Here is a 57,671-nt window from a genome sequence, read left to right as displayed (position 1 = left end):
GCCAGCTGGAAGGTGCGGCGAAGCTGCGAGGGCTGGCAGAAGCCGAGCACCGCAGAGAAGCTCGTCGTTACGCGGCAGGGCAGATCCGTCTTGCGCTCCAGCGAGCAGGCAAAGCCCTTCTCCGTCACCTCTGAGAGGCACATCGGGTGCTCCACACCGGCGAAGAGGCGATTGCCGGCCGCCACGATCGGGGCCCCCTTCACGGAGCCTTCCACGCGAGCCTCGGGAGCCGCTACCCGGAGTAGAGTCACCTTACGAAGAGGCATTGTGAATTGCTGCGGGCGCACATCGACACCCACGCGCACGTAGGGCTGACCGGCGCGCAGCTCGAGCCACCAAGTCAGGTTGTGGCCGTCGCTCGTCACCACGAAGGGCACCGTGACGCGTTGCCCCGGCAGGCGATCCGCGAGGCGGCGCGCACCGGGAACGGCTGCGATTTGTTCGACGCGCGGCTGACCGCACATCAGAGTCTCGGCAGAAATCGTGTGGAAGGTTTCTTTGAACTCCTTTTTGGAGCAAGCTTCATCCGTATCTTCGTCGCAGACCTGAAGGGCAAAAATCTCATTGCCGAGGTCATAGGTACGGCCGTTGATCTTATCCTGAACGATGACGCCGGCGAGGCGACGACCCGCCTTGTTGACTTCGACGGTGAGGAATTCGTTTTCGAGCATAATGCAATTTTGGTTTTGAGAGACCGCCGGGTTGGCAGCAGGAAGCGTGGCATTATCCGCCAGGCCGATCCCACCCGCCAAGATACTCAGCGACAGCAGTCCGGTCATGATGTGATAAGACATGTCCGGAGCCTATCATGCCGAGGTGGCCTTGCACAAGGAAAAAAAGAGATTCAGCGGCGGAATTCACGCTTTGGCTATCCTCTTAAAGACAGAGGGTCAATTCGGAGGAGGCTTTTTATCTGATTCTGTCATACGCCTCAACCCGGGGGGCTGAGGCAAGGAATATTCCCTCAGTACACTGTTGAGTAGAATCCGGAGGATTTTTTTTGTGTTATAGTCCCCAAAGAGGCTTTTTCCTGCTTGACTTCGCGCGTGCGCTATGGTAGAGGTACGGGAAGCTCAGCTCTCTGGCGACTCCGGGAGCCGAATTTACTTTTAGATCTCACTCTTATGAAACTGCATTTACCTGTAAAATTGCGTTCGGCCGTGCTTGCATGCATGACCGTGCTCACGACTATCGGAACAACCGTCGTCACGGCCACCATGGCGGGCGGTGCTTTCTCGCTCGTCGTTTCGTCCTCTGCGTCTGCCGCAGAGCTGACGCTTGACACGGATACAACATGGCAAATCGGCGATGATCACTCGCAGGATGTCACCACCGTGAACGGTGTTACCCTGACCATCAGCGGTAAGGCTGCTAACAATTCGACGGACTACGATTTCGGCGATATAACGGTCACGAACGGCGGCAAGCTCGTGCTCCCGACTTCCCCCGGAGCCAGCAGTGACTCTGACAGTGCCAATGCCGTCGGTACAGATGCCAAACTCCAGATCGCGTCGGCCATCACGCTCGAAGAAGGCTCCACCCTCGATTGCGATGCAATCTCCTTCTACCTGAAAAATCCCCTGACCATCGTCGGCTCCGATACGATGAACATCCGCTGGAGCAAGAGTTACGATTTTGAGGGCCTCGTCGGTGATGCCGATGCGCAATTTAACATCTCGCTTGCATCGCATGGCTGGGCTGATTATTCCTTGGTGCGCGTGCTTGACGAGAACGCAACGTACAAAGGCAAGATTGCCCTGACGAATGCGAGCAATGCAACAATGTCGCTGTTGGGCGGAGGCGAGAGAACTTTTGCCTCGGCCGCCATTGACCTCGGTTCCAATACAAGGCTCCTTCTCGGCAACGCGTCGGTTCAGGTGCGCAATTTGACGGGTAGCGGTTCTGTCGAGCTGTGCCCGCAAGACTATGTGCCCACCTCAGAGATGACCGTGCCGGGGGCGGCCACCCTCGTCGTCAGTGCCGGCTCCGGAACATATACCGGCAGCTTCGGCGATAACGTATCTCTCAATCTGACGGGCGGCAGCCTCACGCTGCAGGGGCAGACGCTCGATGCAACGCGCCTCAGCGTGGCTCAGGGCGCCACTCTGACGCTGAGCGGCGTCACGCTGGACGGCACGAGCCTTCAGGGCGAGGGCAACTACGCCTTCTCCGGCAACATCACGCTGACCGGTGACTTCGGCGAGATTCAAGACGGAACGGTGCTCTTTGCCGGATCCAACGTCACCGCTGCCGACGGCACGGTGTTTACTCTCTCCGGCACCAAGGTCGGTTGGGACACCTCCGCCGCCTATGTGGCCGGGAAGGGTGTCGTGGTGAGCAACACGGTGACGCAGCTGGCTTTCGCCACCGAGACGATCTCGAACGTTTCGTACGATATTTTGTACACCAAGAGTCTCGGCGCAACGATCAGCTATAACGCCGAAACCAATGAATACACCGCACAGTACGTGAGCGGCGACGGCCAGACATACAGCATCAGCGGCGGGGCGCAGACGGGCAACGGACTCGTCGTGGTGGGTGCAGACGCCGTCGCGGCCATGCCCGAACAGGGGATGACTCTCGAGGTAACGAGCGGCACCTATCAGGGGCTCTCCTTCACCCGCGTCAACGGCTCGACGGTGGGAACGCTCGGGACGGCTGAAGAGAAGGCACAGCTCACGCTGAACATTACGGGCGATGCCTCGGTCTCGAATTTCATCGACGGCGGTCAGGGTCTGCTCGGGTGGTCGAACGGCTCATCCGCGATCGTGTTCAACAGCGACATCACCGCCAATGTAAACACCAGCGGCAGCGTTGCGTGGATCAACCTCACGGGTGAGTCAAATTACGTGAACTCGATGAGCGTCAACGGTGATTTGACCGCCACCATCCTCAGCGGCACCATCGGCAAAACCACGGTGGGTGAGGGCGCTTCGCTCGCCGCGGGCTCCAAGGGTATGGTCATCAACGGCAACTCGACCTTCACCATCGGCGAGGTCGGTACGACCGGGCCGACGATTGAGGGCTCTATCGTGGGCGGCATCGTCCAGCGCGACGGCGGCGCGACGGGCTCCATGACCGGTGACGTCGTCATCAACATCAACAGCGGCTCGATTGCCGGTAACGTTTACGCGACGGGCAGCAAGGCCGCACTCAACGGTAACTACACCGTCAACTATAGTGGCGGCACCTTGGGCGGACAGATTGCCGTGTCGGCCGGCGGCGCCGTCACCGGCACAAAGACGCTCAACATCTGCGGATCCGCTGTTTTGGACACCACGCAGATCGCCTATAGCCAGTTTGACACCATCAACATTGCCCAAGATGCTGCGCTCAACATGGTGGGCGATGTGACACTGGGGTTGGTCGATCTGGTGAATGAAGGCACCGTTGACTTTTCGGGTGTAACCTCAGCGGCCGTGGATGTTACTCATCTCGAAGGAGAGGAGAAAGTCTCTGATGACGGCAGTACGCTCAATGCCAAGTACATCGTGTTGAGCGGCGGTACCATCACGGGGGTCGACAAACTCGGGCAAGGCTTTTCCCTCGAGAATGGCAATCTGATCTACGAGGCGACCGTAAGTATCGGCGGATGGGATGCCAACTGGGGCGTTACCGGTCTGGGAGGAGCCCCCGCTGTCTCCGGTCTGACGGAGGTGAACACCATTACAACCACAACCTATCTTCCCGCTGAGGAAGGCTACGTTGCAGCCAACGGCGATACGCAGATCCGTGTTACCGGCGGCGGGGGAGAGGGCGTGAGCCTCTTCGGCGGCAACAATACAACAGCCTTCACCGGAAATTCTTGGCTTTATGTCAGCGGCGGCACGTGGGAAGCCATTGGCGGAGCCGGAGTGAGCGCAAACTTCACGGGCTCAACGCACGTTTTGATCGATGATGCTACCGTGAACTTCGTGTACGGAGGCGTCTTCCAAGACATGGGATCCCCCGTGATGACGGGCAGCACTTATCTTTCCATCAAGGAAGGCGCGGACGTCAAGGGTTGGATTGCCGGCGGTAATGTATCGTATCACACGAAGACGACCACCCTTACCGGCAACACCAACGTGTGGATTTATGAGGTGCTGACCGGCGAGATGGTTCCGTCCAATCAGGGCGGCCCTGCAACAAACCTTACGGCCGTTATCGGCGGCAATGCATGGCTTCGCAATTCTTACGCAACTTCGATCCTCGACGGTAACACAAACGTCCATGTGCAGCTTGGTGCGGATTCTGCGCAGGGTGTAGATAATCCGACCTTTGGAAAAGTGATTGTCGGCGGCTCCCTTATCGGTAGTATCGGCGGAAACAGTAAAGCTACCGTTACGGGGGATACGAATGTCACCATCGACACGACCGATTGCACCAAGAATGTGACTTTCTCCAAAGACATCATTGGTGCCGGCCTGTTGGCGGGCAGCGTCAGCAGTGTCACCTATGAGCAGCGTAGTGGCTCGAATGTGAGCATCAAGGGTAATAATTCGAAATACGATGGAATGATTATCCTTGGTTGCCGAGTTGGTACTGGTATGACGGCTTCCATCAGTGGAACGTCGACGCTCACTGTTGGCGGCGGTACCTTCTCGAATTTTGTGATTGGCGGCATGTATTCGTATGGCGGAACAATGTCTCTTAGTTCATCGGACATTGTACTTAACCTCAACGGCGGTACCTATGACGGAGCCATTGTCGGTGGCCATTACACGACGGGCAATGATACGGCCGCCATTACCAAGTCTTCCACCGGGGATGTGACAATCAACATCGGAAGCTCGGCCGTCGTAAACAATGCCCTCTATGGCGGCACCGTCTTGCAACGTACGGCCGGCGCATCCAACGTGCTGACTCAGGGGAACATCAGCGTGAATTTGGCCAAAGGCGCCACCATTAACGGCAACATTTATGCCGCCGGCGGTGATTACGTCGGCCAGGCTGCTACCTCAGTGCTCACCACCGAGAGCACGCGCGTTGCCATCGACAATGGTGTTACGCTCAAAGATGGTATTGTGATCAGCGGCGGTTACATCGGCATGAGTAATAGTGCGGGAAGCGTTGTGGCCGGTGATCGCACGCTGGCTTTGACGGGCACCGGTGCGTATGACTTCTCCAAGGTGACGCTTCAGGACTTCAACACCGTGGAGGTTACGGATGCTGCGGCTGTCATCAACATGGGTGTGACGCTCCAATCCGCCGGCGTCACGCGCAAGACGGGTGCCGGCACCTATCAGCTGATGGACGGCGATGAAGCCGGTGCGTTTGAAGTGCTTGAGGGAACCCTGAAACTCAGCAACGCTGCGACGATGACTTCGCTGACGGTGAGCAAGGGGGCGACGCTTGACGCTACCTCGGGCGCTGTCAGCACGGACCTCACTCTGGGCGAAGGCTCCATCCTCAAGCTCGAAAGCAGCGCTCTGAACCTCGGCACGGATAAGACTTTGACTCTGGGCAGTGATCTGACTCTGGATGTTACCGGTGTCGATGCATCGGATTCCGTGAAGCTCGTCAGCGGCTTGGCTTCCGTCATGCTCGGTACTACGAGCATGGAGGCCGGGAAGTGGATGTCTGCTTCTGACTACTTCTCCTCCGTTGTGCTCGGTGGTACCTCGATTTCTGATGCCCTTCTCAAGCTGGAGGGCGACACACTCGTCGTGACGGATGCGAAGAACGCCGCCCTGTACTGGGAAGGCGCGAGCAACGACGCTTGGGGTGATCAGAAATGGGCTGCTGCTCCGGGCGGTACTGATTTGGGCAGCTTCCTGAGTGGCACGCAGGTCTTCTTCGAGTCCAATACCCAACAGGAAGTCGTGCTCGTGAATCAGGATGCCACGGCCTACGATATCAACGTCAACGGAGATTATCGCTTTGACGATGACGGCGGAAGCCTGGCGGTGAGCAACGCCTTGAATGTGGGCTCTACCGGCAAGGCTGCCTTCGGTGTCAACGTCGACCTCAGCGAGGCCACGGTGAACGTTGTGCAGGGCGGTGAGCTCAGCCTGACGGGTGATACGACCGTGAATGACCTGAGGAATGCCGGTGAGGTGGCCGTTGACGGTGCTCTGACCATCAACTCCGATACCGCGAGTGCCGGCTCTCTGGAGGTGAGCGGCGATCTGACGCTGACCGATTCCGTCAATACCTTCGGTACGCTTGCCGTAGCCGGCGACGTCAACACGAACGGTGAGATTCGACTGACGGGCGCCGCAGGCTCTGAGTCGCGCATCGGTTCGCTCAGCGGGGCCTCGGTCTCCGCCGCTGCGAGCCACAGGCTCACGCTGACGACGGGTGCGTCTACCCTGACGTCTCTGAGCATGGCCGGCGGCTCGTCTCTCACGCTGGCCTCCGGGGTGACGCTTTCCGTGGGCTCTGTTGCCGGCGGTGGCCAAATTGACGTGACTCTCGACGACGGTTTGAACGGAACCGGTACCCAGCTGACGCTCGGTGGGCTTGTCGCAGGCACGACGCTCAACTTCAAGGATGCCACCAAGCAGACGCTTGACACCCTCTTTGCCGGCGGAGCCAGCAGTGTGGTGCTCGCACAGTTGTCCGACGGCGCCGTGATCGAGGGCTCCTTCCTGCTCGACGGTTCTAAGACTATCGGCACCGATGACGGCAATATCTACAAGGTCGTTACGGGTGCGAATTCCGTCTACGTCTACTACGCTCACTCGGGCTTGGTTTGGGATGCCTCCGACGCTTCCGTGACATGGGCGCAGGCTTCCGCATGGGAGTCTTCTGCCGCCTCTCCGGGTGCCGCAGACAGCGTGGTATTCAACGGCGGGGGCAGTAGCACGGTTACACTCGGCACCCGCGCTCTTGCCAACAACGTCTACATCGAGAGCGAGGTCGGTGATAAGGTCTACACCTTCACTGACGGTTTTCTCGATGCCGCAGGCACCATTTACGTGACCTCCGGTTCTCTGACGATTGGCGACACCGCCGAGGTGACGGCTGCCGGCGTCGAGGTGACGACGGGCAACCTTACGGTGGCGGGCTCTCTTGATGCCGGCAAGATGGTCGGCAATCAGGTGACGCTCGACGGTTCAGGTGTGCTGACGCTGGGCGATGAATCGAACGTGCAGAAGGTGCTTTCCGCCGCGGGTGCAAACGGCACGCTGCTCGCAGTGTCCGACGGCACGGCAACGGTCGGCTCAGCGACGGTCGACGGCGTGAACGTGGCCGACGGTGCAACGCTGCAGGCTACCTCGCTGACCCTCACCGGCACCAACAGCTCGGCGAGCGGCACGGTGAATGCCGAAACGCTGGCCGTGACGGTCGGCGGCAGCACGCTGGGTGCTCTGAATGCCGGGACTCTGCTGTTCTCTGACATCGGAGCGGCCGGGGCAGAGAATGCCATTCTGGAGGTGGACAGCATCTCGTCGCTCTCGCCCGAGACCGCGGTCCAAGTGGACTTCACCGGGCTCAATATCAGCGAAGACGGCGTGTATACGCTCGTGCACAGCAATAATGCTCTGGGCGCAGACTTCACCCTCACGGAGGAGGCGGTTCAGTATCTCTCAACGCTGCGCTTCGATGCGGTGATTGACTCGACGTCGGATGCCAACACGGTGTCGCTGCATCTCAGCACGCTGGGCTCCATGGTGTGGAGAACGTCTTCCGATACGGATTCGACGGGTCGCTATGTCGTCCCGCTTGACGGCGCTGATATGTACAAGGGTCTTGAGCCCATCAAGTACGTTGTCGTCAACGGCGACAAGACGCTCGATTACACGGAGGCTAATCCTGAGTCGGCTACGGTGCCTTCGCTCGGAGCGGTGGTGCGCAATATGAGTGGTCTCGCAGGCTATACGCTGACCTTCGTCGGCAACAGTGCCGATGAGGATCGCGTCACCTTCGTCAACGATGCGGATGATGTTGCCGAGGGCGCTCACACCATTGCCGGTGAGAATATCACGCTGCAGGTGGGCGCGACGGCTGAAGAGTTCGATCAGCTGCACACGGGCAAAATCCTGACGGATGAGGACGGCTCGGAGAACCATGCGCTGACGGTGGGCGGTGTCGATCTCACGTCTGCGGCCCTCGTGGTCCGCGATGAGGAGGGAGTGAAGTTCACCACGGGCGTGCTCAACGGCGATGCGGATTCGTCCGTCTCCGGTACGGTTCACATCAACGGTGCCGGCGGCAAGTACGAGGGCAGCGGCAATGATGCCACGATCGTGCTGGAGCAGGGTGCTGACCAGCTCTTCACCAACGCTTCCGGCATCGTGCTGGCCGGCTCTGCCGGTACGGCTCAGGTGGATGGCGGCGTGGATGGCGGCGTGCTCGGCGGTCTCGCGACGACGGGTGCTGACGTTGTGCTCGTGGCTCCCGGTAAGGATGAGGCCGTTGAGTCGGTGCAGCTGGAGCAGTCCTCGTCGATGCAGGGCGGTTCGCTGACGGCAACGGTCGATTCGGCGAAGGTGTTCGCCGGTGAGGGCGATCAGACGGCTCTGTTCACCGGGGCTGCGGTTGCTCTGAACGGGACGCAGCTCGTGCTCAATTCGGATGCCGGAGACGGCTCGATGGTTGCCGATGTGGATCTGAGCAAGACGGATGGCTTTGTCATCACGAACCTGCACACGGATGACGCTTCCGGCTCGGCCGAGGGCGCGACGGTGACGATCAGCGGCGGGGTGCTCAACAAGTACTTCGGCAATGCGACGGTGCAGGGCAATCAGGTGCTGGCCTCGCGCAACGCCGATTACTACAGCGAGTCTCTGGCTCCGCTTTCGCCCAACGGCAACGCGGGTCTCACGATCGCGGACGGTGCTCTGCTCTACATCAACCCGCAGAATGATCGCACGAACTACCGCGATCTGGCCGGGGTGCTGGATTCTCTGGATGCTCAAGTCGCTGCCGGCGATAGATTGGGCGCGGATCGTCTGGCTTCTCAGCTGGCCGGTGCCGAGGCTGCCGGTATGGGTATGGCCTTCTCGAATGACATGGATCGCCAGCTGCGTGCCATCCGCAACCGCACGACGACGATGGGTGTCAACGAGGCTTACGTCAACCCCGACATGCCCTACTTCAATGCTTGGGTGAATGCCGAGGGTGATTACCAGCAGGTCAAGCGCGACGCGATGGCTCCGGGCTTCACGCTCAGCAGCTGGGGCGGCACGCTCGGCGCGGATGTCGACTTCAACGAGCATGTGACGGCCGGTCTCGCCGTGACGGCGATGTACGGTGACTTCAGTGCCGAGTCCGTCGGCATGGCCGAGGGCGATCTCGATACCTACTACGTGACGGCCTTCGCCCGCTACAGCCCGGATTCCCCCTGGGTGCACACCTTCGTGGCCTCGGTGGGTATGGCGGATGCTTCGCTGAAGCGTACGGTGACGCACGCCAACGGCAGCTACACGGCTGAGGGTGATACGACGGGTCTGGGCTTCGGCTTGCTCTATGAGGTCGGCTACACGATTGCGCTCAACGAGGATGCGACGAGCTGCCTGCAGCCCGTGTTCAACATCAGCTACGTGCACACGGAGCTCGATGGTTACCGCGAGAGCGGCAGCGATGCGGCCCTCAACTTCGGCAATCAGAAGATGGACAGCTTCACGCTGGGTCTGGGTGCGCGCTGGCAGGCGCTGGTGGGCGAGAACATCTACAACCGCACGTCGATGTTCGAGTCTCGCGCGCTGCTGAAGTTCACGTCGGGCGATCGCAGCAGCTCGCTGCACAGCTCGCTGGCCAACGGCGTGGGCAATCGCGTGACGGTCAAGTCTGAGGAGCAGGGCGCCATCGGTGTAGAACTGGGTGCCGGGCTCTCGGTGCCGCTGGGCGCTGATGCCGGTACGTTCTTCATTGACGGCTCGCTCGAGGCGTACACGAGCTACACGAACGTGAACGCGACGGTGGGCTGGCGCATCAACTTCTGATGCGCGCGGCTTGCTGACCGCTTGTTTCTTCACACCCCTGCCGGAGAGCTTCCGGCAGGGGTGTTTGCTTGCCGACGCGGCCGCGGCGCCGCCGGAGAGTTTCGGCTCGCCAGTCGGCTGCCCCTGTGCTATACTGCGGGGCATGGATAGAGAGACGGTCGAGAAGTCGCTCGGGTATCGCTTTACGGATGTTGCTTGGCTGAATCAGGCGCTGACTCATCCCAGCGCCGATCAGAAGCGCAGCACGAATATTGCCTACGAGCGCTTGGAGTATCTCGGTGATGCGGTGCTGGAGCTCGTGGTGAGTTGCGAGTTGTTTCGCCTGCATCCCAAGGCGGATGAGGGCGAGTTGACGAAGTGGCGCGCGGCGGTGGTGAGCCGCCGTCATCTGGCGGAGCGCTGCCGTGAGCTGGGCTGGGGGGAGCAGCTGCTGCTCAGTTCGCAGCTGGAGAAGTGCGGCGGCCGCACGATGCAGTCGGTGCTGGCCAATACCTTTGAGAGCGTGATCGGCGCCGTGATGATGGATTCCAACTACAATGCCGCGCGCAAGGTGTCTCTGGGGCTGCTGGGCGAGAGTATTGCCCGAGCGCGTTCGCTGGCTGCCGTCAATTCGAAGGGCGAGTTGCTCGAGACCTTGCAGACGCTGGGCACGGAGGGGCCGCAGTATGCGACGGCTCCGGTCAGCGCGGAGTCTCCGGCCGGGCCCTTCCGCGCGCGGGTTTCCTGGCGCGGGCTTTTGCTGGGTGAAGCGGAGGGGCCGAGCAAGCATGCGGCGGAGATGGAGGCTGCGGCTGATGCTCTGCGGCGCCGACTGTGGGTGGAGCAGAAGGGCAAAAAGTGATGCCCGAGGGTTTTTTCTGCTTCACATGCGGGCAAATGGGGTTATAATACCCTGCGTCAACAATTCTATTCATTGGAGCACATGAAAATTTGGCTAGACGGCAAGTTGGTGGATCGCGATGAGGCGAAGGTTTCTGTCTTTGATCACGCGATTTTGTATGGTGACGGTTGTTTTGAGGGTATTCGCTTCTACTCCGGCAAGGTGTTCCGCCTGCAGGAGCACATCGAGCGCTTGTTCAACGGGATGCGTTACCTCATGATTGAGCTCCCGTGGTCCTTTGAGGAGGTTTGCAAGGCGACGGAGGAGACCGTGGCGGCCAGCGGCATGAGCGATGGCTACATCCGTCTGGTGGTGACGCGCGGTGTGGGTGATCTGGGGCTCAATCCCCGCAATTGCCCGGCGCCCAGCATGTTTATCATTGTCGAGGATATCGCGCTGTACCCCAAGGAGATGTACGAGAACGGGCTGAGCCTGATCACGAGTTCGTATCGCCGCCCCGATCCCGACGCGATTTGCCAGCAGGTCAAGAGCCTCAATTACCTCAACAGCATCAGCGCCAAGCTCGAGGCGGTGCAGCAGGGTGCAGGTGAGGCTCTGATGCTCAATGGCCGCGGCAATGTGGCCGAGTGCACGGGTGACAATATCTTCATCGTGAGCAAGGGTGTCGTGCTGACGCCGCCGCTGACGGAGTCGGCTCTGGGCGGTATTACGCGCCATGCGGTGATGGATATCTGCGCCGAGCTCGGTATTCCCTGCGAGGAGCGCGTGATGAACCGCTATGATGTGCTGAGTGCCGATGAGTGCTTCCTGACGGGTACGGCGGCAGAGGTGATTGCGGTGTCGTCGCTCGACGGGCGCAAGATCGGCACGGGTCACGCCGGCCCGGTGACGCTGCGCATTCTGGCTCGCTACAAGGAGCTTGTCCGCGAGTGACGGCGGTCTGATACGGTCAGTTTCAAGGCCGGCGGGGCTGCGCTGTGCGGCTCCGCCGCCTCTTTTTGAGGGAGAGGTGACGGCGATGAAGGAGTCTTTGTATGAGGGGCGCTTCCTGAACATGGTTCGCGAGGGGCGCTGGGAGTATTGTGAACGCGCCCGCCGCACGCGCGCGGCGATGATTTTTGCCTGCACACCCGAGGGGCGCGTGATTTTGGCGGAGGAGTTTCGCGTGCCGATAGGCCGCCGCTGTCTCTGCTTTCCGGCGGGCTTGATCGGCGATGAGCAGGCGGAGGATGCCGAGACGGCTGCCCGCCGCGAGTTGGAGGAGGAGGCCGGGTATCGCGCGGAGACGATGCGTTTTCTCTTCGACGGGCCGTCGTCGCCGGGGTTGACGTCCGAGTCGCTGAGTTTCTTTTTGGCCGAGGGACTGGTGCGCGTGGGGCAGGGCGGCGGTGTCGGCACCGAGAAAATTACGGTGCGCGAGGTGCCGCTCGATGAGGTCGATGACTGGCTCTTGCAGCAGATGCGCCTCGGCACGGCCGTCGATCCGCGCGTGTATGCGGGGCTGTATTTCATCAGGCAGGCTCGCGGCTGAGGGGCGGCGGGCAGATGCGGCGATGCGGGCATTTTTCTTGTCAAGTTTCTTGTCAAGGGCGCTCGGCTTTGCTACCATAGCGGCGTGATGAGATACTCAGAGAAGCTTCAGGCTCGTATTCAGGCGACGCGTTCCATGCTCTGCGTGGGCTTGGACCCGCGCCCCGATTCGGAGAATATGACCGAGTTGGCCGACTGGCTGCGCCGCGTGGTCGAGGAGACGGCTCCCTATGCCGCAGCGTACAAGCCCAATATTGCTTATTTTGAGGCGATGGGTCTGCCGGGGCTCCGCGTGCTTGAGGAGCTGCTGCCCGATATGCCGAAGGATATCCCGGTGATTCTGGATGCGAAGCGCGGTGATATCGGCGAGACGCAAAAGTATTACGCTCAGGCTTACTTCGACCGCATGGACGTGGATGCGGTGACGCTCAATCCCTTTATGGGCTATGATATTTTGGAGCCCTTTCTCGATCGCCCCGGCAAGGGGGTGTACCTGCTGGCGGTGACGTCGAATGCGGGTGCGGCCGATATTGAGCGCCGCGAGCTGGCGGACGGCCGCAAGGTGTATCAGCTGGTGGGCGATATGGTGACGCGCTCGCAGTCTGAGGGCTGCGCGGCGGATGTGGGTATGGTGATGGGTCTTACGAACGCGAGTTCCGAGCTGCTGCGGGAGTTGCCGGATGCGCCGCTGCTGATTCCGGGCTTCGGGGCTCAGGGCGGCGATATTCAGGCGCTGGCCGGCAGCAGTCGCAAGGCGCCGTCGGTGTTGAATGTGTCGCGCGGTATCCTCTACCGAGAGCCTGAGCTGAGTTTTGCCGAGAAGGCGGCTCGCTATGCGGAGAGTATCCGCAAGGCGCTGGGTCTGTGAGGCGGTGATGGCCGTCGCTGAGTGGGGTTTTGTTTTGCTGCGTTCATGAGACAGTATCTCGATTTGCTTCGCGATGTGCTGGAGCATGGGGTGAGCCGCGAGGATCGCACCGGCACGGGGACACAGGGCGTGTTCGGTCGTCAGGTGCGTTTTGATTTGCGCGAGGGCTTTCCTTGCCTGACGACCAAAAAGCTGCATCTGCGCTCGATTATTTACGAGCTGCTCTGGTTCCTCAAGGGCAGTTCGAATGTGCGCTATCTGCAGGAGCACGGGGTGAGTATCTGGGATGAGTGGGCCGATGAGAACGGCGAGCTCGGCCCGGTTTACGGGACGCAGTGGCGCAAGTGGCCGGACGGGAAGGGCGGCTCGATTGATCAAATTGCGCGGCTCATTGAGGGATTGAAGGCCAATCCCTGGAGCCGCCGTCACCTCGTTTCGGCTTGGAATGTGGCGGAGGTGGATGAGATGGCGCTGCCGCCCTGCCACTGCATGTTTCAGTTTTGCGTGATTCCGGCGCAGCGGGAGGGGGAGCGCCACGGCTTGAGTTTGCAGCTCTACCAGCGCAGTTGCGATCTCTTTCTCGGGGTGCCTTTCAACATTGCGAGTTATGCGCTGCTGCTCATGATGGTGGCGCAGGTCTGCGGCTACGAGCCCCGCGAGTTCATCCACACTTTCGGTGATTTGCATTTGTACCGCAATCATTTGGAGCAGGCACGCCTGCAGCTGACGCGCGAGCCGCGACCCTTGCCGCAGATGAAAATCAATCCGGCCGTGGCGTCGATTGACGACTTCCGCTTCGAGGATTTCGAGCTCTGCGATTACAATCCGCATCCGCACATCAAGGCGGAGGTATCGGTATGAGGGCGACGTCTGCCGAGCAGCTCCGCTTCACGGGGGTGGTGGCGATGGACGAGCAGCGCGGCATAGGGATGCGCGGCGGGATTCCTTGGCGTCTGCCCGAAGACATGAGGCTCTTCAAGCGCCTGACGATGGGGCATCCGCTGCTCATGGGGCGCAAGACTTGGGAGTCTTTGGGGCGCCCGCTGCCGGGGCGGCAGAATATTGTGCTGACGCGCGAGGCGTCGTACGAGGCTCCGGGGGCGCAGGTGATTCACGACGTGGCGCAGCTGGAGGCGCTTGAGCTGATGGATCCGGAGGTGATGGTGATCGGCGGGGCTCAGATTTACGAGCTCATGCTGCCGCGCATGCAGAAGCTCTGCGTGTCGGCCGTGCACGGGAGCTACGAGGCGGACACGCGCTTCCCCGCATTCGAGGGCTGTTTCAGCCGGCACCGCGTTCAGGAGCGCTTCGATGGCTTCGACTTGGTGGTGTGGGAACGCTGAGAGGCGGAGGCTTCGCGCTTGATTTTGACGGTGAAGTTGCTATAATGGGCTCTGGCATGAAGAAGCGTCGCGTTGTGATTCTCGGCTCCACCGGCAGCATTGGTACGAGTGCGCTGAAGGTGGCGCGTGATATTCCGGAGCGCATGGAGGTGGTGGGGCTGGCGGCTCACGGCAGCTATGAGGCACTGGCCGAGCAGGCCCGCGAGTTCGGCGTGCGGCATCTCTGCCTGTTTGACCCGACGCATGCCGCCGAGCTGGAGCGGCTGGTGCCGCCGGGGACGCGCGTGCTGACGGGGATGGACGGTCTCTGTGAGCTGGCGACGCTGGCGGAGGCTGACATGGTGCTGGTTTCCATTATCGGGACGGCGGGGCTGAAGCCGACGCTAGAGGCGATTGAGGCCGGCAAGGATCTGGCCATTGCGTCGAAGGAGATTTTGGTGATGGCGGGTGAGGTGGTGATGCAGCGCGCTGCCGCCAAGGGTGTTTGCGTGCTGCCGGTAGACAGTGAGCACAACGCGATTTTTCAGTGCCTGCAGGGTCATCGAGGAGGCCCGGATGAGGTGAGCCGCCTGATTCTCACGGCCAGCGGCGGGCCCTTCCGCTGCCTGCCCAAGGAGCAGTTGCCCCATGTGACGCTGGAGCAGGCGCTGCGGCACCCGACGTGGAAGATGGGGCGCAAGATTACGATTGATTCGGCGACGCTCTTCAACAAGGGGCTTGAGATGATCGAGGCGCGCTGGCTTTTCGGTATCCCGATGGAGCGCGTGGATGTCATCGTGCATCCGCAGAGTATTGTGCATTCGCTGGTCGAATACCGGGATGGGTCGATTCTCGCGCAGCTGAGCGCCAGCGATATGTGCTTCCCGATTCAATACGCGGTGACGTGGCCGGAGCGTACGCCGAATTCGCTGCATCGGCTCGATCTGGCGAAGCTCGCCGCTTTGCAGTTTGAGGCGCCGCGCTGGGATGATTTCCCGGCGCTGGGATTGGCTCGCCGGGCGGGGCTGGTCGGCGGCACGATGCCTGCGATGTTCAATGCGGCCAATGAGGTGGCGGTGCAGGCCTTCATCGGCGGTCGCATTCGTTTTAGCGGGATTTGGGAGACCGTTGAACGCGTTCTTGCCGCAGCGCGCCCGCGCGATTACCAAGGGCAGCTGGCGCTGATCCTGGAGGACGACGCTTGGGCTCGCGAAGAAGCCCGCCGCGTGATTCGCGCTTAATGGCCGTCCGGGTCTCTTCGGGGAGCTGCTTTGCGGAAGCTCTCGCCGCCGGAGGACAATTCGTCGGCCGCTTCGGTCAGGGTTGCGGACGGAGCCGAGGTTGCGGGACCTCCGAGCCTTTCGGGGAGGGGGGTGATTGTGGCAGGGTTGCCCATGGCGAGGTGCCCGTCGGGCACGTCTCGGTTGACGAGCGTACCGGCGGCGATCACGCAGTCATCGCCGATGCATACACCTTTGAGAATGATGCAGCGCATGCCGATGTAGCAACGCTTGCCAATCTTGATTTCCTTGCCTGCACGGTGAGGCGTCGTGCGTCCCAGCCATCCTCTTTCCGGGTTATATTCGTGCTCCTTGCAGTCGTAGATGACAGTGTCGGGGCCAATAATGGTGTAGCTGCCGATGCTGACCTTATCGGCGCAGATAATTTGGCATCCGCTCAGTCCGCAATGCTCGCCGATGTCGATAATGGCTCCGGGGGAGACCGTTGAAAGTTCCAAGGGAAGCCTGATGAGGGTGTTGTATTTGATCTTTGAGTGCAGGACGGCGTTGTCGCCTATGATGATGCGTGTCCCTTTGGCGCGAAAAAAACGAGGCCTCCCCGAGATGATACAGTGCTGTCCCACTTCGATGCCGCGCGCGCGGTACCGGAGCGAACACAGTTGATAGAAGGCGCGAAAGAGACGGAGTTTGAAACTCATATTATGATAATAGACGAGAGTAGAGTGCCTGTAGATCAGCGCACATCGTTTCTGCACACAGGGCCCGGCGGCAGGCCTCGCGTCCGTGTGCGCCCATGGCGAGTGATGTTGCTTGGTCGCGCGTGACGGCGAGAACGGAGCGGATGAAACCCTCGGTATCGGTCGGTTCGAGGATGAAGCCGGACTTGCCCTCTTCGACGTATTGCTTGCTGCCGCATTCGCTGCTGAGGATGATGGGAAGGCCCATGACACGGGCTTCCTTGACGACGGTGGGTCCGGTGTCAACGAGGCTTGCATGGACAACGCCCCAAGCTTTTTGCATTCGCTGCACGATCTCGTCGCGAGAAAGGCGGCCGAGACAGCGAATATTGTCGGGAATCCCCGGCCGCTTTTCCGCTGAAACTCCCGCCAAGTTCAATGTGACGTGTCTCAACCTCGGGTCGCGGAAGGCATCGATGAGCGTGTCAACATTTTTTAAGGGGGTATCAGACCCGGCATACAGCACGGAAGGTTGAGCCGACAGCTCTCGCCGCTGATCAAAGAAGCGTTGCTCGACGGCATACTCGAGGGCATGAACTTGTGCTTTGGGCGCTATTTCATGCACGCGTTCCCGTGCCCAAGGCGATTCGGCCGTGATGTCCTCATAGGCCTTGATCGCCTTTCTCTCATAGAGGCTCTGTCGATGCGCGAAGCGCGGCATATGGCCTCGGGCGATATATGCCGTCAGCAGGCCTTGGACGGAGAGGAGTTTTTTCCCGCGAAAGTCGGCTCCGCAGAGGGCGTAACAGTCCTCCGTTCCCCAGGCATGCACGAGGTCGGGGTTGATACGTTTGAGTTCGCGCGCCACAACCCGTCTGTCATGGGCGTAGAGCGTAAACTGCCCGAGGGTGCGGGACGAGCGAGGCAAAACGTGAATCCACTGCCCTTCTGCCTCGATGAGGCGGGGCTTTTTGACGGACTTACTCAGGACGATCCAGTGGAATTCGTAGGCGTCTTGCTCTCTGAGCGCGTGAAAGAGCGATGAAAGCCACACGGCGTAATGTCCGACGGGGCCCGGGAAGTTGGGATCAGCCTCAGAGGGCTGAAAAGCGGCCAGAAGGGCAATGCGGGGACGTGACGGGCTCATCGTTTGAAAAGAGCACGGTAGATTGCCAGCAGCCGGGCAAAGACGGGAAGAGGAAGGCAGCGCAGCAGGGAGAACAACCCGCGGCTCCCGAGCTGCCGGCGTACGCGCAGACGGTGAAGGGTGGAGCCGGACCAATAGCCGCAAAGCATATCGTTGACTCTGAGCTGGTCGGTCATGAAGCGGAGAATTTCCTCCTGCTCGGGGGTCGCCTTGCCCTGCCGGCTGATATAGTCGCTCAGCTTGGCTATTTCTGCGCGCATCGGTCGCCGAACAATGCTGTGATATTTCTGATTGAACTGCTCCCGTTTGATGATGGCCTCGTAGCCTCGCTGTCCGTCATCGCCGCCTCGGCACATGTTTTGGCTGCCTTGGCGCGCGTAGACGACCGGATGATCAAAAAACAGAGCGCTGCCGAGAACGCCGCAGCGGAACATGGCCGTGACGTCATCGACGTAATAGGCGTCGTCTTCCAGATTGCCGAATTGCCGGAAGTGCTGCATGGACCACGCCTTGAGCGACCAATGTTGCCCGGGAACGAGCATGCTGAAAACCGAGGCATGCTCCGAGACCTCGAGTTCGCCTGCGCAGGGCTCGGCTGCGCGTTGCCGAATGTCGGCCTCTTGCTCGTCCGTGAAGTCGACAACCTTCCCGAGCACCATGCTCGCACGGGGATGGCTTGCAATCGCTCTGCCGATGAGCGTGCAGCGGTCGACGGCAGAGATATCGTCATCGTCCGCACGGATGATCCAGTCCGACTCGACAAACTGCGCGGCGTGATTCGTGTGCCCGGCCAGATGCAGGTTGCGCGGCGTCTGCGTCAGGACCACGCGTCGGGGACCCTTGTAGGCGTCCACGCACTCCTTCAGAATCTCGTAGGTGCGATCCGTCGAGCAGTCATCCGAGAAGATATACTCGAGCTCTCCCTCGTAATCCTGAGCAAAGGCACTTTCAACGGCGGTGCGAATGTACTGCTCGCGGTTGTGCGACAGCAGGACGTAGGAGAGTTTCGGAAGATTCGGCATGGTTCACGTAGGGCGCGGGGGCGGTATCGCTCAGAGAGCCGGTGCGCTGTTGAGGGGAAACGGAAAAAAGACAATCAGCCTCTCCGCCCGAGACGTCGAGCGGAGAGGCTGACCGAAAAAGAGCTCACTTCTTGTTCACGCGAGCGAACTGCTTGAGGCGCAGACCGTTGAGGTGAATGAAGCCCGAAGCGTCATCCTGATTGTAATCCTCATCGGTGTAGTCGCCTTCCATCGTGGCGATGGCGTAGCTGTAGAGCGAGTTCGGGCTGCGGCGGCCGGCGTACATGACGTTGCCCTTGTAGAGCTTGAGGCGCACCTCGCCGTTGACCGTCTCCTGCGTCTTGGTGACGAGAGCCTGAATGGCCTCGCGCTCGGGGGCGAACCAGAAGCCGTTGTACACCATCGCGGCGTACTCGGGAATCAGCGAATCGCGCACCTTCTGAGCCTCGCGATCCATCGTGATGGTCTCGATGTCGCGGTGGGCGGCCAGCAGAATCGTGCCGCCGGGGGTCTCGTAGATGCCGCGGCTCTTCATGCCGACGAAGCGGTTTTCGATGATATCGACGCGGCCGATGCCGTGCAGACCGCCGAGGTAATTGAGCACCAGCATCACACCCAGCGGATCCAGCAGCGTGTAACCGTCGCGCTCGCCCGTCACATTGGCACCGGCCTCCACCTTGGCGATAATCTCATCAAGACCTTCCGTCTGCAGACCGATGATGTCACCCTTCTCAAAGAGGCACTGGAGGTACTGGGGCTTATCGGGAGCCTCCTCCGGGGACTGAGAGAGCACGTACATCTTGCGGTCTTCCTCCTTCGTGGCGTCGTACCATGTGTCTTCGAGGATACCGGCCTCGTAGGAGATGTGCAGCAGGTTGCGATCCATCGAGTAGGGTTTCTTGACGCTCTGGCGGATCGGGATATTGTGGCTCTCGGCGTACTGAATGAGCTCAGTGCGGCCGGGGAACTGCTCGCGCCACTCCTTCATGCGCCAAGGAGCGATGACCTGCAGCTGCGGAGCCAGCGCGTTGATCGAAAGCTCGAAGCGCACTTGGTCGTTGCCCTTGCCCGTCGCACCGTGGGCGATGGCGTCAGCGCCTTCGGCCAGGGCCAGATCGACCATGGCCTTCGAGATGCAGGGGCGCGCAATTGAGGTGCCCAGCAGGTAGCGACCTTCGTACACGGCATTGGCTTGGAACATCGGGAAGATGTAGTTGGCGGCAAAGTCAGCCTTCAGATCGCCGATGATGCACTTCGAGGCGCCTGTGGCGATCGCTTTCTCAACGATGCCGTCGAGCTCCTCACCCTGACCCACGTCGGCGCAGTAGGCGATGATCTCGGCGTTGTACTTCTCCTTGAGCCACACCAGAAGGACGGATGTGTCAAGGCCACCGGAATAAGCGAGAACGATCTTCATATTCACACGGTCACGCGGCGGTTTACCGCGTGCTCTCGCAGAGTATACGACGAGAGAGGCGTCTAATAAAGCAAAATTTGCCCGTTGGCGGGATTTTTACTTGCCAGCACGCGCTGTGCATGAAAAGATAGACGCGTGCAATATCGGCAGGTTATCATCACGGGAGCCTCGTCGGGCTTCGGCGAAGCTTTTGCTCGAGAACTCGCGTCCCCCGGCGTCCGCCTCGTGCTCATCGCGCGGCGCGGCGAGCTTTTGCAGCGACTTGCCGCCGAGCTGAAGGCGGCGTGCGGCGCTGCCGAGCTTCTCGTGCATCCCTGCGACTTGGCGGATGCGGAGGCTCGGCGCCGGCTCATCGAGGAGCTGAGCCGCGAGCTGTCCGGCGGGGGCAGCCTGTTGCTCATCAACAACGCGGGGCTCGGCGATTACGGCGAGTTTATCAGCTCGGAGCCGCAGCGCAATCGACAGATGACGGAGGTGAACATGGCGGCCGTCGTCGACCTCTGCCGCGGCCTTCTACCTTTGATGGCCGAGCAGGGCGGCGCCATCATCAACATCGCCTCGCTCGCCGCCGAACTGCCCATCCCCGACTTCGCCCTCTACGCCGCCGCCAAGACCTTTGTCGCGAGCTTCAGTGAGGCGCTGCGCCTCGAACTGCGCGAGCGGGGTATCCCGGTTCTGGCCGTCTGCCCCGGCCCCGTGCACACCGGTTTCGGCCAAGTCGCCCGCCGCAGCGGGTGCAGCGACGGCAAGTCGAGCTTCCACGACGCCTTCTACACCCCTGTCGACACCGTCATCCGCGGCAGTTTGCGTGCGCTGGCGAAGCGGCGTGCCCGCTACTACCCCTCGCTACGCATCAAGTTGGCCGCCTATCTGCTGCGCTGCCTGCCGCTGCCCTTGCTGCGCCTCATCCTGAGCCGCCGACCGCGGCGCGTGCATCCGAAAGCCTGATTCGCCCTCTCCCTCTCGCATGATCAAGAATCGCAAAAAATCACGCCGCAGCCTCCTCCCGTGGCTGTTGCCTGTCGTTTTACTGCTGGCGGCCGGCTCTCTCTATACGCCCTATCCCTGGACGTTTGCGAGCTCTATCCTCCGCGGCGAAGATGAGACGTCGGGCAGGGGAGGCGCTTCCTGCGCCGGGGCCGATGAGGCCGACCGCCCCGTGCACAGCAACCCGGAACCCGTTCCCGTCGTCTCCGATAACGAGGAGAGCGACGAAGGCGACAAAGCGCCCGTTATCTGGAAGCACGAAGCCCGCTTCAGCATGCCCGCCATCGAACTGCCGCCTTTCCCTCCGGCGCTGCCCGAGCGCGTGGAACCCGGGCGCTACGAGCACATTGCCAGCATGGGCAAAGGCATCAACATCGCCGGAAACGTCACCTTCGTGCAGGGCAGCACGGCGAGTCGCGACCGCGGGAGAAAGGACGCCTACCGCGTCAAGGTCTCGCTGGAACTGCTGCTGCCGCAGGCGGCGACCGGCAGCGACCTGCTGCATGCCAACCCGAAGCTGCCCGAGGTGCTGGCCGGCTACGACGCGCTGATGGAGCAGGCCAAGGTCTCGAAGTGGTACAACGCGCTCTACCTGCACAAGCAGAACCGCATCCGCAAAGACGCCGTCACCCTCAGCCGCCTGCTGGATCGGCACAACTTCTTTGACACCGACACCATCCTTGAAATCAGCGCCGCGGGCAGCGGCCGCAAGCTCCTCTGGATTCAGGCCGACATGGACGTCGTCTCCGACGGCTCGGACGGCGACCGCCTGCCGACCATGCCCGACAAAATCCTCAAGAGTGACAACTACCAGCCCTCCACCTCGTATTTCTGGCGCAAGCGCAGCAAGACGCCCAATCCCCTGCTGGCTCCTTGGCAGGAGAGGCTCCGCAAGCAGAAGGCCCGGAAGGCTCCCGCCGCCACGATTCGCAACACCGAGATGGTTATTGACAACCTCAAGCGCTTCAGCTACCTGCTGGCCGAGTACGATCCTTTCATCGTCATTCCGCTCACACTGCGCAAGGGTGGCAGCAACCCCTACCGCCCCCAGCCCGGCGACTACGCCGTGGTGATTGTCGACAATCGGGTCTTTCCGGCCATCGTCGGTGACTACGGGCCGAATTACAAGACGGGGGAGGCCTCCCTGCGCCTGGCCCGCGAAGTCAACCCGAAAGCGAGTGTGTACGCCCGCGCCGTTTCGAATCTCGGAGTGAGCTACATCATTTTCCCGGGGACGGCGGAAGAAGAGAAGGGACCCATCTCCTACGGTCGGCTCAATGAGCGCTGCCGACAGTTGCTTGACGACATCGGCGGGCTCGCCCCCGGCGCATCTTACATAGAGCTGCAGGATAAATTGGCGCCCGCCCCGGCCGAGTCGGATAAAGACAAGGACGACGCCAAGCCTTCTGAGCATCAGGGAGCCTGACAAGCGCGGCGGTTCGAGCGCCCGCATGCCGAGAAGCCCGAATCCGCCGCAGCGCCGCAGGGCTTTCCTCAGCGGAGCGGGGCTCGCTGTTGACGCAAGAATGGCGGTTGAAGCACTCGCAGCTGTGCGCCCCGCGAGACGCGCAGCTGCGCTTCGATTCAAGAAGCCCTTTGCCGCAAGCCGTTTGCCGAACCTCGCTTGCGGAACGACCTTTGCCGAACGCCGCTTGCGGCAATGTCGGCCGGGCGGAAAGCGCTCAGCGCCGCAGCAGGCTGGGCAGGATCGGGTTCTGCGGCCCCCGCACCGGGTATCCCTGCGTGGGTGTGCCGTAGCCCGAACGACCGCGAATTTGGTTGAGAACGGCGGAAATCATCGCATTGCGCAGCTCGGTGCAACCGTAGAAATTGGCTTGAGCGATGCGGAAAATCTCGCGCAGCGAGGTCTTGGCTTCGCTGCTGATGTTGCTGTTCTGGTACGAGTTTTTCAGCATCAGAAGCTCAAGCCACGTGGGCTTGCCGTTGGCGAAAAGCGTGTTGAGATCTTCGCTGAGCACGCGACCGTACTGATTCACGGCCGGAATCGCCGCCTGCGCGGAGGCTCTGTCGTGAACCGCCGCCAGCGAACGGTTCAGGCGGGCGAGAGCCGACTCTTGGCGGTTGAGTACCTGCGAGTAGGTGCAGCCGGTCATCGTGGCGAGAGGAGCCAGCATGCCCAAGGCGAGCAGAAGGTAAAGGGGCGCTTTCATGCGGTCGAGCTTACCCTGCGCTCGGCAGCGTGTCAATCCGAAAATACCGGGCTTACGGCTTGTCGGAAGCTCGGCGCAACTCAGCCAGATAATCCGTCTTTTGCGGCTTTTCCAACCGGAAGACGCGCACGCGATGTGCCGCCTTTTTCACCGACTCTTGCCTATTGAGCCCGAGGACGTCGTTCTGCAAGTCGCCGTCTTGCGTCACCAGCGCCACATCGGAGGCGATGCGCTCTTGCATCATTGAGCCCATGAGAACATTGTCGGCCGGTTCACCGCTTTTGAGCGGAACTTTCGGGTATACCAGACTGCCGTCACATTCTCTGAAGATTTGCAGCATCATACCGACACCGCGTTTAAGCAGATCGCTGTCCTCTTGCATCTTGCGCCCCAGCTCCTGCAGACAACAGAAGGGAATCGCGAGACGCAGAACTCCCTCGCGATGCAGCCCCGCAAGCAGCTCGATGAGCAGGGGCGCCGAGGGATGCAGCAGACTGCAGGTGTCGATGTAAACCCGGCAGCCCTTCAGATGCTCGCGCAGCTTCTCCGGCTTGAGCGGCAAACGGAGACAGACTTCGAGCCCCCGACGCTTCAGCACCTTCAGGCCGTCCTCGTTTGTCCCGTGCTGCACCTGTGTCGGGGCAGGGGACATCTGCTGCAGAGCGGGCTTTGCCGCCTCGCTGCTTGCGGTCGGTGCCGCATTGCTGCCGTCGCGGAGGCGCAGCAGACCCTTTTCAGCGAAGCAGACGCAGGCCATTCCTAGTCGTCGGGCACAGGCCAGCCCTTCCGGCTTCTGCGAAAGCACGACCATGCGCGTGCCCTGAAGCGAGCCCTGCATCTGAGCCAGCAGTGCCGCCATCTCCTGATGCTCGCCGCCTCGCATGGCAATCAAGAGCTTCCACATCTGCATGCGCTTCTCGTAGAGAGCGAGCTCCTTCGCATGGGTCAGGGCAAGGCGGCAGGCCGCCGGCATGCGCAGCTTTGTTTCACCCTTCCGTATCGACGCTTCCAGCTGCGCCATGAGCTTGGGCATCAGCGGGTGAAGCAGCGCACTCTCGTCGATCACCAGCTGCGCCCCTCGGAGAAGCTTCGCCATCTCCGGGGAGATGGCCCACTCCGTGGAGGTTTGCTCTGTCGGTTGCGACTCGCGGGAGGTGCCGGGCGAAGCCTGCTCGGGCGGCGGGGTGTCGCGCGGGGGCTCGCTGATGAGGCAGAGCGAGTTGCTCGGGGCCGGGTGATAGAGCTTGACTTCGCGGAGGTCGGTCAGTTGCAACAGATCACGCCGCCTCGGCGTTATCAGCAGGGTCGGCCCCTGCCATGAGGCATGGCGGCGGCGCGTCAGCTCCACGGCCGTCAGTTCCCCGTCTTCGAGACTCAGCAAACCCGCTGCCGCGAGTTGATGCAGACGCTGCCGGAAAGCCTGCCATTGCTCCTGCATCGTTTCAAGAGACAAGGACTTCACGCGCTCGTCGACCGCACGAAGCGAGGATATCGGCACGCTCAGCGATGCTCGCCCCTCGCGAATCAGCGGCGCCAGCTCCTCCGCCAGTAACTCCAGCACCGGCAACTCCGCCTTGTACACATCCGCCACAATCGCCCATCCGTCCAAGCAGCGGGCAAAATCGCCCGGCAACATCCTCACCGGAAGGGCGTGGGGCGCTTGAGCAGCGGCGGGCGGAAGGTCTTGAGCGGTTGCGCTCGCGTCGGCCGATGCAGCCCGTACCGAGTCGCGTTCACGCCCCCACAAGATGATAGGGCGCTCGCTCGCGGCGGTCGGTGCGTCGGGAACCCAAGCCACGGAACCGTCGCGCGTAAGCCATCCGCAGATCAGCCCCTCGGTGCGCGGAATCGCGTTTAACGTCGCTCTCTTTCCGCAGAGCACCAAGAGCTGAGGGCGGCAATCGAGCAGAGAGGGCAGCAGCGCCGCTGTGGTCTGCTCCTTTTCGCCGATGAGCGACAGCAGCTTGCGATCTCTGAAACTCTGCACGCGTCGGCGCAACTGCTGCGCCACGCCGGGCTGCGTCGGTGATGCTGCACACGCCCTGATGCCGTCTTGCTCAATGGAGCTGAAGACAGCTTTCGGAATAAGCAGCTGAGTCGGCTCATCGCCGGGGAGGGGTGTTGTAAGCCTGAGCAAGAGCCCGACTCGCTCGGCTGCAGCCACAGCTTCGGCGTCCGCCAGCAACACCGAGTGCGCCTCTGTGCAAGCGAGGAGCTCTGCGGTTGCCTTGATCATGTCCGCCCTCCTTCCGTCCCATTTCGCCTTCCGCAAAGTCGCATTAGGTGTTCCCTGAGGGCATCAGCCGACAGCCTCTCTTTCCCGGAGAAGAGGAAGAGGGAAGAGCCCATGCGCCGGATCAGCTCGCGCATCCCCTTCTCGTCGGCGGGCGGAAGTTTGGGTTGTGCTTTCTGCTTGTCTGCCTGAGAGGTAGCGGGTTTTATCGCAGATCCCCGCCGCGCGGCTACGGGAGCAATATTATTTGCGGAAACGGTCTTGTGCACAAGGACGACGGGTCGCGAGCCTTCACGCGGCTCGTCCTCTCTTGGCGGAGATTGCTTTGTCATATATCATTTGTTTGTGGTATGATCGCGTGTGTGCGACAGTTCCGCCCGCATATGACAGAGCCAGCCGCCAAGGAGCCGACGCACATCGGCTCGCTCCATGTGTGAAATCACCCGAGCGCGCCGCACAGCTGCGCCCGTGGTGCCCATGCACCACACTAACACCGCGGGCGCAGCGGCGTCAAGTCAAAAAATGAGACCGTGACCCGCTTGCATCGCGAAACAGGTGAAAATCGACGCGATGAGACGGCGGCGCGTCTGCCGGCCGACGTTCTGCCCCGACGTCCGGCCCGAGCTCTTCCCTGCGAGGGGCGGACATGCCGCGAGCCCGTGCACCCGCTAAATCATACGGAACACGCTTTTTGCTCGCCACGGCGTGAGTCGGGTGCTATAGTACGCCCAATCAAAAAAACTTATCACGTACATCATGCAACGAACCTTGGTGAAACATGCTCTGGCGAGCGAAACGCCGCTGGAGTCGATTCTGGTGGAAGGCTGGGTGCGCACCCGCCGCGATTCGAAGAGCTTTTCTTTCTTGGAGATCAATGACGGCAGCTGCCTGGCCTCCGTTCAGGTTGTGGCGGATGCCGGCATCCCCGGCTACGAAAACATCGGCGCGATGACGACGGGCTCGTCCGTGGCCGTCGAAGGCCGCTTGGTCGAGAGCCCCGGCAAGCAGAAGTGGGAGATCCAGGCGACTTGCGTACGCCTCATCGGCGCGGCTCCCGAGACCTACCCGCTGCAGAAGAAGGGGCACTCCCCGGAGTTCCTCCGCACGATTGCCCACCTGCGCCCGCGCACCAACCTGTTCGGCGCCGTCTTTCGCACGCGTTCGCGCATCGCCGCCGCCGTGCACCGCTTCTTTTTGGAGCGCGATTTTGTGTGGGTGCACACGCCCATCATCACGGCCTCGGACTGCGAGGGTGCCGGCGAGATGTTCCGTGTCACCACGCTCGACCCGCTGGCTGAGAACAAGAGCTATGACAAGGACTTTTTCGGCAAGCCTGCCAGCCTGACCGTCTCCGGCCAGCTCGAAGGCGAGACCTTCGCCTGTGCGCTGAGCAACATCTACACCTTCGGGCCCACCTTCCGCGCCGAAAACAGCAACACGACCCGCCACGCCGCCGAGTTCTGGATGATCGAGCCGGAGATGGCCTTCTGCGACGTCTACGGCGATATGGAGGTGGCGGAAGCCTTCATCAAGCACATCGCCGACACGATGCTCAACGACGCGAGCGGCGACTTCGACTTCTTCTGCAAGTTTGTGGACAAGGGGCTTCGCGAACGCCTCGAGGCTGTCAGCAAGCAGCCCTTCGTGCGCTGTTCGTACACCGAGGCCATCGAGATTATGCAAAAGAGCGGCCGCAAGTTCGAGTACGAGCCGCACTGGGGAATGGATATGCAGAGCGAGCACGAGCGCTTCCTGACGGAGGTGCACTTCAAGTGCCCCGTCATTGTGTACAACTACCCCAAGGAGATCAAGCCCTTTTACATGCGCCTCAACGACGACGGCAAGACGGTGACGGCCATGGACGTGCTGGTGCCCGGCATCGGAGAAATCATCGGCGGCAGCCAGCGCGAAGAGCGACTCGATGTGCTTGAGGGCAACCTCGAGCGCTTGGGCATGGACAAGCAGGCCTACTCTTGGTACAACGACCTGCGCCGCTACGGCACGGTGCCTCATGCGGGCTTCGGCGTGGGCTTCGAGCGCCTGATCATGTTTGTGACGGGCGTGCAGAATATCCGCGATGTGCTGCCCTATCCGCGCACGCCGCGCAACTGCGAGTTCTGAGCGCGCACGACAACTCGGCAGGCCCGGAGGCTGTGGTTCCTCCGGGCTTTTTTGCTGCCTGCGGGCGGGGCAAGGGCTCTCATCTTGCTTTTTCTCGGGCACGGCGCTTCTTTTTCCTTGTCAGGAGCCTTGAAACATGCTAGAACAGCCCCAGTAACACCATGAATATTCAACCGAAATTCACCCCCGTGCTCGATCCGGGCTTCGTTGCTCCGGTGCTCTGGAATAAGGCTTTTGAAGAGAAGGTGGCGGCTGATCCCGCTTCGCACCCGATTGACTTGGCTCTCGTTCGCGTGGACGGCACCTGCTTCCGCTGGAGCGGCAGGATTCTCCCGAATGAGGGCGAGAACGTCGCTCTGAACAACCGCTACGTCGAGCGTATCGTCAAGTTCCTGCTCTGGATGAAGGGCGGTTGCACGATCATGGTGGCCGGCGATGATCAGATCGCTGACATGTTGGCCGCAACCTACTGCAAGGGCGGTGCTCGCGAGTTCGACTGGGACTTCATCGGCCGTCAGATCTATGACCAGCCCATTACGGTGGTGAAGGTGGCCTCGGCCGCCGAGCTGCCTGAGGAGAAGTCCACCTCGGTGTCTCTGGGCCGCAACCTCGACGGTTACCGCATCGGCTTCGATCTGGGCGGTTCCGACCGCAAGTGTGCAGCCGTGGTGAACGGTGAGGTGGTCTACTCCGAAGAGGTGGTGTGGGATCCCTACCATCAGACGGATCCCGATTATCAGATTGAGGGTGTCGATGACTCCCTGCTGCGCGCGGCCAAGCACCTGCCGCAGGTCGACGCCATCGGCGGTTCCGCCGCCGGCGTCTATGTGAACAGCGAACCCCGCGTCGGTTCCCTCTTCCGCGGTATTTCGCCGGAGGACTTCAAGAACAAGATTCGCCGCATGTTCTACACGCTCAAGGATCGCTGGAGCGAGCGCATGGGGCATGAGGTTCCCTTCGAGGTGGTCAATGACGGCGAGGTGACGGCTCTGGCCGGCGCCATGGGCATGAATGATGACGCCGTGCTCGGCATTGCCATGGGTACCTCTCTGGCCGCGGGCTACGTCGACCCCGAGGGTCACATCATGCCTTGGCTCAACGAGCTGGCCTTCGTGCCGGTGGATTATCAGGCCGAGGGCGGTGTGGACGAGTGGTCGAAGGACACGGGTGTCGGCGCGATGTATTTCTCGCAGCAGGCCGTCGCTCGCCTGGCTCCCCGCGCGGGCTTTGATTTCGGCAGCATGCCCTACCCCGAGCAGCTCAAGAAGGTGCAGGCCGCGATGGCCGAGGGCGATGAGCGTGCCCGCCGCATCTACGAGACCATCGGTGTCGAGTTCGGCTACACGATTGCCTACTTCGCGCAGTTCTACACCGTGCGCAACCTCCTCTTCCTCGGTCGCGTGGCGACGGGTGAGGGCGGCCAGATCATCATCGACAAGGCCAACGAGGTTCTCGCCGGAGAGTTCCCGCAGTACAAGATCAACCTCTGCGTGCCCGATGAAAAGACCAAGCGCCACGGGCAGGCGGTTGCCGCTGCTTCGCTGCCCAAGCTGGGCTGAGGCCGCTGTTTCATTTTGCCGCCGGGGATTTGTGTGAATCCCCGGCGGTTTTTTCTTTTCATCAGCTGAAATCTTCTGTATAGTAGGGCGTAAAGGCATGGAGGAAAATCAGGAAGATATCTGGGGGTGTCCGGAGTGCGGGCAGGAGCTGGATCTCACCAACGTTGGCTTCTATACGGAAATCGTCTGCCCGAACTGCGGACACAAGGAGATTGTCCACACCAAGCTGGCCAACTATGACCTCACGGGTGTGCTGGGTGTCGGCGGTATGAGCGTGGTGCTCAAGGCGGTTGACCCCGTCCTGAAGCGGCAGGTCGCCATCAAGGTGCTCAATGATGCCTACCGCAACCAGCCCGAGCGCATTGCCCGCTTTGAGCGCGAATGCGCTCTGATGGCCAAGGTGCGCCACGAGAACGTCGTGGGGGTGTATTCGGCCGGGTGGGCACGCGGCCAGTTTTACATCGCCATGGAGCTCGTCGAGGGGCGAGACCTCGAGTACGTCGTCTCGAACTTCGGGCCGATTCGTCAGACGGAGGTGCTCAGCATGGCGCGGCAGGTGGCCTTGGGCCTGCGAGCCGCCAACCGCGCGGGATTGCTGCATCGCGACATGAAGCCGGGCAATATCCTCGTGACGCCGAGCGGCAAGGCCAAGGTGCTCGACTTCGGCCTCTCGCTCACGCATCGCGACGAAGATACCGAGCAAGTCATCTGGGCAACGCCCTACTACGTTGCCCCCGAGACGATTTTCCGCGAGGCCGAGGACGTGCGCACGGATATTTACGCGCTGGGCATGACCATGCGCTACCTGCTCACCGGAGAGGACGCCTTCAGCGACAAGCCGCCCGCCGGCATTGCCGTGCTGGCCGAATACAAGAGGCGCCTGCCGTCCCTGCGCGTCGGCCATCTCTACTTGGCTGACTCCCTTTGTGATCTGGTGGATCACATGACGGAGTTTGACCCGCAGGCGCGCCCGCTTTCATACGATGCCCTGCTGCGCGAGATCGACGACGTGATGACCGATCTGCGCATGGGGGACACTCTTGACACGCCGGAGGGCAAGCGCCGCTTCTTCCGCCGCCTCCTGCTGGGAGCTGCGGCCACGCTCGGTGCCGGCGCCGTCGCCGCCGCCGTGACGTCGATTCTCTCGACGCCGCCGCCCGAGCAAATCCTGGTTGAGCCCGAGCCCGAACTGGATTGGCCTCTTTACAGCATGGCCTCCGGCAAGGTGAAAATGCTCATGAAGCAGGGATGCACGGATCAGGTGTTGCACGAGTACGAATGGATGGCTAGGCATAACAGCACCGAGCCGCGTTTCAAGGCTTGGGCCGGCCTGCAGGCCATGGGCGTTGCCGTGCTGCTGGGCGACGAGGCCAAGACCGCCGAGCTGGGCTCTCTGCTGACGCATTGGTTGGATGACATGCCGACGGAGGATGCCGACGTTTCCCACATGAGTTTGGCGTTCAAACAGGTGAATTGGGTGGTCAAACGCCACGTTGATGCCATGCGCGACTACGTGCAGAAAAGCAGCAACCCGACGGCCGTTCTGCTGTGTGTCGCCGGACATCGGTATCACAAGGAGAAGGGCGATGCCAAGACGGCCGGAGAATTCCTCAGCCTCGCACGCGATGCCGCGAAGCGCTGCGGAGCCGATGCCGCCAAGCTGTCCGAGGCCGTTGAACGCTGGGCCGCATCCGAGTCCCGCGCGGCGGCCAAACCGCCCGTGAAGAAGCCCGATTCGGACAATCGGGACGATTCGGGAAAGCAGGCCGATTCGGGAAAGGCGAGCGGGTCGGCTCCTTCGGCGCCGTCGGCGGAGAAGCCTTCGGGCAGTCCCAAGAGCGCCGGAGAGGGCGCACCGTCGGCTGTGGAGCGTCTGGCCGCGCTGCGGCGCGGCTGCGATGCGCCGCGCATGGCGCATGTGCTCAACGAGATTTTGTCGGATCGAAGCCTGCGGCTCAGCACGGCTGAGCGCGATCAATACGTCCTGATGAAAGACGTCTGCGACGTCCTTTGCGAGGCCTATGCTGCCATCGACAAAGCGCATGCGGGAGCGATTGCGCCCGATACCATGACGCCCGAGCAGATACGCGACGCCGTGGCCGCACTCAAACTTCCCGGTTCTCTCAGCAACGAAGTCTACACGATGTTGCTGCTGCTGCAAGGCAAGCTCAACGAGGCCGAGCGAGCCAACCCCTATGCGTCCGACACGAACTCGCAGGACCCCTTCGCCATCCTCATGCGCGACTGGATGTTCCGCGCGCGCCGGGGCTGACAAGGAGCCAGTCTGCTCGGCGTCAGCCTTCCGCGCAGCGAGGCGCGCTGGCGCTGCAGGGCCTGCACGTCACGCCGAGCCGCACAGGCGAGCGGTCGAGCAGGCTCGGTGAGGAGTGCGGGTGCAGCGGGCAGGGGGCGTCGCGGAGAGCCCTCCGCTCTCATATCCCGCATCCCTGTTCACGCATCCCTGCTCACACATGCCGGATTACCTGTCCGCGCATGTCGCAGGGCGAGCGCTCCGGCGCAACCGTCAGGTGGGCGTCAAGTCGACGTCGGGCCGGCATCGCGCCGACGTCAGGCCGGCAGCGCCCGGCTCTGTGTCTTGCCCTGTGCTTTAGGCGCGGCTCTGAGGTGGCCTCAGCTCGGCCTTCCATGCGGAAACCGCTTGGGTAATCACCCCTGCTGCGTGGGCCTTCGGCTTCATGAAGCCCGGCACAAACCAAGGGAAAGCTCCCACGACGTCGTGAAAGACGGCCACCTCGCCGTCGCAGGTTCCGTGCCCGGCGCCGATGCCGATCGTCGGAATCGGGCAAGCCGCCGTGACGGCCTCGGCCACGCTGTGTTTCGTGCATTCGATGACAACGGAGAAAGCTCCGGCGCGGACAACCGCCTCCATATCGCGCATAATGGCGGCAGCCTCCTCATCCGTCTTGCCCTTCATATGGAAGCCGCCCTCCTCCCTCACGCGCTGCGGCAGCAGGCCGATATGCGCCTGCACGGGGATACCCGCCTGCACAATGGCCGCGATGTGCTGCTCCTTATCGGCGCCTCCCTCGAGCTTCACCGCATCGACCCCGGTTGTCATGAAGCGGCGAGCCGTTTCGACGGCCTGTTCCGGCGTGTCGTAGCTGTGAATGGGCATGTCGAGAATCACCACGGCATTTTTGACGGCGCGGGCGACGGCCTGTCCGTGGTGCATCATGTGATCCGTCGTGACCTGAGTCGTGTCCGGGAACCCGAGCACAACCATGCCCAGCGAATCCCCCACGAGAATCATATCGAAGCCCGCTTCGTCAAGCAGGCGGGCCGTGGGGTAATCATAAGCCGTCATCTCAGTGATGGCGCGAACGCCCTTCAGGGCGCGAATGGCATCAATCTTGCTCATCATGGCAGAAATCTGAAAAATAGGAGAAAGCCTCGTGAAGGAAAGCGCCCGATCAGAGCGGGAAGGGGACAACGGACGGCGCGTCGGCCGGCAGCTGCTCCAGCAGCTCCGAGACCGTTTGACTCTGCCCCGGCAGCACCAGCAAGGGGTCAATATCCGCCAGCGGGCGCAGCACAAAGCCGCGCAGATGGGCACGGGGATGCGGCAAGGTCAACTCGGGAGAATGCCATTGCAGCTCACCGACGTAGAGCAGGTCTAAATCACAGGTGCGGGGTTCGCCGTAAACGCCGCTGCGCCGACGCCCGAGCTTCTGCTCAATCTCTTGGCAGCGATGCAGCACATCGAGAGGCGAGAGCGCGGACTCGACCTCGACACAGGCATTGAGATAGGGAGGTGAGCCCTCGGGGCAGCCCACGGGCTCCGTCTCGTAGACCTGCGAGAGCCGCAGCCCGCCGAAGCTTTCGCTGAGCTCATCGCATGCCTGTTCGAGCAGCGCCAGACGATCACCCGTGTTCGAGCCGAGAGCGATGCCGATTCGCCGCAGCTGGGGAAACTCTTCACCCATGGTGAAACTCAGTCCGTAAAGCCGAGCACATCCTGCATCGTGTAGAGCCCCGCCGGCTTGTCCGCCAGCCACAGAGCCGCCTTCACGGCACCCGACGCAAAGGTCATGCGGCTCGACGCCTTGTGCGTCAGCTCCACGCGCTCACCATCCGTGGCGTAGATAACCGTATGGTCGCCGACCACATCGCCGCCGCGCAGCGAGTGCATGCCGATCTGGCGCTGAGGACGAGCCCCGACGAGCCCCTCGCGGCCGTGCATCACATCCTTGTCGTAATCCATGCCCGTCTCCTCGCAGACAATCTCGGCAAGCGTACGCGCCGTGCCGCTCGGAGCATCGAGCTTGTGATGGTGGTGCATCTCGACAATCTCGATATCGTAGTCGCTGAGAATGCGAGTCGCCTTGCGCGTCAGCCAGAACAGCGTGTTGACACCCACGGAGAAATTCGACGCAAAAACAATCGGAATCTCAGCAGACGCCGCCGCGATCGCCGCGCGCTCCTCCGCCGTGTGACCCGTCGTTCCGATGACCAGCGCCTTGTGCTGAGCCACGGCCGCAGCCAAGAGCTCCGGCGTGAAGCCGTGAAAGGAGAAATCAACGGCGACGTCGGCCGCGCTGAGAGCGGCCGCAACATCCTGCCCGACGTCATGGGTGGCCCCCAGCTCCGCATCCGGATGCTGAGCCACCGCCTGCATAACGGCCTGCCCCATGCGACCGGAGGCACCCGTAACGAGAATCTTTATCATAACAGCTTAGAGAAAAACAGCTTGATAGGGAAAAAGTTTCGGCGAAGCCCCGGCGGCATCAGAGTAGCTCAAAACGGCGGAGCAGATCCGCGAGCACTTCGCGCTTCTCTTCCGCCAGCGGAGCCAGCGGCAGGCGGATCTCCCAGCTGATATCGCCGCGCAGCGCCAGAGCCGCCTTGATCGGCACCGGGTTGACATCGAGCCCCATCAGCCCCTTCATGAGCGGGTAATACTTCTTCTGGAGAGCCAGAGCCTTGCGGCCGTCGCCCGAGAGCGCGGCGTCCACCAGCGCCTTCATCTGCGCCGGAGCCACATTCGCCGTCACCGAAACGAGACCGACGGCTCCGCAGGAAATAAAGGGCACCGTCAAACCATCATCGCCGCAGAGCACCGAGAAGTCCTCCGGCAGCTTCTGCATCAGCTGATTGACGCGATCGACGCTGCCGCCGGCCTCCTTGAGAGCCGTAATCGTCGGGCAGTCGGCCGCCAGACGGGCAACCGTATCCACGCCGATCTCCACACCGCTGCGCCCGGGAATGCTGTAGAGCAGCACGGGCAGATCCGTGCACTCGGCCACGGCGCGGAAGTGGCGGTAGAGACCCTCCTGACTGGGCTTGTTGTAGTAGGGGCACACCTGCAGCGTGCCGTCCGCCCCGAGGCGAGCGGCCTCCTGCGTCATGCGGATAGCTTCCTCCGTCGCATTGGAGCCCGTGCCGGCAATGACTTGGCAGCGCCCGGCGGCGAACTCAATACCCATGCGGATGACCTCCATGTGCTCCTCGTGGCTGAGCGTGGGGGATTCACCCGTTGTGCCGACCGGCACGATGCCGTCCACTCCGCCGGCAATCTGCGCTTCGACGAGTGCCTTGAAAGCGTCGACATCCACCTTGCCGTTGCGGAAAGGGGTAACAATAGCGGTGTAGAGACCCTGGTATTTCATAGCTCTGCGCTATTCTAGCACAAGCGCCCCGATTGTCACGTCTAAAATCAGCACATGACGTTCTAACTCTACCGAGAGAGCAGGAATTGAAGCCGCGGCGCCGCCGGGATGAGCGGCCCTCGGGATTCGGCTCAGAACTCCGGCATCTCGCGCAGAGGAGGGGCTCCGCTCTCGTCCGCGGCATCGTCCGCATCCGCTGCGGCATCTGTGTCCTCCGGGGCAGGCGGAGTCGGTGCCGGGCGCGAGCCCGGCTGGATGATGACCTCATCCTCCGGCTGCGGCTGCGGCGCGGCGCCGTCCTCCTTGGCCGCCGGCAGAACCACCGCGCGGCCCTTTTCCGGGCGGAACGTCTCATCCATGGCGACCTGCAGCTTGATATCCGGGTAGCCGATGTAGCGGATGCGCGCGTTCTCGTCGACCAAAACCGCCGTGGGCAGCACCTTGATGCGGTAGGCGGAAGCTGCCGCCCCGCCGTCATTGTCCGTGTAGGTGTCCGTCACCCCGAGCTGCGTCAGATCACTGCGGAACTGAGCCGCATCAGACGGCTTCACCGTCACCGGGTAAAAGACCAGATTCGGGTATTGCCGAGCCAGAGCCTCCTGCTTGGCGACGATATTCGTACCCACATCTTCGCCGGGAAGCCAGAAGAAGAGCAGACAGGCCTTGCGTTGCGCCGGAAAGCGAACCTGCTGCCCGGCGAGGGTCTCGAGCGTCACGGGCGGCGGAATCGAGCCGACGCTGAGATTTCTGATGCAGTAGGCTTGCTCCTGCGCAACGGCGCTCAAACTCACCGGGCCGAACATCAAATCATCATCCGTCAGCGTGACGGCCTGTTTGAGGTAATAAATACGGTAACTCCGCGCCTGCTGCGGCGAGCCCACCGTGCCGGACACCAGCGGACTGCCCAGTTGAATGCTCAACCCCATCGCTGCCGAGCCCCGCGCATTCGCGTCGGGATTGTGCTTATAAATCTTGAGCAGAATATCGTAATGGCGCACGCCCGGTGTTTCCGCCAGCAGCGGGCAGATCTGCGTCATCGCGGGGCTAGCGTAGTGCACCTCCTCAATCGAGTCGAGCATCGCCTCGACATACTCGACCAGCTGCTCCTCGTGCCCCTTGAACAGAGAAGCGAACTCATTGGGGTGATTCAGCAGCCAGATGACGGCCGGCAGAGCCCAACGCTCTTCAAACTCGTAGGTCGGCACCCGGCGGGACTCCTCCTTGCCGGCATCGAGCGAGGGCGTCTGCGCGCGCTTTATCTGTTTGACGCGCGTGCCGGTCTTGCGGGAAACCGAGCGCCAGAGCGCCGCCGCCGTCTCGCTGCCGTCGGGCTTGGTGACGGCAGCGCGGGCCTCATCAGACTCGGCACTCTCCAGCGCCGCTTGGTACTCCGAGAGCACCTGATCCCAGCGACTCAGCGCCTCATTCATCTCCTGCTCGGAGGCCGAAGCCGGCAGGCCGGCCAGCAGGGCCAGCGCCAGTGCACAAATCTGACTCTTCTTCATGCTTGCCATTATAGGCGCGGCGCATTTGTTTGGCAAGCCGGAAAACCGTCATCACCTGCGAGCTTCGCCCTCGCCCGTTGGCGATGCGGCCGACGATGCGCGCCGGACGTGACGGGCTGCAACGGGGGCGGCCTGCGGCAACCTGAAGCAACCCGCGGCAGCGTGCGGCAATGTGCGGCAGCGTGCGGCAGCATGCGGCATGAGCCTGTGCCGCCGCCGAAACGGACATCGGCGTACGCAGCGAAACGGCGTCAGCGAAACGGCGGCGGGGGAAGGACGTTGGGAAAACCGCGGCAGGGAAACAGCGTCAGCGAAACGGCGTCAGGGGAAGGACGGCGGGGGAAGGACGGCGGGGGAAGGACGGCGGGGGAAGGACGGCGGGGGAAGGACGGCGGGGGAAGGACGGCGGGGAAACGGAGGCGGGGAAAAGACTCCAAAAGCCTGCCGTCGGGCAACTTTGTGCTTGACAACGGCGCCCCCCGCTGCTATATACCACTCAACCGCCATGCTTCAGGAATACTTCTCCGCACTGATTCAAGTCTGCGCCGGCTTCGGTTTCGCCGGTCTGATCATCGTTCTCAGCATCATCTTCGGGCGCCGCGCCAAGCTGAGACCCCCCACGAACATCCCCTACGAATGCGGCAACGTGCCCGAGGGTGACGGCTGCCCCGGCTTCTTCTCCATCAAGTATTACATGGTGGCCATCCTCTTCCTAGTCTTCGACCTCGAGGTTATCTTCCTGTATCCTTGGGCGCTCGGCTTCCAAGACATCGTGCTCAACAACGGCGCGGCCTTCGCCTCCATGACGATCTTCATCGCCGTGCTCCTCTTCGCCTACCTCTACGCCGTCGGCAAGGGCGTGATCACTTGGCATCGCAACCCCAACCCCCGCCGCTGAGAAGCTGAGACCTTCCCCTTGTAAAAGCTCTGCTGCGGAGACGCTCCCGGCAGAGCTTTTTTTCATCACCGCCGCCTTCATCCTGTCGCCGATCCGCCGACACAACCCCGATACGCCGCCGCGCCGTTGAAACACGTGCTCGAAACGCCCTCGCGCCCCGAGACATCCCGCGCCCGCGCAAGCCCCCTCCACCCGCACCCGAGGCCAGCAGCCCCCTCCTCACCCCTCAGGGGTACGCAGCCCACAGCCCCTCTCAACGCCATGCCCAGCACTGCCGCCGAACGCCGACAAGCCCTTCAGAACGCCCTGAGCCGCCGCATCCTCATCTTGGACGGCGCCATGGGCACCATGATTCAGAAAAAGCACCTGCAGGAAGACGACTACCGCAGCGAGCGCTTCGCCGATCGCAGCCTCTACCCGCGCGACCTCAAAAACAACAACGACGTCCTCCCCCTCACGCAGCCCGAACTCGTCAGCAGCGTGCACCGACAATACCTCGACGCCGGCGCCGACATCATCACCACCTGCACCTTCTCGGCCACCTCCATCGCCCAGCAGGACTTCTTCCATCAGTCCCCTCCCGGGCCGCACGACCAAAAACATTACGAAAAGGTCCTCGCCGACGAACAGCTCGCCGCCATCGTGCGCGACATCAACGCCGCCGCCTGCCGCCTCGCCCGCAGCGCCGCCGACGAGGCCGAGGCCCGCGACGGCCGACCGCGCTGGGTGGCCGGCAGCATCGGCCCCATGGCCGTCACCGCCTCCATCTCGCCCGACGTCAACGACCCCGGCTACCGCGCCGTCAACTTCGACCAACTGCGCCGCGCCTACCGCGAGCAAATCATCGCCCTCTGCGAAAACGGCGTCGACCTGCTGCTGCTCGAAACCATCTTCGACACCCTCAACGCCAAAGCCTGCCTCTTCGCCATCGACGAACTCGCCGACGAGCGCGGCGACGTGCCGCCCGTGATGATCAGCTTCACCATCACCGACAAAGCCGGCCGCACCCTCTCCGGGCAAACCGTCGAAGCCTTCTGGAACTCCGTGCGCCACGCCCGCCCCCTTTCCATCGGCATCAACTGCGCCCTCGGCGCCGACCTCATGCTGCCCTTCGCACGAGAAATCGCAGCCCTCGCCGACTGCGCCGTGAGCATGTACCCGAACGCCGGCCTTCCCGACCCGCTCAGCCCCAACGGCTACGAGCACAGCGCCGAGCACATGGCCGGCATCCTGCGCGACTATGCCGAAGAAGGCCTGCTCAACATCGTCGGCGGCTGCTGCGGCACCACCCCCGACTACATCGCTGCCATCCGCGAAGCCGTGCAGGGCTACGCCCCGCGCCCCATCACCCCCAAAGCCCCGGCCGGGCAAATGCGCCTCTCCGGCCTTGAAGCCTGCAACCACGACCGCAGCCGCAACACCCTCTTCATCGGCGAGCGCTGCAACGTCGCCGGCTCGCCCAAATTTGCCCGCCTCATCCGCGAAGGCAAGTACGAAGAAGCCGTCGCCATCGCCCGCCAGCAAGTCGACAACGGCGCCACCGTGCTCGACTTCTGCTTCGACGACGGCCTGATCGACGGCCCCGCCGCCATGACGCGCTTCCTCAACCTCGTCGCCGCCGAGCCGGACATCGCCCGCGTGCCCTTCATGATCGACTCCTCGAAGTGGAGCGTCATCGAAGCCGGCCTGCGCTGCCTGCAGGGCAAGGGCATCGTCAACTCCATCTCCCTCAAAAACGGCGAAGAGGAATTCCTGCGCCGCGCCAAACTCATCCGGCGCTACGGAGCCGCCGTCGTCGTCATGGCATTCGACGAACAGGGACAGGCGCACGGACGCGAAGACCGCGTGCGCATCGCCGACCGCAGCTACGACCTGCTCGTCAACCGCGTCGGCTTCCCCGAAGAAGACATCATCTTCGACCCCAACGTCCTCACCGTCGGCACCGGCATCGCCGAGCATGCCGACTACGCCCGCCACTTCTTTGAAGCCGCCGGAGACATCCACCGCCGCCACCCGCACTGCCACATCTCGGGCGGCATCTCCAACGTCTCCTTCGCCTTCCGCGGCATCAACGCCGTGCGCGAAGCCATGCACTCCGCCTTCCTGTACCACGCGGCACGCGAAGGCCTCGACGTCTGCATCGTCAACGCCGGCATGCTCGACGTCTACGACAACATCCCGAAAGACCGCCTTCAACTCGTCGAAGACGTCCTGCTCAACCGCAGCGACGACGCCACCGAAAAACTCACCGCCTACGCCCAAGCCCTCGTCGAAAGCGGCAACAAAGACGGCAGCGGCGGCCTCAACCGCAAACCCTCGCTCGCCTGGCGCGAAGGCAGCGTGCAAGAACGCCTCGCCTACGCCCTCGTCAAAGGCATCACCGACTACATCGACGAAGACACCCGCGAAGCCATCGCCGTCTGCCACAGCCCGCTGGCCGTCATCGAAGGCCCGCTCATGGACGGCATGCGGCAGGTGGGCGACCTCTTCGGTTCGGGCAAAATGTTCCTGCCGCAGGTCGTCAAGAGCGCGCGCGTCATGAAGCAGAGCGTGGCCATCCTCACCCCGCTCATCGAAGAACAGCGAAGCGGGCAGGGCAGCGGCGTCGGCACCGTCGTGCTCGCCACCGTCAAGGGAGACGTGCACGACATCGGCAAAAACATCGTCGGCGTTGTGCTCGCCTGCAACGGCTTCCGCATCGTCGACCTCGGCGTCATGGTGCCCTGCGAAGACATCCTCGCCGCCGCCGAGCGCGAAAAAGCCGACCTCATCGCCCTCTCCGGCCTCATCACCCCCTCGCTCGACGAAATGGCCCACGTCGCCGCCGAACTCGAACGCAGCGGCAGCCGCATCCCCCTGCTGGTCGGCGGCGCCACCACGAGCGACCTGCACACCGCCCTCAAAATCGCCCCCCACTACCCGAGCGGCATCGTCGTGCGCACAGAAGACGCCTCGACCATCGTGCCGGCCGCCGCCGCCCTCGTCGGCGCCGAGAAGCGCAGCTACATCGAGACCATCAAAGCCCGCCAGCAGCAACAGCGCGACAACTTCGCGCAAAAAGACATCCCCCTGCTCAGCATCGAGCAGGCCCGTCGCCAAGCTCCCGCCATCGACTGGACGGCTTGCCCGCAGCCCCGCCCGCAGCGCACCGGCCTCTTCACCGTCGCCGTACCGCAGGGCTGCCCCTGCTGCACGCGCCGGCCCGACTTCCCCATCACCTGGCAGCAGCTCCTCGACGCCGCCGACTGGAGCATCCTGCTGCGCTTCTTTGAAATGCAGGACGTCTGGAACCCCGCCCGCAACTGCCTCAAAGCCGAAGCGCCGGAAGAAAAAGCCGAGCTCGCCCTCAAACTCATCGACGAAGCCCGCGAACTGCTGCAGCGAGCCGAGCGCGAAAAGCGCCTGCACGCCCGCGCCGTCTTCGGCATCTGGCGCGCCAACCGCGACGGCGACGACATCCGCGTCGAAGGCGGACGCGTCCTCCACAGCCTGCGCCAGCAGAAAGAAAGCAGCAAAGAACGCCTTGCCCTCGCCGACTTCGTCGCCCCCGCCGGGCACGAAGGCTACGCGGGCGCCCTGCAAGTCTCCGTCACCGGCGGCGACGCTTGGGCGGCCGAATTCAACGCCGCCAACGACAGCTACAACGCGCTGCTCTGCGGAGCCCTCTGCAGCATGCTGGCCGAAGCCCTGGCCGAAGTCTGCAACCGCTGCGCCAACGAAGTCTGGCCGACCGACGGCAGCTGCTCCATACGCCCCGCCTGCGGCTACCCCAGCCAGCCCGACCACGCCGAAAAACGCAGCATCTTCGCCCTGCTCAACGCTACCGAACACACCGGCGCCACCCTCACCGAGCACGACATGATGCACCCGCTCTCATCCGTCTGCGCCCTGCTGCTCAACCACCCGCAGGCACGCTACTTCGCCGTCGGCCCCATCGGCGACGACCAACGCGCCGACTACGCCGCACGCATCGCACGCGACGGGCAGGGATAACAAAGCTTTTCCGGCAATTGCAGCGCCCCCAGCGAAGCTAACATTCCTTGCCGGAACCTACTCGTCAGGGTGGTTCGCTCCGTCGTCTTTGCACATGGCTGCCCCCTGCAGCACGCGAAACCTCGCCATCTACCGATGAAAATCGGCACATTGATGCCGGGTGATCATCTCTTTCAGTCGCAGGCATCTCTGCTCTTCAAAAGCGGACAAGAGGCAGGCCGTGTCGCAGCATAGGGGCAGCCGAGTCCTGCGGCCTCATCAGAAAGGTCTTACTGCGACATTGCGCGGGCTCTTCAATCTCGGCGCGGGGCAGGAACGGGAATCTCGGTTCCCCCCACCGCATTTCTGATTTCTCTCGGCTCTGGCAGGCGCGGGCGGGAAATTGCGAGCGCGCGCAATCTCCGTGTCCTTTCGTGCAGGGGAGCCTGCTCAGCGTTTCTGCACCGGAAGGGGCAGCTCGGGGCGGAAATGGCCCGTCGGTTCGTAGTCCAGCACGTTGGCCTCCTCCTGCGTGCCCGCCCCGATGTTGTGGATGATGAGCGGAATGCCCTTTTCATCCTTGCGGTCGCTGACGATCATGATGTGCGGAAGCGTGCCCCCCAGCAGGCAGGTCACAATGTCTCCCGGCAGGTAGTCCTCGGCCTTGTCGGTGACGGGTACCCGCCAGCCCTTGCGCTGAAAAAAACATTCGAGGTTGGGAACGCGTCGATGGTCAATGTTGCGATCCGGCCGCTTGAGCCCCCAGTTCTTCGGGTAGCTTGAGAAATGCTTCCTCATGTCTTCGTGCACTTCCTTTTGAAGGTCGTACCCGAGTTCGCGCAAGGCGCGAATGATGACGTCCGTGCAGACCCCGCGATCCGGCTCGACATCGCCGCCCGGGTAGTCGAGCACGACGTAGGCGGGATCATACAGAATGGTGACACCGATTTGTTTTCGAGCGACTTCGGCGAGGCGGGCATCGGCCCGGAGTTCGGCTGTCAGCAGCAGGGGGAGCAGGAGGCTCAGTGAGCGAAAAAAAGCAGGGAAGCGCATGGCGGGCAGGGGAGTGTGGCGGGTGCGGGATGTCGGGGATGCGGGAAAGGCGCGGGATACGCGCAGAGACGGCATGGCCGCCGCGCCGTCTCGCTTGGCGAGACTTGCGCGGCGCTCGTCCGTCGGGGTCAGCCTGTCAGGAGGCTGACGAGGTCTTCACGGCCGCCGGGCGCGAAGCCTTGCTCTTGGCGGCTCCGCCTTTGGCCGAGCCCTTGCCGACCTTGGCAGCGGCAGGAGAGACGCGGAGATCGAGGATCAGGGTGCCTTGGTCATCGCTCAGGGTGCCGGTGATGCAGCCCGTCTTCAGGTCGCCGGCAATCGGGAGAGGCAGATCCATTTCCATACCCTCTTGCTGCGGCAGAGCCGACGGTTTGACGGCGAAGGCCACACCGCAGAAGGGAACTTTGACGCACTGACGTTCATCGATAGCGGCGGCCATCTTCTTGCCCGTGCTGAGGGTCAGAACCTTGCCGTTGAGCTTGCCTTGCAGGGACAGCGTCTCGGTGAGTTCACAGCGGAAGCCCTTGCCGGGGTCAACGGTCGGGTCTTGCGTGAGCATTTGCACGACTTGCGCAGCGTCGTCCGTCTTGATTCGCATGGCCATGGTGAGACCCTTTTGCGTGGTGCGGAAGATGGCCGTGAGGGCATCAAGGCTTCCGGAGTTTTCCGTTTTCAGCCCGGTAGAGGCGATGCTGACCAACATGTCGCGACGGGCTGACACCTTCGGGATGCTCAGCTCGCCGGGGGTGAAGTGGACGCCTTTGAGGCCAAAAGCGGCCCGCACGATGTAGGATTGGCCGGCGGGGGTGACGGCGAGGCTCAGGTCGCGTCCGCTAAGGCTGTCGAGCAGTTTCCCGGCCATGGCCGTCATCATGGCTGTCATGAAGTCGCTTGACTTTGCAACGTCGGTGATGCCGGCGTTGGCGGCACGGCTCACCGAGGTGAGCAGTTTCCGGTCGGCCAGCAGAACACAGGCCGGTGTTTCTTTCCCGGCGGGCAGCAGAACGGGAAGGTCGCGGTGGGTTAGCAGAGACTCGGAGGCTGAGCTCGGCCACGCCATGTCGCTGAATTTTTCGCAGATGCAGTATTGCAGCAGATTGCCCTCAAGACGGTAGATGACTTGGAGCTTGAGGCCTTTGACGAAGGGGATAATGGCTTGGAGAAAGGGAATGGGCTCTTCGGAAAGAGCCGCTCCGACGTCAAAGCTTACGCCTTTCCAGTCCTTGTAGGTGACGGCCTTGCAGTGCTCAGGCATGCTTTGGCAGGCTTCGTTGATGTCGGATTCAATGTTTTGCAGGATGGCGGTTTCACTGCCCGGCTTGAGGCTTGCGACGGCATAGATGGGGGCGAGGTGCAGGGGCTTTTGCGCTGAGCCCGATGCTTCCGTGCCGGCGCCGCCGCGGGTCGCCGCGCTGAGGAGCTTCGTGACGGCTTCCATGTCGTCCGTGATGCTGACGGCGATGGCTTCGACGGAGAGGCCGTAGGTTTGGGCGTCTTGGAAACTGACGCAGAAGCTGGTTTTGGCCGGCAGTTGCGCCAGCAGGGGCAGGCGCTTGGCGAGTTGGTCGAGCTTGGCTGCGGCCGGGGTGAAGGCTTTGCTGTCGGCAACGGCCTGCGCGAGCGGGGTGTCGGCCGGAGTCTGGGCAAGGACGAAGCTGCCGGCGCAGGCGGCGGCAAGGAGAATGGCTTTCTTCATGGCGGTGTTGGATTTGCGGTGTTGACGGATGCGGTGCGCTGCGGACAACTCATGCGCTGCGCCCGTTCATGATACCCGTTTTCGCGTGTCGCTGCAAGCCCTATGTTTTTCCCGAAAGACCTTTTCCGTATGGCGCGTGCCTCCGGCGTCCGGGAGGGCGGAGAGCGACATTCAGACTAGGCGGCGCAGCCGATCGGCTTTGGCGCGTATCTTTTCGGCGGCGATGAGGCAGAGGCGGCAGAGGGTGTCGTCCGGCATGGAGTAGAGGCAGCGGCTGCCGTCCTGCTTTTTGTCCACCAGCCCGCCCTCGTGCAGCATGTTCATGTGCTTTGAGACGACGCTTTGCCCCAAGCTCAGCCGCTCGCTGAGTTCGTTGACGCTTCCGCCGCCCTCGCGGCAGATCGAGGAGAGCAGCTTCAGCCGCACCGGCTCGCCGAGCAGTTTGAAGAAGTCCGCCAGTTCCGGGAGCATCTCCGGGCTGATATCGGGGAGATTTTTTTTCTGCATGGGCAAATTTTATCATTGACGCGGACCTGCGTCAAGTGTAATATCCGCGTATCGCGATATGCGAATATGCGAAACATGAATACGACTGAATTGGAGAAGTTGATCCACGATGGTCAGGCAGAGCTGTTGGATGTCCGCACGGCGATGGAGTTCCGCAGCGGCCACATTCGCGGTGCCGTTCACCTTCCGGTGGATGAGCTGGAGAAGCGGGAGCATTTTGAGGTGCCGGCGGAGGGGCGCACGCTTTGTCTCATTTGCCAGAGCGGCAAGAGGGCGGAGAGGGCGCGCCGCCACTTGGAGGAGTGCTGCGGCGTTAAGGCTTGCGTGCTGGAGCAGGGGATGAACGCTTGGCAGGATGCCGGATTGCCCGTGGTGCGCGAGGCGGGGGCAGCGCTGCCCCTGATTCGGCAGGTGCAGATCATCATCGGATTGGTGAATTTGCTGACGCTCTCTCTGGGTGTTTGGGTGCACCCGCTCTGGTTGTCGGTGCCGGCCCTGACGAGCTGCGGCTTGCTGGCGGCGGGGCTGACGGGAACTTGCGGCCTCGCTTTGCTGCTGGCTCGGCTGCCTTGGAATCGCGCCTGAGCCGATGCGTGTCGAGCGCAACTGTTTGATTGAATTTTTAAAATAACCCTAGACAAGATGACCATGAAAACAACGATCATTGTCGGAGGCGTTGCGGGCGGAGCCACCGTTGCCGCGCGCCTGAGCCGTTTGACGAACGACCGCCGTATTGTGCTGATTGAGCGCGGCGCCTACGTCTCCTTCGCCAACTGCGGGCTGCCGTATTACATCGGCGAGGTGATTGCGGAGCAGGGGGATTTGCTGCAGGCGACGCCCGAACTGTTCCGCGAGCGCTTCGGTGTCGAGGTGTTGCTGCGGCACGAAGCCGTCGCCATCCGCAAGGACGAGCGCCTTCTCGTGGTGCGCAATCTCGAGACCGGAGAAGAGGAGGCGATGCCCTACGACGAGCTGGTGCTCTCCCCCGGGGCGGCACCTTTCCGCCCGAGTATGCCGGGCATTGATTTGCCGGGTGTGTTGGCTCTTCGCAATATCCCGGATGCGGAGCGCATCAAGGCACTGATTCGCGAGAGGCAGGCGCGTTCGGCGCTGGTGATCGGTGCCGGTTTCATCGGGCTGGAGGTGGCGGAGAATCTGCACCGCCTCGGGCTGGAGGTGAACGTGGCTGAGGGGGCGTCTCACGTGCTGCCGCCGCTGGATGCTCAGATGTCGGCCTACGTCAGCGACCTGCTGGCGGCCCGCGGCATTCGCGTGGAGACGAGCGTGATGACCAAAGGGATTCGCCTCGCGGCGTCCGGGCGTTTGCAGGCCTACGCCGACGACTGGCAGAGTGCGGAGGCCGACCTCATCATCCTCTCCATCGGCGTGCGTCCCGAGACCGCGCTGGCCCGCGAGGCCGGCCTTGAACTGGGGATGGCGGGTGCGATCGTGGCGGATGAGAAGATGCGGACATCGGCGCCGGGCATATGGGCCGTGGGCGATGCGGTGCAGGTACGCTCGGGCGTGACGGGCAAGCCCATGCTGCTGGCTTTGGCCGGGGTGGCGCAGAAGCAGGCTCGCGTAGCCGCAGCCGACATAGCCGGCAAGACGGACGAGCGTTTCCGGAGCGTGTGGGGCACGAGTGTGCTGCGCCTCTTTGACATGACGGTTGCCATGGTCGGGATGAACCGCGAGATGCTCGACCGCATGGGAATGGCGGGGCGCTACGAGTACGTCGACGTGCACCCGGCGAATCACGTGACCTATTACCCGGGAGCGACGCCGATTCACATGCGCTTGGTCTACGACCGCGAAGACGGGCGCATCCTCGGCGCGACGGCCATCGGCAAGCAGGATGTGTCACGCCGCATTGACGTGGTGGCGATGGCGATGAGCTTGGGGGGCACGGTGCACGATCTGGCAGCGGCCGAGCTCTGCTACTCGCCGCAGGAGGGCGCGGCCAAGGATCCCGTCAACATGGCGGGCATGGCGGCTGCCAACAATCTGGCGGGCCTGCACCCGGTGGCACACTACGAAGACATAGCCGCTCATCCGGAGGCTACGGTGCTCGACGTGCGCGAGGAGGCGGAGGTCGCCCGCGCTCCCTTTGCCGGAGCTCTGCATCTTCCGCTCTCGCAGTTGCGCCGCCGGGTGGCGGAGCTCGACCCCTCTCGTCCCGTGCTGGTGATGTGTCAGGTCGGCGTGCGCGGTTACACGGCGACGCGCTTCCTGATCAATTCGGGCTATGAGGCCCGCAATTTGAGCGGCGGTTACGAGACGATGTCTCTGATTCGCCGTCACGGCTGACGAGGCTCCGGTCGCACCCGCGCGGCGCACACCCGCGCGGTTGCGCGCCGCGCGGGTGGGCGTAGGGAAAGAAGAAGGGCGGACGGCCGTTTCAGAACACAGCTAACCCTTCAATCAGGATACTTCAGCGAAGGGCCGTAGGCATTGGTGCCGCGCTGGCTGTCGAGCAAGGAGAAGATGAGGAGAATCCATCCGCCGATAAAGGGAATGAGCCCCAGCAGAATCATCCAGCCGCTGCGCCCCGTGTCGTGGAGTCGGCGTACGTAGAGGCCCAACCCCGGAATAATCAGAGCCAAGCTATACAGCAGGGATAAACCCATCATGATGATGCTCATTGAGGGGTCGATGAGGAAGATGAGGAAAATGCCCAGAATATAGATACTGAGCAAAAACAGCAGCGATGCCAGCTGGAACATCCAGTACTCACGCCGCGTGGCGCGGCCGCTGAAGTTGGCGAAATTGCGCGTCATCGTCAGCTTGAAAATCTCCAAGAGTCCCATGCCGTCGTGATAGTCGCCGTCAGAAGCCGACTCGTGTTGAGGTCTGCGTGAGGGGCCGGTTTGGTACGCGCCGCCGACAGGGGGGCAGGGCGCGGTGATGTTCATATCGGCGAGGACGGACGGAAGCGGCCGCCAAGCCGCATCGCCGACGCGCGCGACCAAGGTGGTGGTCTGAATGATGCCGTTGGCCAGGAGTTCCAGAAGCTCGTTGATCGAGACAGGACCTTGCACTTCGTTTCGGCTGTTGAGGTAGTAAAATCCGTTCATCGCTGTGTTGAGAGAGAGTTGAATGAGCCGAGATCAACTATACGCGGCTCGACTGCGCATTGTATCAGGGCAGGGCGGCGGCGTCAAGAGATGGTGCGGCGATTGAGAGAGCCTTGCTGTTCTCCTCGCGGCGTCAAAGGCATCGGCCCCGAAGAATCGTCCGCGCCGATTGACAGCTGCTGCCGTTTGTGGTAGAGTAAGCCCGCTATGAATGCTGCTCAACGCGCTCTATCCACTTTTCGTCAGCCGCCCTACATGCACACCTGCGCTCAGACGATTTGCGCCGCTTTCGGGCGCGAAGATCTGCTGGAGGACATGAAAAAGCAGAGCGGCGGACGCGCGGACGGAGGCACCTGCGGTGCCCTCCATGCCGCAATGCACCTCGCCGGTGATGACGCACCGCAGATCGAAGAAGCCTTTCGCACCGCACTGGGCGCGACGCGCTGCCGCGAACTCAAAGGCGGCGATCCCCCCGTCCCCTGCCAGCTCTGCGTCAAGACCGCGGCCGAGCTGCTCGAGAAGCTCTTCGAGTCCAAAGCCTGAGCCCCTTTAGTCCCCGTTTGCGCGACGCCCCTGCGGCGCCGCTGTGCCGGGCCCTCATTCCGCATCGCGCCGAATGGGGGCTTTTTGTTGCCCCGAGCCTCTCGGCGCCGCCTTTTTCGCTTCTCTCCGCTCCTCCCACTCCGCTCGCGTCGGCTGCCGTCGGTCGGCCGACAAAAGAAGACCGCCTCTCCCCCGGCGTCGGCAGGGGAGAGGCGGTGAATAAAGCGATCAGTCGCTATGCCCTTACTTGAGGAGCATCTTGAAGTCGACCACAACCGCGCGGTCGGCGGTGACGAGCACCGGGTTGCCGTCGATAGCCGTAATCTCGGGCACCTCGAGCACGAGCTGCTGCACCTTCTTGAGCGTCTCGGCCAGCGGGCCGACAGCCTTCGGAGCCTCGCCGCGCACGCCGTTGAGAATCTTGCCGACCTTCGTCTCCTTGATCATGGCGTCGAAGTCATTGGCGGGCAGAATGCGCATCGTCGTGTCGCGCATGACCTCGGTGTAAATGCCGCCGGTGCCGAACACCATGACACGCCCGAAATTCTTGTCGCTGTTCACGCCGATAATCGTCTCGGTCGCCTTCGTGATCATCTCCTGAATGAGCACCGATGCCCCCTTGAGGTTGAACTTCTCGATCGAACCCCAGAGGCCGCTCCAAGCCTCATTGAAAGAAGCCTCGTCGCAGATGTTCAGGTAAATACCCTTCATCTCCGTCTTGTGCAGCGCATCCGGAGCCGAGAGCTTCAGCACCACCGGGTTCGGGAAGAGCGTCTTGCAGAAGGCCAGAGCCTCAGCCTTGTCCGTAAAGTTGCCGCACTTCGGGTAATCAATGCCGTAGTGATCCATCAGCATGTTGACCGTCTGCTGCGGCAGCGAGGCAAGCCCCGCCTCCTTGGCCTCCTTCACGGCAGCCTTGATGGCAGCGGGAAGCTCGCCGATCTCCGCCTGAGCCAGCTCCTTGCCGCGATAGGCCATCTGAGCCTTGAGCAGGCCGAGCAGGCGCACGGCATCAGCCGGGTACTCGTAGTTGAGGATATGGGCATCGGAGAGCAGCTTGCGGCCCTCGCTCACGCGCTTGCCGCCCACAAAGGCGCAGAAGACATTGACGTTCTTGTACTGCGGGACAAGCTTGATGATGGCCTCGGCCGTGCCGGTGCAGTCGGTGACGCGCTGCGGGGTGAGCAGCACGAGGATGTTCTTGTACTCGCCGCTCTCGCAGAGAATACGCAGAGCGTTCTCGTAGCGGTCGGCCTTCGCGTCGCCCACCACGTCGATGGGGTTGCCGAAGGCGGCCTCGGGCGTCAGCACCTCGCGCAGCTTGGCGATCGTCTCCTCGGAAGGACGAGCAAGATCGAGCCCGGCCTCTTCGCAGAGGTCGGAAGTCAGCACGCCCACGCCGCCGGCGTTGGTCAGAATAGCGACCTGACCGTCGAACTCGTGGTGGTTCGTGTACTGCAGCACCTCCAGCAGACCGAAGAGCTCGCGGTCATTGTAAGCCTGCACGGCACCCGCGCTCTGAAGAGCAATCTCGAGCACGCGGTAGTTCGGCGCAAGCGAGCCCGTGTGCGAAAGCGAGGCCGCCTGAGCCTTGGCGCTCTTGCCCGGCTCCATGATGACGCAGGGCTTCGTGTTGGACACCTCCTTGAGAACCTTGAGGAAAGCCTTGCCGTTCTTCAGCGACTCCAGATAGAAGATGAAGGCGGAAGTATCGGGATCATCCTTGAGAGCGCTGAGCAGAGAATCCTCGCCCATGCAGGCCTTGTTGCCGATGGAGATGAAGTGAGAGAAACCGATGCCCTTGCTGGCGGCCCAATCCATGATGGCCGAGCAGTAGGCGCCGGACTGAGAAATGAAGGCGACGTTGCCGCGAGCCGGGAAACCGTCGGCAAAGGAAGCGTTGACGTTGTTGAAGGTGGCGATGTGGCCGAGGCAGTTCGGCCCCAACAGGTTGATGCCGTTGTTGAGGCACTTCTCCGCGATGCGCTTCTCAAGCTCCTTCTCGCCGACCTCGGCGAAGCCGGCCGTGATGATGGAGATATTCTTGGTGCCGTTGGCGACGCAGGCATCAATGACGGGTTCCGTGAAGCGAGCCGGCACGAGGATGACAACCAGATCCATGGGCTTGGGCAGCTTGTCCACACTGGCGTAGCAGGGGCGTCCGTAAACCTCCTTGCCGTCCAGCTTGGGGTTCACACCGTAGAGCTCACCCTTGTAATTGGCGCTGAGAATGTTGTTGAATACGACGGCGCCGAGCTTGGCGGGATTGTCTGACACGCCCACCACGGCGATACTCTTCGGATTAAAGAATGATTCGAGTGACATAGTGACAATGGATGCGGATGTTCGCTGAGGCTGAGTTTAGCACCTCAGCCCCGCACATTCAAGCGGATTCATGCGAAAAAATGCTTCGCGAACTCAAAAAAAATCAATATCAGACTCCGGCATCGGGTTGCCGCACTGCTCTAGCCAGTTGTTGAGAATTTCAACAGCCGCCGCCTGATCGATGATGGGGCGGAAGCTTTTGGCTTTTTTTCCGGCTTGGTGCAGTTTTTGCTGCGCGGTGGCCGTCGTCAGGTACTCATCCACGTAGATGAGGGGCAGATCGGGAAATTGAGCGCGAAGCTTGTCGCCGAAAGCGCGCACCTTGGCGCAGGCGCTGCCCTCGCTGCCGTCCATGCGCAGCGGCAGACCGAGAACAAGGGTGCGTATGCCCCTTTCGCGAACGAGTTCCGCAATGCGAGCAAGAGCATCCGCTTGGCGGACGCTGATACTCTCAACCGGATGCGCCATGATGCCGCAGGAATCCGTCGCGGCAACACCGATGCGGGCTTCTCCGTAGTCCAGACCGAGGGCAGGGTGCATAGAGGGAAAGGTGAATAGCGTGATAGCGCGGGGCTTAGAGGAAGGAGGGGAGGAGGCGGGGCGGCGGCACCGCTGCGGCACAGCTCTGCGGCCGAAGACGGCCGCTCGATTGCCTGAGCTGCGGGCGGAGCCGCCGCCGAGCGATTCCGAAGACCGGGGTGGCTCAGTGGAGCTCGTCGGGCACCATGTCCACGATCTTTTTGATTTTGTCCGCGTCGCAGCGCCGCGTCACCAGCAGAGCATCCTCCGTCTCAATCACGATCAGGTCGTCGACATCGATGAGCGCGATGCGCTTGCCGCCCGTGCTGAAAATGATATTGTTGCCCGACTCCAGCGCCGTGACGGGCGCATTCGACGCATTGCCCGAAGCATCCGTCGGCAGATACTTGCCCACCGAAATCCACGAACCCACGTCATCCCAGTCGAAATTCGCCTCGAAGTTGAGCACGCGAGAACTCTTCTCCAGCAGAGCATAGTCAATGGAAATCGGCGTGAGCTTCGGGAACTCCTCAGCGATGAAACGCGGCAGATCCCCCGCCTGCGTCAGCCGCGAAATAAAGTCCGCCAGCTGCGGGCTGTGCTCCTCGAGCTCGCGGCGCACGTGAGCAACATTCCAGATGAACATCCCGGCATTCCAGCTGAAATTCCCGGCGGCAAGGTAGCGCTCCGCCGTCTCGGCATCCGGCTTCTCCCGGAAGCGTTTGACCTCGTAGCAGCTGTACTTGAGAGCCGGATCATCGAGCCTCTCGCCCCGCTCGACGTAGCCGTAGCTCGGGCAGGCCCAAGTCGGGCGAATACCAATCGTGATGAGAGCGCGCTCGCGCCCCGCGAGAGCAAGAGCCTCGGCCGCGAGATCGCGGAAAGCCTCATTGTTCAGAATGAGCGAATCACTCGGCACAATCATCATATTGGCCTGAGGATCCCGCGCCGCAATCAGCCCGATACCCAGAGACACCGCCGGAGCGGTATCGCGGCGAGCCGGCTCGGCCACAATGTTCTCCGGCTGCAGGCAGGCGGCCTGTCGCCGCACCTCGGCCTCCTGAAGATGATTCGTCAGAATAATAATGTTTTCCGTCGGCAAAATACCACGCATGCGTTCAACAGCTTGGCTGAGCATGCTGCCCTGACCGAAGAGATCGAGCAGCTGTTTCGGCCTTGCATTTCGGGAGAGAGGCCAGAAGCGCGTCCCGCTGCCTCCGGCAAGAATCAGTGCATAATTTCCCATGGCCTCGCCAGTATAGAGGCAGAGGCGCCCGGCGTCAAGAGAGAAAGCCCGCAGCCCCGGCAGCCTCATGCGGACGCCGCAGCCGCAGACAGCTTTCCGCCCCCGCCGCAACAGGCAAAGACAGAGCCCGCAACAAGCCAAGACGCGTTGTTATCTGCCCGAAGCCTCCCCCCGCAACAACACCCCCTTTTCTCACGTTTCAACCCCTTTTCACCCTCGAAAATCGCCTCTCGCCCGAGCCGCCCCAAGAGCACTTTTCCGATGATATAACAACATTTACTCCTCAGCAAGTTACAGGTAATCAACAAAGTAATGTAGTTATATGGCCGAATTTTCGATGTTATTAAAAATATCAGCCCTGGAGAAATCCTCGTGTATGGGAGGTTGACTGTTAGCATGTTATACGGGCAAATAAAATTTGTTGCTTAAATGGCCCCAAAAGGTATGAAATAGAGAAAATGAGAACGAAGCCTGCGGAGCCTGAAGACGATCTACCGAAAAACGGAGAACAAGCCCCTTTCGCACACCGTGCCGCAGAGGCAAATGCGGAATTCGGCACGGAGCAAGCGAGCCGCGAGCGTGCGAGACTGGTCTGGGGTGAAGAGAGCCCCGCGGCCGCCGTCGACGCCCCGGCCTCACCGTCGGCATCCGCCGATGCCGGAAGCGGAGAGCCGGAGCACCCGTCCGCCCGAGACGGCGAGCTCATCGAGCATCCCCTCGTCCTCGGCGGCAGCGAAATGCTGCGCGCCGTCAACGAACTCGAGACGCGGGATTGGACCTTCTGGAAACTCTTTGAAATCTCCCTGCGCAGCCGCACGGGCCGTCGCCCGCGCACCCTGCAGGAAATCGCCCAATACGTCCAGCGCATGCTGCGGGTCAAACCGTGGTGGCGCTACATGCCCGTGGGCGAAATCACCGGAGCCGACTGCGTCAACCTCATCGAAACAAGCTTCAAAACCATGCCCATGCAGCGCAAAGCCCGCACCCTCCTGCACGCCATCTTCGCCTGCGGCTGCCGGCTGGGCGTCTGTCGCACCAACCCCGTTGAACAACTCACCTACCTCTACGCCCCCGAGCAAAGCATCCGCGCCCTCTCCATCCTCGAAGTACGCCGACTCCTGACCGCCGCGCAAAGTCCCAAACACAGCCCCTGCGCCGCAGCACTCGGCCTCATGCTCTGGGCGGGCCTGCGCCCCACCGAAGTCGCGCGACTCCGCTGGGGCGACATCCGCCTCCGCGAGCGCGTCATCATGGTATCCCCCCTCCAAGCCAAAACCGCAACCCGGCGGCAAGTCATCATGCGGCGCGTCCTCTTCTGCTGGCTGCTGCGCATCGCCCCCTTCCGCCCGGCCGGAGCCCCCGTCATCCCGCTCGGCTGGGAAAAACGCTGGCGTGCCCTGCGGCTCGCCGCCGGCTTCAAACAGTGGCCGGCCGACGTCCTGCGGCACACCTTTGCCTCCTACCACCTCAAATACTTCCGCGACGTCGCCGGCCTGCAAATCGACATGGGGCACAGCTCCCTGCACCTGCTGCTCACCCGCTACCTCGGCATGGACAACATCACCGCCCAAAACGCCTCCGAATACTGGGGCTACGAAAAAGAACTCGCCGCCGCCAAGGGCGGAGACCCATACGCCAGCCGCTTCTGACCCGCCGACTCCTTCCCCCACCTCAACCCGCCGTCGCCAAACACCCCGGGCAATTGCGAACCCAGTGCCCCGGCGACACCTCCACCAACTCCGGCACGCGATCCCTCAGGCAAAGCTCCGGGCGTCCGATCGTATTGCGCGGGCGAAACGCACAGCCGCGCACCGGCTCGCGGAGCGTCGGCGGCAAACCCGGAATCGTGTGCAGCGGCTCCCCCTTGCGCCGGTGCGACGGCATCGACGCCATCAGCGAGCGCGTATACGCATGCAGCGGATGCTCCAGCAACTCCGCCGCCGGAGCAGACTCAACCACACTGCCCGCATACATCACCTGAATGCGATCCGCATACGCGCGCACCACACCGAGATCATGAGTAATCAAAATCATCGCCGTACCCAACTCCCGCTGGCGGCGGCGCAGCAAATCCAGTACCTGCTTCTGCACCGTCACATCCAGCGCCGTCGTCGGCTCATCCGCAATCAACAACTCCGGCTGAGCAATCAGCGCCATCGCAATCATCACACGCTGGCGCATCCCGCCTGAAAACTCGTGCGGAAACGCACGCGCCCGCCGCTCCGGATCCGGAATCCCCGTCCGCCCCAACTCCTCAACCGCCAAGCGCCGCGCCTCGCGCCAACTCAAGCCCCGGTGAATCACCAGCGGCTCCGCCACCTGATCCCCGATCGTCATACAAGGATTGAGACTCGTCATCGGATCCTGAAAAATCATCGAAATCGCCCGCCCGCGCAAACGCGCGTGCTCCGCCTCACCCGCATGCAGCAAATCGAGCCCGTGAAACATCGCGCGAGACTCCGGCGCAATCACCGCCGGCGGGCAGGGCAGCAGCCCCATCAGCGACGAACAGCTCACCGACTTACCCGAGCCCGACTCCCCCACAATACCCAGCGTCTCCCCCGCCCGCACATCAAAACTCACCCCATTCACCGCATAATTCACCCCTCGGCGCGAGTGAAACTCAACGCGCAAATCGCGAACCCGGAGCAGCGCAGAATCATCCATTGCCCCCTATGCTAACACGGCCATCGGCCCCCGTCAACCCTCATGCAGCGCAAAGCCCAGCGCCCCCAGCGGCACCTCCTCCATCGCTAGCCCGCGCACCAGCGCCCGCAGCACCAACAAAGACCCCGCCGCATCATACAGCGCATCATGCCAGCGGCGCGGCACCAGAGCATCCAACTCCCCCACCACCCCCAGCGCCCCGCACACCGACGCAAGCGCATAATCCCCCAGACCCGGCAGCGCCCGTCGCGCCAGAGCCAGCGTATCCAGCCAAGGCCCGAACCCGTGCCCCGGAAAAACCCGCAAAAACCGCATCTCCGTCGACGGATTGTGCCCCAACACCACCGCCCCCGACAACAAATCGCGCATCTGCGGCCACAAATCCACCCAGCGCGGCGCCCCGCGCAACATCGCCGACGTAATCCCATGCACCCGCGACGCACACCAACGCACCGGGCGCGAACACGCCAAATACGAATCAAAAAGCCTCGGCCCCTCAAACAGCGACTCCGCCCGCAGCACCCCCACCTGCACCGGCTGATCCGTCTCGCCCGGCGCCGCCCCCGCCGACTCAAAATCAATCGCCGCCACCGGCAAACGCCCCAGCGGGCAATCCAGCAAATCCCCAGCCATCACCACACCCTCAGCCATCACAGCACAAACCCGCGCGAGCGCACGGAACCGACACCCGGCGCGCCCCCTCAGCGCCTGCGCGCCCAGTCGCGCACCGAGCGCAACTCCGCGCAAAGACCCTCATAATCACAGCAAAGGAAACGCCCCTCGCGATACAACTCGCGCCCGTCCACCACCGTCAGCACCGTCTCAAGCCCCGTCGCCGCATACACCACATTCGACACCACATGATGCACCGGCTGCATATGAGGCTCCGCGAGACTCAGCGCCGTAAAATCCGCCCTCATCCCCGGCTCCAGCGACCCGATATAAGGATCATGCAGCGCCGCCGCCCCGCCGCGCGTCGCCATATCCAGCGCCCGCTGCGCCGGGCAGGCCAGCGGATCCGGCCCCGCCACCTTGTGCAGCAAACTCGCCACATACATCTCGCGCACCATATTCTGCGCATTATTACTCGCCGGCCCATCCGTCCCCAGACCCACCTGCACCCCGGCCGCATCCATCGCCGCCAGCGGAGCCACCCCGCTGGCCAACTTCATATTCGACGCCGGATTGTGCACCACCGCGCAGCGCTCCTCCGCCAGCAACTCCATATCCTCCCGAATCTCCTTCGGCCCGATACCCGCCTCCACCACATGGAAAAACGTACAAAGCGGATCCAAAATCCCCAACTCGCGGCAATACGGCACCGGGCGCAACCCGTGATCCTTCAGGCACAACTCCGTCTCCGTCGCCGTCTCCGCCAAATGCATCCCGAAAAGCGCCCCCACCTCATCCGCCAGCGCACGGCAATCGCGCAGCAACTGCGGATTCGTCGTATACGGCGCATGCGGCAGCACCGCCTGACGAATACGCGGGTGATTCATCCAGCGGCGAGCCTGATCGCGAATCAACTCCGCATGAGCCTCCCAGCACGGCGCCGAAAGCGACGGATAAAACTGCGTCAAACTCTCCCCCAGCACCGCGCGCAACCCCATCTCATCCGCCGCGCGAAACACCGCATCCTCCAGCATATACATATCGTAAAACGCCGTCGTCCCCGTGCGAATCATCTCCGCCATACTCCAGCGGCTCCCCAACTCCACCAACTCCGGCGTCAACTTCGCCTCCTGCGGAAAAATATCCTGCGTCAGCCAATCCATCAGCCCCTTATCATCCGAAAACCCGCGCAGCAGCGACATCGGCACATGCGTATGCCCATTAATCAACCCCGGCAAAATCACCGCATGCCCCAAATCCACCCGCCGCGCCTCCGGATAAAGCACTTCCAGCAAATCCGCATGCCCCACACACAAAATCGAGCGCCCGCTCACCGCCAGAGCCCCCCCCTCAATCACATCGCGCCCCTCATTCTGCGTCACCACAAAATCCGCCGTATAAAGAGCATCACACACAGGCCGCTGAGCCTGCACCGCCGCCTCAGGAAACGTCAACATCGCCGCAAAAAGAAATAAAACAGAAAAACAGAAAAAAGATCAAAACACCCGCGAAAAACACCGCCGTGCGAAAAAACACCGCCGCGCGCCCCGCACCCCCCCTCGCGCACTCACCAGAACAACACCGCGCACACCACCAACGCCAGCGCATAAAGCAACCCGCAACCATTCAGCACACGGCACAAACGCGGACGCGCCACCAGCGCATAAAACCAATCGCGGAACAAAAACGGCTTACCCACCCAAAAAATCGACAAAGTAATCACCGGATACCACCAAAGCGGAATCAGAATACGCGACTCCGGCTCCTTCAAAAACGCCGCCGTCATCGGCACAATCGCCATCATCAGGAAAAACAGCCCCAGCGCCCGCGCGAACAAATTCTCCGTAATCATCCTAGCGAACACCAACCACACCACCGGCGTCAGCACCACCAACAAGCCGCGCAACTGCTCGAAGGAAAACAACTCCATCCGCAGCGGATTCCAGCCCTCACCGACCAGCAGCAGCAAAAACCACAGCGCATCAACCCCCAGCAAAACCTGCCCCGCGCGCGGCGACTCAATCGCCGCGGCCACCGCCGCCTTGCAAACCTGCGGGCGGAACAGCACCAGCAAATGCAGCACCACCAGCACCAGCCCCATCGTCAAACCGGCAGAAAACAGCGAAAGCCTCTCGTAAGCATGAATCGAACTCTCAAACATAGCGCGTGCGAGCACATCATACCCGCCGCGCCAACAGAAAGCAAGCACAAAGACCTAGGCGGCCAAGGCAGGCAAACCATCCTGCATCGCCCGGCACTCAACACAGCCGCCAGCGGACAAAATCAGTAACGGAAGATGCGTTAGATTTATTTCATGAGGCTTCGAAGGCGACACACGACTTCCACCGTATTGAGTCAAAAAGAAAACGCACCGAAAGGCATGGATGCGTCAAAAATGAACGCACCAAAGGTAACACAG

At 62.3% G+C, this 57,671-nt stretch carries 42 protein-coding genes (1 of these 42 running past the window's edge); 19 read left to right on the top strand and 23 right to left on the bottom strand.

All coding sequences use genetic code 11. From position 1 onward, the window contains the following. A protein-coding gene (locus AC6UAL_RS03340) for an alpha-galactosidase (protein ID WP_500681945.1) crosses the window boundary here: on the bottom strand, positions 1–794 show its beginning. It extends 1,258 nt beyond the left edge of the window; 794 of the gene's 2,052 nt are visible here — the first part of the coding sequence; the start codon lies at positions 792–794; its stop codon lies off the left edge, out of view. A 384-nt stretch (positions 795–1,178) separates the two neighbouring features. On the opposite strand from AC6UAL_RS03340, the gene AC6UAL_RS03335 reads away from it, so the two are divergent. From AC6UAL_RS03335 to dxr, 8 genes are all read left to right on the top strand, one after another. Beyond that, complete coding sequence (locus AC6UAL_RS03335; protein ID WP_500681944.1) at positions 1,179–9,872, top strand: hypothetical protein; 8,694 nt, start codon at positions 1,179–1,181, stop codon at positions 9,870–9,872. A 142-nt stretch (positions 9,873–10,014) separates the two neighbouring features. Beyond that, positions 10,015–10,713: a ribonuclease III gene (rnc, locus tag AC6UAL_RS03330; RefSeq protein ID WP_500681943.1), complete on the top strand. Its 699-nt coding sequence runs from the start codon at positions 10,015–10,017 to the stop codon at positions 10,711–10,713. A gap of 81 nt (positions 10,714–10,794) precedes the next feature. Next, positions 10,795–11,646: a branched-chain-amino-acid transaminase gene (gene ilvE, locus AC6UAL_RS03325; RefSeq protein WP_500681942.1), complete on the top strand. Its 852-nt coding sequence runs from the start codon at positions 10,795–10,797 to the stop codon at positions 11,644–11,646. A gap of 85 nt (positions 11,647–11,731) precedes the next feature. Continuing rightward, entirely contained in the window at positions 11,732–12,244 is a 513-nt protein-coding gene (locus AC6UAL_RS03320) for an NUDIX hydrolase (RefSeq protein ID WP_500681941.1), read from the top strand. 87 nt (positions 12,245–12,331) lie between these two features. Then, the gene (gene pyrF / locus AC6UAL_RS03315) at positions 12,332–13,111 is read left to right on the top strand and encodes an orotidine-5'-phosphate decarboxylase (RefSeq protein WP_500681987.1); all 780 of its coding nucleotides are present in this window, start codon (positions 12,332–12,334) and stop codon (positions 13,109–13,111) included. 45 nt (positions 13,112–13,156) lie between these two features. Continuing rightward, positions 13,157–13,972, top strand: a complete 816-nt coding sequence (locus AC6UAL_RS03310; protein WP_500681940.1) for a thymidylate synthase — start codon at positions 13,157–13,159, stop codon at positions 13,970–13,972. After that, positions 13,969–14,454: a dihydrofolate reductase gene (locus tag AC6UAL_RS03305; RefSeq protein ID WP_500681939.1), complete on the top strand. Its 486-nt coding sequence runs from the start codon at positions 13,969–13,971 to the stop codon at positions 14,452–14,454. Before AC6UAL_RS03310 ends, AC6UAL_RS03305 begins: the two co-directional genes overlap by 4 nt. 56 nt (positions 14,455–14,510) lie before the next feature. Then, the gene (gene dxr, locus AC6UAL_RS03300; protein ID WP_500681938.1) at positions 14,511–15,674 is read left to right on the top strand and encodes a 1-deoxy-D-xylulose-5-phosphate reductoisomerase; all 1,164 of its coding nucleotides are present in this window, start codon (positions 14,511–14,513) and stop codon (positions 15,672–15,674) included. Here dxr and AC6UAL_RS03295 read toward each other — a convergent pair. The 4 genes from AC6UAL_RS03295 to argG form a co-directional block, all read right to left on the bottom strand. Next, positions 15,671–16,372, bottom strand: a complete 702-nt coding sequence (locus tag AC6UAL_RS03295) for an acyltransferase (RefSeq protein ID WP_500681937.1) — start codon at positions 16,370–16,372, stop codon at positions 15,671–15,673. The genes dxr and AC6UAL_RS03295 overlap by 4 nt on opposite strands. Position 16,373: 1 nt before the next feature. After that, positions 16,374–17,498, bottom strand: coding sequence for a glycosyltransferase family 4 protein (locus AC6UAL_RS03290; protein ID WP_500681936.1), 1,125 nt, complete (start codon positions 17,496–17,498; stop codon positions 16,374–16,376). Further along, the gene (locus tag AC6UAL_RS03285) at positions 17,495–18,520 is read right to left on the bottom strand and encodes a glycosyltransferase family 2 protein (protein WP_500681935.1); all 1,026 of its coding nucleotides are present in this window, start codon (positions 18,518–18,520) and stop codon (positions 17,495–17,497) included. Before AC6UAL_RS03285 ends, AC6UAL_RS03290 begins: the two co-directional genes overlap by 4 nt. 124 nt (positions 18,521–18,644) lie before the next feature. Further along, complete coding sequence (argG, locus tag AC6UAL_RS03280; protein ID WP_500681934.1) at positions 18,645–19,937, bottom strand: argininosuccinate synthase; 1,293 nt, start codon at positions 19,935–19,937, stop codon at positions 18,645–18,647. 135 nt (positions 19,938–20,072) lie between these two features. Between argG and AC6UAL_RS03275 the strand changes: the two genes are divergently transcribed. Beyond that, positions 20,073–20,885, top strand: coding sequence for an SDR family NAD(P)-dependent oxidoreductase (locus AC6UAL_RS03275; RefSeq protein ID WP_500681933.1), 813 nt, complete (start codon positions 20,073–20,075; stop codon positions 20,883–20,885). A gap of 19 nt (positions 20,886–20,904) precedes the next feature. Continuing rightward, entirely contained in the window at positions 20,905–22,350 is a 1,446-nt protein-coding gene (locus AC6UAL_RS03270) for a glycoside hydrolase family 75 protein (protein ID WP_500681932.1), read from the top strand. 256 nt (positions 22,351–22,606) lie between these two features. Here AC6UAL_RS03270 and AC6UAL_RS03265 read toward each other — a convergent pair whose 3' ends face one another. Together AC6UAL_RS03265 and AC6UAL_RS03260 are read right to left on the bottom strand one after the other, a co-directional pair. After that, a complete protein-coding gene (locus tag AC6UAL_RS03265) occupies positions 22,607–23,095 on the bottom strand; it encodes a hypothetical protein (RefSeq protein WP_500681931.1) in 489 nt (162 codons plus the stop codon). 52 nt (positions 23,096–23,147) lie between these two features. Continuing rightward, positions 23,148–25,331 carry a PIN domain-containing protein gene (locus AC6UAL_RS03260; protein ID WP_500681930.1) on the bottom strand — a complete coding sequence of 728 codons (2,184 nt, stop codon included), beginning with the start codon at positions 25,329–25,331 and terminating at the stop codon, positions 23,148–23,150. Between the two features lie 753 nt (positions 25,332–26,084). On the opposite strand from AC6UAL_RS03260, the gene asnS reads away from it, so the two are divergent. From asnS to AC6UAL_RS03245, 3 genes are all read left to right on the top strand, one after another. Continuing rightward, a complete protein-coding gene (gene asnS, locus AC6UAL_RS03255) occupies positions 26,085–27,449 on the top strand; it encodes an asparagine--tRNA ligase (RefSeq protein WP_500681929.1) in 1,365 nt (454 codons plus the stop codon). A gap of 161 nt (positions 27,450–27,610) precedes the next feature. Continuing rightward, positions 27,611–29,008, top strand: a complete 1,398-nt coding sequence (locus AC6UAL_RS03250; protein WP_500681928.1) for an ROK family protein — start codon at positions 27,611–27,613, stop codon at positions 29,006–29,008. 97 nt (positions 29,009–29,105) lie between these two features. Continuing rightward, positions 29,106–31,280, top strand: coding sequence for a protein kinase domain-containing protein (locus tag AC6UAL_RS03245; protein WP_500681927.1), 2,175 nt, complete (start codon positions 29,106–29,108; stop codon positions 31,278–31,280). A gap of 336 nt (positions 31,281–31,616) precedes the next feature. Here AC6UAL_RS03245 and panB read toward each other — a convergent pair whose 3' ends face one another. The 5 genes from panB to AC6UAL_RS03220 all read right to left on the bottom strand — a co-directional run bounded on the left by panB (position 31,617) and on the right by AC6UAL_RS03220 (position 36,140). Continuing rightward, a complete protein-coding gene (gene panB, locus AC6UAL_RS03240) occupies positions 31,617–32,390 on the bottom strand; it encodes a 3-methyl-2-oxobutanoate hydroxymethyltransferase (RefSeq protein WP_500681926.1) in 774 nt (257 codons plus the stop codon). 49 nt (positions 32,391–32,439) lie between these two features. Next, positions 32,440–32,952: a 2-amino-4-hydroxy-6-hydroxymethyldihydropteridine diphosphokinase gene (folK, locus tag AC6UAL_RS03235; protein ID WP_500681925.1), complete on the bottom strand. Its 513-nt coding sequence runs from the start codon at positions 32,950–32,952 to the stop codon at positions 32,440–32,442. A gap of 8 nt (positions 32,953–32,960) precedes the next feature. Next, a complete protein-coding gene (dapB, locus tag AC6UAL_RS03230; protein ID WP_500681924.1) occupies positions 32,961–33,695 on the bottom strand; it encodes a 4-hydroxy-tetrahydrodipicolinate reductase in 735 nt (244 codons plus the stop codon). A gap of 58 nt (positions 33,696–33,753) precedes the next feature. Continuing rightward, a complete protein-coding gene (dapA, locus tag AC6UAL_RS03225; RefSeq protein WP_500681923.1) occupies positions 33,754–34,635 on the bottom strand; it encodes a 4-hydroxy-tetrahydrodipicolinate synthase in 882 nt (293 codons plus the stop codon). A 131-nt stretch (positions 34,636–34,766) separates the two neighbouring features. Then, on the bottom strand, positions 34,767–36,140 hold the full coding sequence (locus AC6UAL_RS03220) for a TlpA family protein disulfide reductase (protein WP_500681922.1): 1,374 nt from the start codon (positions 36,138–36,140) through the stop codon (positions 34,767–34,769). Positions 36,141–36,645: 505 nt separating this feature from the next. On the opposite strand from AC6UAL_RS03220, the gene AC6UAL_RS03215 reads away from it, so the two are divergent. Both AC6UAL_RS03215 and metH read left to right on the top strand, forming a co-directional pair. Continuing rightward, entirely contained in the window at positions 36,646–37,038 is a 393-nt protein-coding gene (locus AC6UAL_RS03215; RefSeq protein WP_500681921.1) for an NADH-quinone oxidoreductase subunit A, read from the top strand. 261 nt (positions 37,039–37,299) lie between these two features. Then, complete coding sequence (metH, locus tag AC6UAL_RS03210) at positions 37,300–41,031, top strand: methionine synthase (RefSeq protein ID WP_500681920.1); 3,732 nt, start codon at positions 37,300–37,302, stop codon at positions 41,029–41,031. A 429-nt stretch (positions 41,032–41,460) separates the two neighbouring features. Here metH and AC6UAL_RS03205 read toward each other — a convergent pair whose 3' ends face one another. From AC6UAL_RS03205 to AC6UAL_RS03195, 3 genes are all read right to left on the bottom strand, one after another. Next, complete coding sequence (locus AC6UAL_RS03205; RefSeq protein WP_500681919.1) at positions 41,461–42,063, bottom strand: DUF1287 domain-containing protein; 603 nt, start codon at positions 42,061–42,063, stop codon at positions 41,461–41,463. Between the two features lie 136 nt (positions 42,064–42,199). Then, positions 42,200–43,759, bottom strand: a complete 1,560-nt coding sequence (locus tag AC6UAL_RS03200; RefSeq protein WP_500681918.1) for a hypothetical protein — start codon at positions 43,757–43,759, stop codon at positions 42,200–42,202. Between the two features lie 171 nt (positions 43,760–43,930). Continuing rightward, positions 43,931–44,266: an ArsR/SmtB family transcription factor gene (locus AC6UAL_RS03195; RefSeq protein WP_500681917.1), complete on the bottom strand. Its 336-nt coding sequence runs from the start codon at positions 44,264–44,266 to the stop codon at positions 43,931–43,933. 75 nt (positions 44,267–44,341) lie between these two features. Between AC6UAL_RS03195 and AC6UAL_RS03190 the strand changes: the two genes are divergently transcribed. After that, positions 44,342–44,851, top strand: coding sequence for a rhodanese-like domain-containing protein (locus tag AC6UAL_RS03190; protein ID WP_500681916.1), 510 nt, complete (start codon positions 44,342–44,344; stop codon positions 44,849–44,851). Positions 44,852–44,914: 63 nt separating this feature from the next. Beyond that, complete coding sequence (locus AC6UAL_RS03185; protein WP_500681915.1) at positions 44,915–46,573, top strand: FAD-dependent oxidoreductase; 1,659 nt, start codon at positions 44,915–44,917, stop codon at positions 46,571–46,573. Positions 46,574–46,683: 110 nt separating this feature from the next. Here the strand turns inward: AC6UAL_RS03185 and AC6UAL_RS03180 are convergent, their stop codons facing one another. Continuing rightward, entirely contained in the window at positions 46,684–47,340 is a 657-nt protein-coding gene (locus AC6UAL_RS03180) for a DUF805 domain-containing protein (protein WP_500681914.1), read from the bottom strand. 255 nt (positions 47,341–47,595) lie between these two features. Between AC6UAL_RS03180 and AC6UAL_RS03175 the strand changes: the two genes are divergently transcribed. After that, on the top strand, positions 47,596–47,883 hold the full coding sequence (locus tag AC6UAL_RS03175) for a redox-active protein (RefSeq protein WP_500681913.1): 288 nt from the start codon (positions 47,596–47,598) through the stop codon (positions 47,881–47,883). A gap of 243 nt (positions 47,884–48,126) precedes the next feature. Here AC6UAL_RS03175 and AC6UAL_RS03170 read toward each other — a convergent pair whose 3' ends face one another. The 3 genes from AC6UAL_RS03170 to AC6UAL_RS03160 form a co-directional block, all read right to left on the bottom strand. Then, positions 48,127–50,208, bottom strand: coding sequence for an acetate--CoA ligase family protein (locus AC6UAL_RS03170; RefSeq protein ID WP_500681912.1), 2,082 nt, complete (start codon positions 50,206–50,208; stop codon positions 48,127–48,129). 93 nt (positions 50,209–50,301) lie between these two features. Further along, a complete protein-coding gene (ruvX, locus tag AC6UAL_RS03165) occupies positions 50,302–50,748 on the bottom strand; it encodes a Holliday junction resolvase RuvX (protein WP_500681911.1) in 447 nt (148 codons plus the stop codon). 163 nt (positions 50,749–50,911) lie between these two features. Beyond that, positions 50,912–51,973, bottom strand: coding sequence for a mannose-1-phosphate guanylyltransferase (locus tag AC6UAL_RS03160; RefSeq protein WP_500681910.1), 1,062 nt, complete (start codon positions 51,971–51,973; stop codon positions 50,912–50,914). 458 nt (positions 51,974–52,431) lie between these two features. Here AC6UAL_RS03160 and AC6UAL_RS03155 point away from each other — a divergent pair, with 458 nt between their 5' ends. Next, entirely contained in the window at positions 52,432–53,622 is a 1,191-nt protein-coding gene (locus AC6UAL_RS03155; protein ID WP_500681909.1) for a tyrosine-type recombinase/integrase, read from the top strand. Between the two features lie 22 nt (positions 53,623–53,644). Here the strand turns inward: AC6UAL_RS03155 and AC6UAL_RS03150 are convergent, their stop codons facing one another. From AC6UAL_RS03150 to AC6UAL_RS03135, 4 genes are all read right to left on the bottom strand, one after another. Beyond that, a complete protein-coding gene (locus AC6UAL_RS03150; RefSeq protein WP_500681908.1) occupies positions 53,645–54,640 on the bottom strand; it encodes an ABC transporter ATP-binding protein in 996 nt (331 codons plus the stop codon). 33 nt (positions 54,641–54,673) lie between these two features. Next, the gene (locus AC6UAL_RS03145; protein WP_500681986.1) at positions 54,674–55,291 is read right to left on the bottom strand and encodes a 3'-5' exonuclease; all 618 of its coding nucleotides are present in this window, start codon (positions 55,289–55,291) and stop codon (positions 54,674–54,676) included. A 50-nt stretch (positions 55,292–55,341) separates the two neighbouring features. Beyond that, positions 55,342–56,709, bottom strand: a complete 1,368-nt coding sequence (locus AC6UAL_RS03140; RefSeq protein WP_500681907.1) for an amidohydrolase — start codon at positions 56,707–56,709, stop codon at positions 55,342–55,344. Positions 56,710–56,819: 110 nt separating this feature from the next. Beyond that, positions 56,820–57,413 (bottom strand): hypothetical protein, encoded by a 594-nt coding sequence (locus AC6UAL_RS03135; RefSeq protein WP_500681906.1) that lies wholly within the window; start codon positions 57,411–57,413, stop codon positions 56,820–56,822. Between the last annotated feature and the right edge of the window lie 258 nt (positions 57,414–57,671).

It is taken from the genome of Candidatus Parakkermansia intestinigallinarum, assembly GCF_944389695.1.
GTDB lineage: Bacteria > Verrucomicrobiota > Verrucomicrobiia > Verrucomicrobiales > Akkermansiaceae > Akkermansia > Akkermansia intestinigallinarum.
The sequence above is the reverse complement of the archived record's forward strand: the minus strand, read 5'-3'. Positions and strand labels throughout refer to the sequence as shown.

Coding starts and splice junctions, on each gene's coding strand:
- asnS (WP_500681929.1), top strand. CDS start 26,085: ATGCAACGAACCTTGGTGAAACATGCTCTGGCGAGCGAAACGCCGCTG.
- AC6UAL_RS03155 (WP_500681909.1), top strand. CDS start 52,432: ATGAGAACGAAGCCTGCGGAGCCTGAAGACGATCTACCGAAAAACGGA.
- AC6UAL_RS03270 (WP_500681932.1), top strand. CDS start 20,905: ATGATCAAGAATCGCAAAAAATCACGCCGCAGCCTCCTCCCGTGGCTG.
- AC6UAL_RS03245 (WP_500681927.1), top strand. CDS start 29,106: ATGGAGGAAAATCAGGAAGATATCTGGGGGTGTCCGGAGTGCGGGCAG.
- dapB (WP_500681924.1), bottom strand. CDS start 33,695: ATGATAAAGATTCTCGTTACGGGTGCCTCCGGTCGCATGGGGCAGGCC.
- AC6UAL_RS03170 (WP_500681912.1), bottom strand. CDS start 50,208: ATGTCACTCGAATCATTCTTTAATCCGAAGAGTATCGCCGTGGTGGGC.
- rnc (WP_500681943.1), top strand. CDS start 10,015: ATGGATAGAGAGACGGTCGAGAAGTCGCTCGGGTATCGCTTTACGGAT.
- AC6UAL_RS03295 (WP_500681937.1), bottom strand. CDS start 16,372: ATGAGTTTCAAACTCCGTCTCTTTCGCGCCTTCTATCAACTGTGTTCG.
- AC6UAL_RS03205 (WP_500681919.1), bottom strand. CDS start 42,063: ATGCGCTTCCCTGCTTTTTTTCGCTCACTGAGCCTCCTGCTCCCCCTG.
- AC6UAL_RS03160 (WP_500681910.1), bottom strand. CDS start 51,973: ATGGGAAATTATGCACTGATTCTTGCCGGAGGCAGCGGGACGCGCTTC.
- AC6UAL_RS03140 (WP_500681907.1), bottom strand. CDS start 56,709: ATGTTGACGTTTCCTGAGGCGGCGGTGCAGGCTCAGCGGCCTGTGTGT.
- AC6UAL_RS03250 (WP_500681928.1), top strand. CDS start 27,611: ATGAATATTCAACCGAAATTCACCCCCGTGCTCGATCCGGGCTTCGTT.
- AC6UAL_RS03150 (WP_500681908.1), bottom strand. CDS start 54,640: ATGGATGATTCTGCGCTGCTCCGGGTTCGCGATTTGCGCGTTGAGTTT.
- argG (WP_500681934.1), bottom strand. CDS start 19,937: ATGAAGATCGTTCTCGCTTATTCCGGTGGCCTTGACACATCCGTCCTT.
- metH (WP_500681920.1), top strand. CDS start 37,300: ATGCCCAGCACTGCCGCCGAACGCCGACAAGCCCTTCAGAACGCCCTG.
- AC6UAL_RS03290 (WP_500681936.1), bottom strand. CDS start 17,498: ATGAGCCCGTCACGTCCCCGCATTGCCCTTCTGGCCGCTTTTCAGCCC.
- AC6UAL_RS03145 (WP_500681986.1), bottom strand. CDS start 55,291: ATGGCTGAGGGTGTGGTGATGGCTGGGGATTTGCTGGATTGCCCGCTG.
- AC6UAL_RS03265 (WP_500681931.1), bottom strand. CDS start 23,095: ATGAAAGCGCCCCTTTACCTTCTGCTCGCCTTGGGCATGCTGGCTCCT.
- folK (WP_500681925.1), bottom strand. CDS start 32,952: ATGGGTGAAGAGTTTCCCCAGCTGCGGCGAATCGGCATCGCTCTCGGC.
- AC6UAL_RS03190 (WP_500681916.1), top strand. CDS start 44,342: ATGAATACGACTGAATTGGAGAAGTTGATCCACGATGGTCAGGCAGAG.
- AC6UAL_RS03305 (WP_500681939.1), top strand. CDS start 13,969: ATGAGGGCGACGTCTGCCGAGCAGCTCCGCTTCACGGGGGTGGTGGCG.
- AC6UAL_RS03310 (WP_500681940.1), top strand. CDS start 13,157: ATGAGACAGTATCTCGATTTGCTTCGCGATGTGCTGGAGCATGGGGTG.
- AC6UAL_RS03220 (WP_500681922.1), bottom strand. CDS start 36,140: ATGAAGAAGAGTCAGATTTGTGCACTGGCGCTGGCCCTGCTGGCCGGC.
- ruvX (WP_500681911.1), bottom strand. CDS start 50,748: ATGCACCCTGCCCTCGGTCTGGACTACGGAGAAGCCCGCATCGGTGTT.
- AC6UAL_RS03195 (WP_500681917.1), bottom strand. CDS start 44,266: ATGCAGAAAAAAAATCTCCCCGATATCAGCCCGGAGATGCTCCCGGAA.
- dxr (WP_500681938.1), top strand. CDS start 14,511: ATGAAGAAGCGTCGCGTTGTGATTCTCGGCTCCACCGGCAGCATTGGT.
- AC6UAL_RS03320 (WP_500681941.1), top strand. CDS start 11,732: ATGAAGGAGTCTTTGTATGAGGGGCGCTTCCTGAACATGGTTCGCGAG.
- dapA (WP_500681923.1), bottom strand. CDS start 34,635: ATGAAATACCAGGGTCTCTACACCGCTATTGTTACCCCTTTCCGCAAC.
- AC6UAL_RS03180 (WP_500681914.1), bottom strand. CDS start 47,340: ATGAACGGATTTTACTACCTCAACAGCCGAAACGAAGTGCAAGGTCCT.
- AC6UAL_RS03260 (WP_500681930.1), bottom strand. CDS start 25,331: ATGATCAAGGCAACCGCAGAGCTCCTCGCTTGCACAGAGGCGCACTCG.
- AC6UAL_RS03200 (WP_500681918.1), bottom strand. CDS start 43,759: ATGAAGAAAGCCATTCTCCTTGCCGCCGCCTGCGCCGGCAGCTTCGTC.
- pyrF (WP_500681987.1), top strand. CDS start 12,332: ATGAGATACTCAGAGAAGCTTCAGGCTCGTATTCAGGCGACGCGTTCC.
- AC6UAL_RS03175 (WP_500681913.1), top strand. CDS start 47,596: ATGCACACCTGCGCTCAGACGATTTGCGCCGCTTTCGGGCGCGAAGAT.
- AC6UAL_RS03215 (WP_500681921.1), top strand. CDS start 36,646: ATGCTTCAGGAATACTTCTCCGCACTGATTCAAGTCTGCGCCGGCTTC.
- AC6UAL_RS03285 (WP_500681935.1), bottom strand. CDS start 18,520: ATGCCGAATCTTCCGAAACTCTCCTACGTCCTGCTGTCGCACAACCGC.
- AC6UAL_RS03185 (WP_500681915.1), top strand. CDS start 44,915: ATGAAAACAACGATCATTGTCGGAGGCGTTGCGGGCGGAGCCACCGTT.
- AC6UAL_RS03135 (WP_500681906.1), bottom strand. CDS start 57,413: ATGTTTGAGAGTTCGATTCATGCTTACGAGAGGCTTTCGCTGTTTTCT.
- ilvE (WP_500681942.1), top strand. CDS start 10,795: ATGAAAATTTGGCTAGACGGCAAGTTGGTGGATCGCGATGAGGCGAAG.
- panB (WP_500681926.1), bottom strand. CDS start 32,390: ATGATGAGCAAGATTGATGCCATTCGCGCCCTGAAGGGCGTTCGCGCC.